This window comes from Paenibacillus xinjiangensis (assembly GCF_059686975.1).
Map to the genome: position 1 here is coordinate 1 of NZ_JCAALS010000033.1, position 57,671 is coordinate 57,671.

The 57,671-nt window shown below is 44.7% G+C and carries 55 protein-coding genes, 2 pseudogenes and 1 riboswitch (1 of these 58 running past the window's edge); of the genes and pseudogenes, 13 read left to right on the forward strand and 44 right to left on the reverse strand.

The window, feature by feature from the left end; translation table 11 throughout:
• Nucleotides 1-534: 534 nt before the first annotated feature.
• Both AC6ESP_RS25230 and AC6ESP_RS25235 read right to left on the reverse strand, forming a co-directional pair.
• Entirely contained in the window at nt 535-1,311 is a 777-nt protein-coding gene (locus tag AC6ESP_RS25230) for a DUF817 domain-containing protein (protein ID WP_497099497.1), read from the reverse strand.
• A gap of 365 nt (nt 1,312-1,676) precedes the next feature.
• Nucleotides 1,677-1,844: a hypothetical protein gene (locus AC6ESP_RS25235; RefSeq protein ID WP_497099498.1), complete on the reverse strand. Its 168-nt coding sequence runs from the start codon at nt 1,842-1,844 to the stop codon at nt 1,677-1,679.
• Nucleotides 1,845-2,755: 911 nt separating this feature from the next.
• On the opposite strand from AC6ESP_RS25235, the gene AC6ESP_RS25240 reads away from it, so the two are divergent.
• Together AC6ESP_RS25240 and AC6ESP_RS25245 are read left to right on the forward strand one after the other, a co-directional pair.
• Complete coding sequence (locus AC6ESP_RS25240; protein WP_497099499.1) at nt 2,756-3,037, forward strand: hypothetical protein; 282 nt, start codon at nt 2,756-2,758, stop codon at nt 3,035-3,037.
• Nucleotides 3,038-3,163 (forward strand): annotated as a pseudogene (locus AC6ESP_RS25245) (transposase); the annotation flags it as partial.
• Nucleotides 3,164-3,399: 236 nt separating this feature from the next.
• On the opposite strand, the gene AC6ESP_RS25250 reads toward AC6ESP_RS25245, so the two are convergent.
• The 6 genes from AC6ESP_RS25250 to AC6ESP_RS25275 form a co-directional block, all read right to left on the reverse strand.
• On the reverse strand, nt 3,400-4,467 hold the full coding sequence (locus AC6ESP_RS25250; RefSeq protein ID WP_497099548.1) for an LLM class flavin-dependent oxidoreductase: 1,068 nt from the start codon (nt 4,465-4,467) through the stop codon (nt 3,400-3,402).
• 41 nt (nt 4,468-4,508) lie between these two features.
• The gene (locus tag AC6ESP_RS25255) at nt 4,509-5,864 is read right to left on the reverse strand and encodes a hypothetical protein (RefSeq protein ID WP_497099500.1); all 1,356 of its coding nucleotides are present in this window, start codon (nt 5,862-5,864) and stop codon (nt 4,509-4,511) included.
• A gap of 28 nt (nt 5,865-5,892) precedes the next feature.
• The gene (locus tag AC6ESP_RS25260; protein ID WP_497099501.1) at nt 5,893-6,330 is read right to left on the reverse strand and encodes a DODA-type extradiol aromatic ring-opening family dioxygenase; all 438 of its coding nucleotides are present in this window, start codon (nt 6,328-6,330) and stop codon (nt 5,893-5,895) included.
• Complete coding sequence (locus tag AC6ESP_RS25265; protein ID WP_497099549.1) at nt 6,270-6,551, reverse strand: DODA-type extradiol aromatic ring-opening family dioxygenase; 282 nt, start codon at nt 6,549-6,551, stop codon at nt 6,270-6,272. The genes AC6ESP_RS25260 and AC6ESP_RS25265 overlap by 61 nt, the downstream gene beginning before the upstream one ends.
• 106 nt (nt 6,552-6,657) lie before the next feature.
• Nucleotides 6,658-6,906, reverse strand: a complete 249-nt coding sequence (locus AC6ESP_RS25270; RefSeq protein WP_497099550.1) for an alpha/beta hydrolase — start codon at nt 6,904-6,906, stop codon at nt 6,658-6,660.
• 79 nt (nt 6,907-6,985) lie between these two features.
• Nucleotides 6,986-7,234, reverse strand: coding sequence for an ArsR/SmtB family transcription factor (locus tag AC6ESP_RS25275; RefSeq protein ID WP_497099502.1), 249 nt, complete (start codon nt 7,232-7,234; stop codon nt 6,986-6,988).
• Nucleotides 7,235-7,340: 106 nt separating this feature from the next.
• Here AC6ESP_RS25275 and AC6ESP_RS25280 point away from each other — a divergent pair.
• Nucleotides 7,341-7,981, forward strand: a pseudogene (locus tag AC6ESP_RS25280) (glycoside hydrolase family 43 protein).
• Nucleotides 7,944-8,579 carry a beta-xylosidase family glycoside hydrolase gene (locus AC6ESP_RS25285; RefSeq protein WP_497099551.1) on the forward strand — a complete coding sequence of 212 codons (636 nt, stop codon included), beginning with the start codon at nt 7,944-7,946 and terminating at the stop codon, nt 8,577-8,579. The pseudogene AC6ESP_RS25280 and the gene AC6ESP_RS25285 overlap by 38 nt, the downstream one beginning before the upstream one ends.
• Nucleotides 8,580-8,883: 304 nt before the next feature.
• Here AC6ESP_RS25285 and AC6ESP_RS25290 read toward each other — a convergent pair whose 3' ends face one another.
• From AC6ESP_RS25290 to AC6ESP_RS25305, 4 genes are all read right to left on the reverse strand, one after another.
• On the reverse strand, nt 8,884-10,230 hold the full coding sequence (locus AC6ESP_RS25290) for an FAD-binding oxidoreductase (RefSeq protein WP_497099503.1): 1,347 nt from the start codon (nt 10,228-10,230) through the stop codon (nt 8,884-8,886).
• 155 nt (nt 10,231-10,385) lie between these two features.
• Nucleotides 10,386-11,723: an FAD-dependent oxidoreductase gene (locus tag AC6ESP_RS25295; RefSeq protein WP_497099552.1), complete on the reverse strand. Its 1,338-nt coding sequence runs from the start codon at nt 11,721-11,723 to the stop codon at nt 10,386-10,388.
• A 53-nt stretch (nt 11,724-11,776) separates the two neighbouring features.
• Nucleotides 11,777-12,835, reverse strand: a complete 1,059-nt coding sequence (locus AC6ESP_RS25300; protein ID WP_497099504.1) for a flavin-containing monooxygenase — start codon at nt 12,833-12,835, stop codon at nt 11,777-11,779.
• Nucleotides 12,836-12,898: 63 nt separating this feature from the next.
• Nucleotides 12,899-13,348: a MarR family winged helix-turn-helix transcriptional regulator gene (locus AC6ESP_RS25305; protein ID WP_497099505.1), complete on the reverse strand. Its 450-nt coding sequence runs from the start codon at nt 13,346-13,348 to the stop codon at nt 12,899-12,901.
• Nucleotides 13,349-13,566: 218 nt separating this feature from the next.
• Between AC6ESP_RS25305 and AC6ESP_RS25310 the strand changes: the two genes are divergently transcribed.
• From AC6ESP_RS25310 to AC6ESP_RS25330, 5 genes are read left to right on the forward strand one after another with little or no spacing between them, the layout of a single operon-like run.
• A complete protein-coding gene (locus AC6ESP_RS25310) occupies nt 13,567-13,851 on the forward strand; it encodes an ArsR/SmtB family transcription factor (protein ID WP_497099553.1) in 285 nt (94 codons plus the stop codon).
• 16 nt (nt 13,852-13,867) lie between these two features.
• A complete protein-coding gene (locus AC6ESP_RS25315) occupies nt 13,868-15,160 on the forward strand; it encodes an arsenic transporter (RefSeq protein WP_497099506.1) in 1,293 nt (430 codons plus the stop codon).
• A gap of 25 nt (nt 15,161-15,185) precedes the next feature.
• The gene (gene arsC / locus AC6ESP_RS25320; RefSeq protein ID WP_497099507.1) at nt 15,186-15,608 is read left to right on the forward strand and encodes an arsenate reductase (thioredoxin); all 423 of its coding nucleotides are present in this window, start codon (nt 15,186-15,188) and stop codon (nt 15,606-15,608) included.
• 1 nt (nt 15,609) lies between these two features.
• The gene (locus tag AC6ESP_RS25325; protein WP_497099508.1) at nt 15,610-16,080 is read left to right on the forward strand and encodes an ArsI/CadI family heavy metal resistance metalloenzyme; all 471 of its coding nucleotides are present in this window, start codon (nt 15,610-15,612) and stop codon (nt 16,078-16,080) included.
• Nucleotides 16,081-16,114: 34 nt separating this feature from the next.
• Nucleotides 16,115-16,546 carry a protein-tyrosine phosphatase family protein gene (locus AC6ESP_RS25330; protein WP_497099509.1) on the forward strand — a complete coding sequence of 144 codons (432 nt, stop codon included), beginning with the start codon at nt 16,115-16,117 and terminating at the stop codon, nt 16,544-16,546.
• 416 nt (nt 16,547-16,962) lie between these two features.
• Here the strand turns inward: AC6ESP_RS25330 and AC6ESP_RS25335 are convergent, their stop codons facing one another.
• Together AC6ESP_RS25335 and AC6ESP_RS25340 are read right to left on the reverse strand one after the other, a co-directional pair.
• The gene (locus tag AC6ESP_RS25335) at nt 16,963-17,757 is read right to left on the reverse strand and encodes an ABC transporter permease subunit (protein ID WP_497099510.1); all 795 of its coding nucleotides are present in this window, start codon (nt 17,755-17,757) and stop codon (nt 16,963-16,965) included.
• Nucleotides 17,754-18,641: an ABC transporter ATP-binding protein gene (locus AC6ESP_RS25340; protein ID WP_497099511.1), complete on the reverse strand. Its 888-nt coding sequence runs from the start codon at nt 18,639-18,641 to the stop codon at nt 17,754-17,756. The genes AC6ESP_RS25335 and AC6ESP_RS25340 overlap by 4 nt, the downstream gene beginning before the upstream one ends.
• 148 nt (nt 18,642-18,789) lie before the next feature.
• Between AC6ESP_RS25340 and AC6ESP_RS25345 the strand changes: the two genes are divergently transcribed.
• Together AC6ESP_RS25345 and AC6ESP_RS25350 are read left to right on the forward strand one after the other, a co-directional pair.
• Entirely contained in the window at nt 18,790-19,380 is a 591-nt protein-coding gene (locus AC6ESP_RS25345) for a TetR/AcrR family transcriptional regulator (RefSeq protein ID WP_497099512.1), read from the forward strand.
• A 129-nt stretch (nt 19,381-19,509) separates the two neighbouring features.
• Nucleotides 19,510-20,745, forward strand: a complete 1,236-nt coding sequence (locus tag AC6ESP_RS25350; protein WP_497099513.1) for a cation:proton antiporter — start codon at nt 19,510-19,512, stop codon at nt 20,743-20,745.
• Between the two features lie 92 nt (nt 20,746-20,837).
• Here the strand turns inward: AC6ESP_RS25350 and thpD are convergent, their stop codons facing one another.
• The 14 genes from thpD to AC6ESP_RS25420 form a co-directional block, all read right to left on the reverse strand.
• Entirely contained in the window at nt 20,838-21,716 is an 879-nt protein-coding gene (gene thpD / locus AC6ESP_RS25355; RefSeq protein WP_497099514.1) for an ectoine hydroxylase, read from the reverse strand.
• A 22-nt stretch (nt 21,717-21,738) separates the two neighbouring features.
• Nucleotides 21,739-22,131, reverse strand: a complete 393-nt coding sequence (locus AC6ESP_RS25360) for an ectoine synthase (protein ID WP_497099515.1) — start codon at nt 22,129-22,131, stop codon at nt 21,739-21,741.
• Between the two features lie 15 nt (nt 22,132-22,146).
• On the reverse strand, nt 22,147-23,436 hold the full coding sequence (ectB, locus tag AC6ESP_RS25365; RefSeq protein ID WP_497099516.1) for a diaminobutyrate--2-oxoglutarate transaminase: 1,290 nt from the start codon (nt 23,434-23,436) through the stop codon (nt 22,147-22,149).
• A 6-nt stretch (nt 23,437-23,442) separates the two neighbouring features.
• Nucleotides 23,443-23,967 (reverse strand): diaminobutyrate acetyltransferase, encoded by a 525-nt coding sequence (gene ectA / locus AC6ESP_RS25370; protein ID WP_497099517.1) that lies wholly within the window; start codon nt 23,965-23,967, stop codon nt 23,443-23,445.
• Complete coding sequence (gene ehuA, locus AC6ESP_RS25375) at nt 23,964-24,806, reverse strand: ectoine/hydroxyectoine ABC transporter ATP-binding protein EhuA (RefSeq protein ID WP_497099518.1); 843 nt, start codon at nt 24,804-24,806, stop codon at nt 23,964-23,966. The genes ectA and ehuA overlap by 4 nt, the downstream gene beginning before the upstream one ends.
• Complete coding sequence (gene ehuD, locus AC6ESP_RS25380) at nt 24,803-25,477, reverse strand: ectoine/hydroxyectoine ABC transporter permease subunit EhuD (RefSeq protein WP_497099519.1); 675 nt, start codon at nt 25,475-25,477, stop codon at nt 24,803-24,805. The genes ehuA and ehuD overlap by 4 nt, the downstream gene beginning before the upstream one ends.
• Nucleotides 25,477-26,136: an ectoine/hydroxyectoine ABC transporter permease subunit EhuC gene (gene ehuC, locus AC6ESP_RS25385; RefSeq protein WP_497099520.1), complete on the reverse strand. Its 660-nt coding sequence runs from the start codon at nt 26,134-26,136 to the stop codon at nt 25,477-25,479. The genes ehuD and ehuC overlap by 1 nt, the downstream gene beginning before the upstream one ends.
• Entirely contained in the window at nt 26,136-27,014 is an 879-nt protein-coding gene (gene ehuB / locus AC6ESP_RS25390) for an ectoine/hydroxyectoine ABC transporter substrate-binding protein EhuB (protein WP_497099521.1), read from the reverse strand. The genes ehuC and ehuB overlap by 1 nt, the downstream gene beginning before the upstream one ends.
• 528 nt (nt 27,015-27,542) lie before the next feature.
• A riboswitch (cyclic di-AMP (ydaO/yuaA leader) is annotated at nt 27,543-27,681 on the reverse strand.
• 137 nt (nt 27,682-27,818) lie between these two features.
• Nucleotides 27,819-28,175 (reverse strand): monovalent cation/H(+) antiporter subunit G, encoded by a 357-nt coding sequence (mnhG, locus tag AC6ESP_RS25395; protein WP_497099554.1) that lies wholly within the window; start codon nt 28,173-28,175, stop codon nt 27,819-27,821.
• On the reverse strand, nt 28,159-28,452 hold the full coding sequence (locus AC6ESP_RS25400) for a Na(+)/H(+) antiporter subunit F1 (protein WP_497099522.1): 294 nt from the start codon (nt 28,450-28,452) through the stop codon (nt 28,159-28,161). Before AC6ESP_RS25400 ends, mnhG begins: the two co-directional genes overlap by 17 nt.
• Complete coding sequence (locus tag AC6ESP_RS25405) at nt 28,449-28,928, reverse strand: Na+/H+ antiporter subunit E (RefSeq protein ID WP_497099523.1); 480 nt, start codon at nt 28,926-28,928, stop codon at nt 28,449-28,451. Before AC6ESP_RS25405 ends, AC6ESP_RS25400 begins: the two co-directional genes overlap by 4 nt.
• Nucleotides 28,929-28,933: 5 nt before the next feature.
• Nucleotides 28,934-30,418 (reverse strand): Na+/H+ antiporter subunit D, encoded by a 1,485-nt coding sequence (locus AC6ESP_RS25410; RefSeq protein WP_497099524.1) that lies wholly within the window; start codon nt 30,416-30,418, stop codon nt 28,934-28,936.
• Nucleotides 30,411-30,749, reverse strand: coding sequence for a Na(+)/H(+) antiporter subunit C (locus AC6ESP_RS25415; protein ID WP_497099525.1), 339 nt, complete (start codon nt 30,747-30,749; stop codon nt 30,411-30,413). Before AC6ESP_RS25415 ends, AC6ESP_RS25410 begins: the two co-directional genes overlap by 8 nt.
• Before the next feature lie 2 nt (nt 30,750-30,751).
• Nucleotides 30,752-33,628 (reverse strand): Na+/H+ antiporter subunit A, encoded by a 2,877-nt coding sequence (locus AC6ESP_RS25420; protein ID WP_497099526.1) that lies wholly within the window; start codon nt 33,626-33,628, stop codon nt 30,752-30,754.
• Nucleotides 33,629-33,903: 275 nt separating this feature from the next.
• Between AC6ESP_RS25420 and AC6ESP_RS25425 the strand changes: the two genes are divergently transcribed.
• Nucleotides 33,904-34,158, forward strand: coding sequence for a hypothetical protein (locus AC6ESP_RS25425; protein ID WP_497099527.1), 255 nt, complete (start codon nt 33,904-33,906; stop codon nt 34,156-34,158).
• Here AC6ESP_RS25425 and AC6ESP_RS25430 read toward each other — a convergent pair.
• The 15 genes from AC6ESP_RS25430 to AC6ESP_RS25500 form a co-directional block, all read right to left on the reverse strand.
• Complete coding sequence (locus tag AC6ESP_RS25430) at nt 34,127-34,408, reverse strand: hypothetical protein (RefSeq protein WP_497099528.1); 282 nt, start codon at nt 34,406-34,408, stop codon at nt 34,127-34,129. The two genes, AC6ESP_RS25425 and AC6ESP_RS25430, sit on opposite strands and share 32 nt — an antisense overlap.
• A 195-nt stretch (nt 34,409-34,603) precedes the next feature.
• Nucleotides 34,604-35,617 carry an endo-1,4-beta-xylanase gene (locus tag AC6ESP_RS25435; RefSeq protein ID WP_497099529.1) on the reverse strand — a complete coding sequence of 338 codons (1,014 nt, stop codon included), beginning with the start codon at nt 35,615-35,617 and terminating at the stop codon, nt 34,604-34,606.
• Nucleotides 35,618-35,744: 127 nt separating this feature from the next.
• A complete protein-coding gene (locus AC6ESP_RS25440; protein ID WP_497099530.1) occupies nt 35,745-36,728 on the reverse strand; it encodes a glycoside hydrolase family 43 protein in 984 nt (327 codons plus the stop codon).
• Nucleotides 36,729-37,188: 460 nt separating this feature from the next.
• Nucleotides 37,189-38,706: a glycoside hydrolase family 43 protein gene (locus AC6ESP_RS25445; protein WP_497099531.1), complete on the reverse strand. Its 1,518-nt coding sequence runs from the start codon at nt 38,704-38,706 to the stop codon at nt 37,189-37,191.
• Between the two features lie 34 nt (nt 38,707-38,740).
• Entirely contained in the window at nt 38,741-40,264 is a 1,524-nt protein-coding gene (locus tag AC6ESP_RS25450) for a glycoside hydrolase family 43 protein (RefSeq protein ID WP_497099532.1), read from the reverse strand.
• 572 nt (nt 40,265-40,836) lie between these two features.
• A complete protein-coding gene (locus AC6ESP_RS25455; RefSeq protein WP_497099533.1) occupies nt 40,837-42,105 on the reverse strand; it encodes an endo-1,4-beta-xylanase in 1,269 nt (422 codons plus the stop codon).
• Between the two features lie 106 nt (nt 42,106-42,211).
• Nucleotides 42,212-43,159 (reverse strand): carbohydrate ABC transporter permease, encoded by a 948-nt coding sequence (locus AC6ESP_RS25460; RefSeq protein ID WP_497099555.1) that lies wholly within the window; start codon nt 43,157-43,159, stop codon nt 42,212-42,214.
• A 15-nt stretch (nt 43,160-43,174) separates the two neighbouring features.
• Complete coding sequence (locus tag AC6ESP_RS25465; protein ID WP_497099534.1) at nt 43,175-44,083, reverse strand: carbohydrate ABC transporter permease; 909 nt, start codon at nt 44,081-44,083, stop codon at nt 43,175-43,177.
• Nucleotides 44,080-46,632, reverse strand: a complete 2,553-nt coding sequence (locus AC6ESP_RS25470) for a DUF5696 domain-containing protein (protein WP_497099535.1) — start codon at nt 46,630-46,632, stop codon at nt 44,080-44,082. Before AC6ESP_RS25470 ends, AC6ESP_RS25465 begins: the two co-directional genes overlap by 4 nt.
• Before the next feature lie 16 nt (nt 46,633-46,648).
• Nucleotides 46,649-47,275 (reverse strand): Yip1 family protein, encoded by a 627-nt coding sequence (locus AC6ESP_RS25475; protein WP_497099536.1) that lies wholly within the window; start codon nt 47,273-47,275, stop codon nt 46,649-46,651.
• Nucleotides 47,268-48,731: a hypothetical protein gene (locus AC6ESP_RS25480; protein WP_497099537.1), complete on the reverse strand. Its 1,464-nt coding sequence runs from the start codon at nt 48,729-48,731 to the stop codon at nt 47,268-47,270. The genes AC6ESP_RS25475 and AC6ESP_RS25480 overlap by 8 nt, the downstream gene beginning before the upstream one ends.
• A 16-nt stretch (nt 48,732-48,747) precedes the next feature.
• Entirely contained in the window at nt 48,748-49,611 is an 864-nt protein-coding gene (locus tag AC6ESP_RS25485) for a carbohydrate ABC transporter permease (protein ID WP_497099556.1), read from the reverse strand.
• 11 nt (nt 49,612-49,622) lie between these two features.
• Nucleotides 49,623-50,495, reverse strand: a complete 873-nt coding sequence (locus AC6ESP_RS25490) for a carbohydrate ABC transporter permease (protein ID WP_497099557.1) — start codon at nt 50,493-50,495, stop codon at nt 49,623-49,625.
• A gap of 101 nt (nt 50,496-50,596) precedes the next feature.
• Complete coding sequence (locus tag AC6ESP_RS25495) at nt 50,597-53,392, reverse strand: extracellular solute-binding protein (RefSeq protein ID WP_497099558.1); 2,796 nt, start codon at nt 53,390-53,392, stop codon at nt 50,597-50,599.
• Nucleotides 53,393-53,586: 194 nt separating this feature from the next.
• Nucleotides 53,587-54,978, reverse strand: a complete 1,392-nt coding sequence (locus AC6ESP_RS25500) for an ABC transporter substrate-binding protein (RefSeq protein ID WP_497099538.1) — start codon at nt 54,976-54,978, stop codon at nt 53,587-53,589.
• A 292-nt stretch (nt 54,979-55,270) separates the two neighbouring features.
• Here AC6ESP_RS25500 and AC6ESP_RS25505 point away from each other — a divergent pair, with 292 nt between their 5' ends.
• A complete protein-coding gene (locus AC6ESP_RS25505) occupies nt 55,271-56,029 on the forward strand; it encodes a helix-turn-helix transcriptional regulator (protein WP_497099539.1) in 759 nt (252 codons plus the stop codon).
• A 136-nt stretch (nt 56,030-56,165) separates the two neighbouring features.
• Here the strand turns inward: AC6ESP_RS25505 and AC6ESP_RS25510 are convergent, their stop codons facing one another.
• Nucleotides 56,166-57,671, reverse strand: partial view of an endo-1,4-beta-xylanase gene (locus AC6ESP_RS25510; protein WP_497099540.1) — the 3' portion only. 1,170 nt of this gene lie beyond the right edge of the window; only the last 1,506 of its 2,676 coding nucleotides appear in the window; the start codon falls outside the window, past its right edge; the stop codon is at nt 56,166-56,168.

A 57,671-nucleotide genomic window follows, 5' to 3' on the forward strand; every position in this document is an offset into this window, starting at 1 on the left:
ATTGCCGGCATTCCCACGATAGTTCCAAACCCATAGCTTCGCTTGTGATGCGAGGTCGTTGCCTCTACCAGCTCAAACATGGTCATTGGGGGCAGTGGGAGAACAGTTTTTTCGACGGGGTATGACCCCAAAAAAGCAGACGTTCTCCCGGCTACCGCCATCGTATAACGGCCATAAAGAAAGGCCAACCAGAACATTCTGGCTGACCTAATAATACGAAATAGCAGTACTGGGTGGGGTTTGTGTTGCTGGGGACTAGATCGAGTGAAATGGAAAGAAATAAAGCCATTAGCTAAAGAAGCAAGTTACCTAAGTACAACATTCACTAGTATTATAATGGGTATTCCATTGTGAGGTCAGGTTAGGGAGATAGGATTGAAGCAAGAAAATCCATCATAGTTTAATGGACGATGTTGTGATTGATAGATAATTGAATTGAAGGAATGGGAATGTCTTAAACGGTCATAACTGACCTTTTGAGACATCCCCATTCTATTATGCATTTGCGGTTTCCACCACATGTCCGATTGTGGACTATGAATCATTCGTGGTTCGACTAGCTTTAACATGTTTAAGCTGGGCAACGATAATGACGCTGATGATGGCCAGAAGGAACCACGAGCTGATCTTACTGAAGCTAACCAGCTGCCAGGTTTCGTGCTGGTCCGGGTATTTCCAGGCATTGAAAAATGTTGATATATTCTCGGCTAACCAGATGAAAAAGCCTACTATAATAAAAGCGAGTGTTAGGGGCATCCGATAAGTTGTAGTCCGCACCCGATAGATGATCCATGTTTTCCAGAAGACAATAAATACAAGCGCCGTCAGCCACCAACGAAAATCGGGAATATAATGATGGGTGAAAAAGTTTAAATAGATTGCTCCGCCTAACAGTACCGAAGGCATAAGCCCAGGCCAGCCGGTCATATCCATCCGCAGTCTCCGCCATATCTGACACATAAAGCTTGCTACGCTTGCATACATAAATCCACTATAGAGCGGAACACCAAGCAGCTTCGTATACCCTGGATCAGGATATGACCACGATCCCATCCATACCTTATATACCTCCAGTACCAAGCCAATAATGTGAAACATGCAAATGACTTTAATTTCATCAAGTGTCTCTAATCCGCTGCGGTACATAAGGTATTGCACTCCAAGCAATAGAAGTAGAATGGCATCATAGCGATGGAGGAAAGGCACCTCGATTACACTGGTGAGGGCTAGAGTAACAAAGATAGCAACAGGAAATATGCAGCTCATCGCCTGATGATAGCCAAAGTGCAGCAGTTGTATTAAAGGCTTCAATTCTGTTCATCTCCTCTCGATGTGAGTCCTTGCTATTATGCACAATATAAGTAATATGGAATTGGATTAGTGAAATAGAATATGTATGATACACCAAATTGAATCTAACACAATTTTTATCGTTTTGCAATATATTAATACCGCAAAACAATTGATTTTTATTATTTTTCAAGCAACTGAATATGTATTTCACAAAAAAAACACATGGTGTTGTTATACTCGCATGTGGGTTGAAACTCATTATTTCTATAATCGCGATTCAATGTCATCCAACTCTACTATAAGCTTTTTGTGAAGCTCCATATTTTGGGATTTACTTTGAATTTTGAAATTTGTTTTTCCGAGAAATGCCATATACACACTACTTAATCCCTGCTTGATATCTTCTTTCTTTCTGTTTCAATAAAGTCATCAAACGCCTGCCTTACATCTTCAGAAAACCCAAATTGTTCGATGCATTGCTTTAAAAGGCCCACAATGTAACTAGCATCCTCATAAAATTCTGCGTTAGCATCCTTCTCTTGATTAGTCATTGAACACCCCGTATAAGTTATTCATATAATAGAGACATTATATTATTTTTTTGTCATGGTCTACCTCCTGCCTCTACCTCTTCCCGGCCTAACGTCCGCCTTACCGAAATCACTTTAACATCCACGAATTAATTAAGTTAGAATTATCTTTACAACAGATTCTCCCCTAATTGCACTGTAAAAAAGTCTACTTCACAGAGTAAGCTCAGGCTGTCGAGAAAGTATCGACTGCCTGATGGCCCTCCTAGGGCCTTATTCTCTGCGCATTGGTGCTCTGCAAGAAGAATAAGACCCTGCCGGACCGTTAATGCCCAGCAATTAGCTCCAAATGGTGCTCAAGCGGGCCTTATTCTCTGCGCATTGGTGCTCTGCAAGAAGAATAAGACCCTGCCGGACCGTTAATGCCTAGCAATTAGCTCCAAATGGTACTCAAGCCGGTGGTTAGCTAATGAATAAGACCCTCCGAGGGCCTTATTCTCTGCGCATTGGTGCTCTGCAAGAAGAATAAGACCCTGCCGGACCGTTAACGCCCAGCAATTAGCTCCAAATGGTGCTCAAGCCGGTGGTTAGCTAATGAATAAGACCCTCCGAGGGCCTTATTCTCTGTGAAATGGTGCTCTGTAAGAAGAATAAGACCCTGCCGGACCGTTAACGCCCAGCAATTAGCTCCAAATGGTGCTCAAGCCGGTGGTTAGCTAATGAATAAGACCCTCCGAGGGCCTTATTCTCTGCGCATTGGTGCTCTGCAAGCAGAATAAGACCCTGCCGGACCGTTAATGCCCAGCAATTAGCTCCAAATGGTACTCAAGCCGAACAAGTGCAGCATAACACAAAAGATTACCTCGATGAGCTAAATACTGCCGTTGCAACCGTCGTCAAACCCAAGGAAAGCGCTAATACCATTGGAGGAGGTGAACGAGGACAAGGAAGTGAAGGTGAGCACAACGGATCCGGACAGCGGATATATGGTTCGTGAGGGCAACCCAGAAGGCTTCTTTATCTGGATCATCGCAAAGTTTGATGTGAAGTACAACCTCATTACCGATGTTTTCGTAACGGCAGGCAATGTCCATAATTCCGTCCCGTATCTCTTTCGATTAGATCGTCAGCGTACACGTTTTGGCTTTCATGTAGAAGCAGTTGCATCAGACCCCAGTTATATGTTACCGAAACGAAAAGATACGATTGAGTGAAGCTTCGCGGATGCTAAACAGCTCCATGGGTTTCACTATTGCCGGTTGCGGGGATTGCGCTATGTAACGGAGCAAGCGCTGATAACCGCAGCCGTGCAGAACATGAAGAAAATCGCCCTCTATCTTGAAAGGAGGGTGCAATAGGAAGATCCCCCTCCTTTAGCTTCATTCAGATCCCCAAAACAAAGAGAAACCCAAACGTCTTGAGACAAGACGTTGGGTTTCTCAACAATCTGATCCTACTCTACAGAGCAGGCCTCAGAAATGAATAACTATAAGAAATCGTTATTGCAATAACCTATGTCACGAATTCAACAACTGGCTTACGGTAACCTCTCAAAAATTTTATTATCCGTGAAGCCTCACTTACTCGTCTCTCTCCGAACGATTGGTGCAATCTCTGTAGCTAGTAGCTCGATGCTTTCAGCAACTTTATGAAAAGGCACACTGCCAATATCAACTTGGGCAAGGAACCGCTTGTGACCAAACAGCTCATATTGACGTAGAATCTTCTCCACGATTTGTTGTGGACTGCCCACGAACAATGCAGTCTCTGGGCTTGCCATTTGTTCAAAATCAGCTGGGGTCATTGAAAATGCCATTCCCCGCTGACGGTTGATAAATGACCGATAATTTAGATAATAAGGGTAATATTCGTCCTTAGCTTGCTGAGTAGTTCTGGCGATGTACCCATGTCCTGTTATCCCTACTTTAAGCTGCTCTACTCCATGGCCAGCCTGTTTGCCGGCCTCGCGATAAGCCTCAACCAGCGGCAGAAATCTCAGAGGATCTCCGCCAAGCATTGCAATGGCCATCCCCACCCCTAGTCTTCCAGCACGGGCTGCGCTTTCCACTGTTCCCCCTACACCAACCCAGATTGGCAGCTGCTCTTGGACAGGTCTGGGAGCAATTTCTGCATTCTTTAGCGCGGAACGAAACTGCCCCTCCCACGTTACTCTTTCCGACTCGTTAAGCTTTAACAACAACTCTAGATTTTCGGCAAACAGAGCGTCGTAATCCATTGTGTCATAACCGAATAGAGGAAATGATTCCACAAACGCCCCTCGACCGGCGATGATTTCCGCGCGTCCATCCGAAATTAAATCCAAAGTCGAGAAATCCTCGAAAAGCCGAACAGGATCCACGGTGCTTAAAACGGTTGTTGTACTTGTTAATTTGATTCTTCGGGTAATCTGGGCGATGGCAGCCAGAACAACAGGTGGGGCTGATGCCGCATAGTCCAACCTGTGATGCTCCCCAACTCCAAATATGTCTAGTCCTGCTTCATCGGCAAGCTTGGCTGCTGCAATAATTTCTTTTATCCTTTGCTGAGCACTGATTGTCTTACCAGTTAGCGGATCAGGGACAATATCCGCAAGTGTGTAGAGACCAATCTCCATGCCATTCTTCGTATGATGTTCCTCTCCCATTACAACCATTCCTCTCCGATAACTTTGTCTCTAGTTGTCCGTTACCTAACCACAATCATTAAATATATGATCAATCCAAAAGCCATGCAGCCTGCGAATTTATAGTTCGGCGCGGCAATCTCGAATACTGATTTCTTAAGTAGACCCGACAACAAATTATTCACAGCCGAAGCCGGCGATACGGGATTGGACAAGGCCCAGCTTCCCAATAACAGCACCGCAAAATAAATCGGGCTTATTTGCACACTGAGGGGATCAATGCCTCCTGCAAGCATAGTTACTGGCACGATTGGATGGAGGCCAATTACAGAGGTACCTGCAATCAGAAGCACGGTAAATAATGAGAATGTGATAAATAATGGCAGCGGAAAAAGATCAAGCACGCTCGGAACAATGGATCCGAACTTCGTTAATCCTATTGAACCGCTGAAGAAGCCGGCTGCCAGAAATAGTGTAATCTCTTTTTGTAAAGCAGGCAATGTAACCGTTACATGATTCCTAAGACCCTCTCTGTACACGGTTATGCCCCCCTTGGCAAGGCACCAGATTAGTGGAAAGAAAACCGCGGTCATACAAATTAATAAAACCATTGGCAGCTCGATCATATGTTCCAAGGCCAAGATGACTATAATGGCAGCTATTAAATACATGCCGAGTCCAACTGGAAAACCCGAGCTTTCCTTATTGTCCTCCGATTGTTCAGTTTCGTCTAGCTCAGCATGATGCAATTCCCGGAAATCGACTGCCCAGCTTACAACGAGGCTAACAATGGCCAACCCAATCATATAAGGCAGAAGGGACGACCAGGCTAGTCCTAACGCTGAGGTCACAAGCGTCATGGCAGCAAAATAAGGCGACCATAGAATCGCCCCCGCAAAGCCTCGGTTCAGCGCATTAGCCAGTAAGCGATTCATACCTGGGTATGGTTTTACATAAACCATTTGATGAACAACAGGTATCGAGCCTACATTGATAAATACGCCCATGATTTGAGTAAGCAGCTGTGTTCCCAAGAATAACGCGGTCTTGCTGCGCAGGTTCGATTCATAAAACCGTTTCAAGGCCCCGATGTATTCGGGAATGCGAACCGGAATCCCGAACAAAGGAGCAAATAGGAACAGCGTAACGATAGTCACATTGACCCCGGCCGACTCGAACCAGATCATTGCGCTCGCTTTCTGAAGCAACAGAAGGACAACCCCTGCAACTATGAAAAAAATCGTGAGCGACAACGTCATACCCTTCAGCTTCGGCAGCAATAAGGCGATTGCAGCAAATACCAATCCTCCTAGAAGAAAGATCAGCGCCTCAACCTGCACCAGCTGCAGAACAATATAAACGGCGGCAATGGAGAATATGGTAATCCTCTCCACTGCAGTTTTAACTGCGGATGTCATCCGATGATCGGCCTTCTTTCATCTCGTCTTAATTGAATTGCCAGCAGCTTAAGCTTAGATTACTGTATTGGTAGCTTCGGTGAAGAAGCGTCGCCTGTCTGCTCGCATCACCCGTTCCCATCGAGAGGAGCAGCGGAATGAAGTGTTCGCTCGTCGGTACGGTATCTTGGGCATGGGGAGCAAGGTCACGATATTGGAACAAAGCTTCCGTATCCCAAGACTCAAGCTTATTCTGTATCCAGTTGTCGAATTGCTGCGCCCACTCGTCAATCTCTTCGGATTGCCATTTCAATCGTCTTAAGTTATGAACGGTTCCCCCGCTGCCGATGATTAGAACATCCTGCTCGCGAAGCTCCCCGAGCGCCTTGCCGATCTGATACTGCTGCTCATTAGGCAGATAAGGATTTACGAGAGGGCGACAACCGGAATATCTGCGTCTGGATATAACAGCTTGAGGACGGCCCAAGCCCCGTGATCCAAGCCTCTTTTATCATTCTGAATGTTCTCAATACCATGCTTGGTGAATAACAATTGAATTTGCTCAACCAGTGAACGATCACTGTGGGCTGGATAAGTCATCTGGTAAAGCTCGTCTTGGAACCCGCCAAAATCATAAATAGTTTCGTACGTTCCAGCAGCGCTAACTGTCTGTACCGTCTCCTCCCAATGAGCGGAGAAGAGTACAATGCTTTCGGTTTAGGTGTATGCTCCTTAAACTTCTTAAGCAGCTCTGTATATTCGTTATCCTCGAGCACGATCGACGGGGCGCCATGCGCGAAAAAATAGGAAGGCATCATGTGTTCTCACTCCTCATTATATATGATTCAGCATCATTCTTAAGCCAATTTATAAAATCTAGCTGGTTTTCTTCGGAAACGCCGTGTTCGGTCGGATATAATTTGAATGTCAAATGGTCTGTTTGCTCCTTCAAATATGCAGCTGTCTCCTGCCCGATCCGAACAGGGAATATTGAATCATATTCACCATGCGATACAAATACCGACATATCCTTCAGACTGCGAAGCGAATACTCCGTTTTCACAAACTCAGGAATATATCCGTTCAACGCAACGATCCCCTTTAACTGTTCCCCATCGTTAGAGAAAGTGTCATGGACAGAATTATACCTTGGCTGAATCCGAGCATATACCTTTTCTGCTCGCAGATGGCAGCTCGATCTCCACGTTTTTTTGTTTGAGGAAACACATCTTGTGTGTCCCTCCGTTTCTTCGTACTCTGTGGCTCCCGATGAGCTCGGCTTGTTCGAGTTTTCGTATGTGCATAGTGACGATGGAGGGGCTGAGCTCTAACTTCGCCGCTATTTCCTTCACACTCATTTCGTTATCGGCAGAAACTCCATAATCCTCCATCTGACTTCACTTGCCAGCGCTTCGTATAATGCCATTTTAATTTCCTTATCTAGCTGCCAGTCTGATTAGATTCTTATATATGTGAATTTACTAATGAGGTGAATGAATGAAGTACAATAACCCGGTCATTAAAGGCTTCTATCCAGACCCCAGTGTTTGCAAAGCAGGCGATACCTATTATCTGGTATGCAGCTCCATGCAGTATTTCCCCGGTGTTCCGCTTTTTGAGAGCAAAGATCTGATTAACTGGAATCAAATCGGCCATTGTTTAACGAGAGAGAGCCAGATCCAGCTTGACAAGGTGAACAGTTCCGGGGGCGTATTCGCTCCTCCATACGGTATAATAACGGGCGATTTTATATGACCACAACTAATGACACAACCCGTCAAAATTTCTATGTTTGGACCGACGATATTTACAGTGAATGGTCTGAACCGGTTTATGTCGACCAGGGTGGGATCGATCCGGATTTGTATTTTGAAAATGGAAGAGCCTTCTTCATGAGCAATGGAACGGACGATAACGGCCTTGGCGGCATCATACAGTGTGAAATCGACATTGAATCGGGCAGCAGGCTGACGCCAAGCCTTTCGATTTGGCAAGGAACGGGAGGACGTTTTCTTGAGGCTCCGCATATGTACAAAATCAACGGTAAGTATTATCTTGTATCCGCTGAAGGTGGAACAGAATTTGGTCATATGGTCACTTATGCCCGCGGGGAGAAGTATTCCTTACACCGGTTATGACCGACTCCCTGATGACGTTGTTCAGAAGGAGAAAAACAGCTTTACTTTTGAAAATACAGAATGGGACAAGGATTGGTGCTACCTTCGTCTGCCGCATTCGCATAATTACTTATTACAACAAGACAAGCTTATACTTACAGGAACTGAAATCACACTTGATCAACCGGATTCCCCTACCTTCATCGGAATCCGTCAAAGGGACTTTAACGCGGTCATTTCATGCGAACTAATCGTTATACAAGGGGAGGCCGGCATCACCCTCTATATGGATGAACATCATCATTATGATTTGGCTATACGCAAGGATACGAATGGATACAAGGTACTCGAGCGCCTTAATATCGGGGATATCAAATCCATTGAACTTGAAGTGGATCTTGGAAGTAACAATCAAGCCACGCTGGTTATACAAGCAAATCATGATCGTTATACCTTCCTCCTTCATGCTGATGGCAAGGACATACACTTAGGCACGGCACAAACAAAATACCTTTCCTCCGAGGTTGCCGGTGGGTTTACAGGCGTTATTATCGGTTTATATGCTTATGGTCAAGGCTCTATGGCCGAGTTCTCGGATTTTAAGTGCGAATATTTATAAGGAAAAAGGGGAGACTTCAATCTCTTTTAAAAAACGGCTGCCGGTTTTCTATCCGGCTGCCGGTTTTTACTAGTGGATGGTGCACTTAGGCACCTTTTTTCTGTAGCTAATGATTTATTTCTTCCCGTTTCACTCGATTCAGTCCCCAGTAACACAAAAGCGACCCACTACTGCTGGTTTTTCCTTGTTCGGTAATGAAGTTCTGCTGTTACTGCTGTTACTGCTATTTCTTCCTTATCATCTCTGATACCCTTTCGAGACTGATTTACACGTCCCCTAGTCTTGACTCAAGCGGTTTCCTTATTCATCTAGCTGGTGGAATACTCTGAGGATTATTAAACACATTTTTTGGATCATACTTGGCTTTCACTCTACGCAGCCTAGGATAGTTCTTACCATAATAAACAGGCCCAGAACATTTAATCCCTTGGTCAGGAACGTTGATATAGGAGCCTACGATATAAGGCTGCAGCTTCTTCCTGGTGTTCCGAGCTAAGGCGATATTCTTAGCTGCATGAGATGGCTTAACCCATGAGCTGTTCCACTCCACATAATATTGAGCTTTACGCCAGTAGAATGCAGTGGCTTTAGGTGCGATACGGCTTATGGCACCACCCCAGTTAAGGAAGAAGAATCCGGCTGGCGTCCCTCCCTCTGCTTTTTCTAGAAACCTGCGCATGACTTTGTAAGCTTTATTCGGGAATGGTCGTCTGCCGAAGCCGCTGGAGAACTGGTTGCTGAACTGTTGGGTAAGAATGGGATCGGGGGCTAATAAAAACTTAGTGGCTTCCAAGTATGGTAGATACCGAATGGTTTTTTGAGTAGGTGTCCCCACACTAAGAATAGGTTGTAATTGGCGCAAGGCTTCCGTTTTAGACCCGAGATACAGCCCCAACATGCTGACATTCCCGCCTTTTTTGGGACCGACACTTAATTCACTGCCCAGCTTGGTGCTGGCGTTAGGAGCCCATTCTTGCCATTTCTTTACGACTTTTTCGAACTGCTCCCATGGCCAGATAATGCTGAATACGGTAGCTTTAACCGGTGCACGCAGTACTTTGAATTTATATTTGGTGTATACGCCAAAGTTACCGCCACCACCACCGCGGGAAGCCCACAGGAGATCGGAGTTGCGTTTTTTGTTGGCCCGGATTACTCTTCCCTTAGCGTCAACCATCTCTAATTCGAGCAGATTATCGCTGATGAGGCCAGTCGTCCTTTGGAGCGGACCAATTCCTCCACCAAGTGTAATTCCACCGATACCAACCGATGGACTGTCACCAAATGGAGCGATAAATCCTTGTCGTGCCAGGGTATCTACAATTCTCCCTACCCGATTACCTGTCTCGACCACAACAGTCCTGCACTTTTTATTTAACTTGATTTTTTTCATTTCGCTAACGTCAATGACAATGCCACCATTGACCTGCGAAAGATTGCTCTCCAAGGCGTGTCTTCCGCTTCTTGGCCGAATGGGTACGTTATTTTTACAGGCCCATTTTATTGCATTTGCTACATCTTTCGTTCTTTGAGCAAAAACAAATACTTTTGGAAATCTGTCGGTATGCGGATCCCAATTCTTCCGAGCTGCTTCATAACCCGGATCTCCCTTGAATATCACTCGCCCAGTAAGCCTCGTTAATGATTTCACATACCCAACTCCCTATGATTAAATGAACGTACATTTCCTTAACAAATTAGGCAGATACCATTTATCGTATGAACGGTTTAACTGGCATGTATGGGCTGCTGCTGATAAGGTATCAAAAAAAGCCGCAATCAAATGATCACGGCTTTCATAATGTTCTATTTCGTTGTCCTACATACACCTGTTTCAGGTAAATCAAGTTCAACTTTTAGAGCAGCCTCATAATCCCCTGCAAGATAGGCCACAACCGATCTTACTTGTTCATAACCGGTTGCCATAAGGAAGGTTGGTGCGCGACCGTAACTCTTCATTCCAACAATATAGAAATCTTTTTCGGAATGTCGTAATTCCCTTTCTCCATGAGGTCGAACTGTACCACAACTATGGACATTAGGGTCGATAAGTGGGGCAAGTGTTTCTGTGCTTTCAGTGGCTTGGTCAATGCTTAGTCTTAATTCACGCAAAAATGAAAAATCAGGACGACTTCCTGTATTTACAATAATCTCATCAATCCCTTGCAGGTCCCTTCTGCCTTCCTTGTTCTCACCGCTAATCGTCATTGTCCCACCTGATTGGCTTAACCGTTGGATTTTAAATGGTGTAACAACCAGGATTTGTTCAGTATCAACCAATTGATGGATGCGACTTCCCAGATCTCCTCTTGCTGCAAGCTGATCCTTCGCTTCTCCGCCATATGCATCCTCCACTCTGTTCTTTCTCATGATCCACCAAATTTTCATATCTGGATCATTCTCTTTCAACTGAGCAAGGTCTAATAATGTATTTATAGCTGAGTGGCCGCCGCCGACAACAACGATGTTTTTGCCTATATATCGTTCCTTGTCTTTTCCCTGAATATCTGGAATACCATAAAAAATATTCTCGCGCATCGCTTGTTCTTCTTTCGACCAGATACCACTTGCATATAGGGGATTCGAGTGCCCCCAAGTTCCAGAAGCGTCGATTACAGCTTTTGCTTCATAACGATGCAGATCACCATTTACTTCTGTGTATATAACGAATGGGCTGCTCTCTCGAAGATCCGACTTCATTTTGTCTATGTCTTTTCTACTAATCGCAAGTACTTTTGTATTTAAAATAAGCTGCGATTTAATCTCTGGCAGATTGGCTAATGGATGCAAGTACTGCTCTAACAGCTCTTGTCCTGTAGGCAATTCATCTGGGAACGGTGCACTCCATCCCTGCTTAGATAACAATCTTTCTGCTGCTTTATCTACATTGTATTGCCAAGGTGAAAACAAGCGTACATGTCCCCATTCCGATACGTTCTGTCCTACTTGCGAGCCTGATTCTAAGAGTATAAACTTTTCACCACGTTCTGCTAAATTTGCTGCTGCAGCTAACCCAACAGGTCCTGCCCCAATGATTGCTACGGGCAAACTATTTGATTTAACGTATGGTTGAATATGAATAACCTGCTTGGTGGATGGTGATCCGCAACAAGATTCTGTTTGTTTAAGCTCCATGTTTTTCATTCTTTTTCCCTCCAGATAAATTCTTTTTCGTTCGTTTTCATCCAACAATTTGTTCATTTGCGCATTTCACGAATTATTTTTTGAGTAATAATCTTAGCATCCCCTCCTGCTCCTCGAATGGTTGCAGATGCAAATGATCGTTGCCCAGTTAGCCCTAAGTAATAAAGTCCAGGCACAATACTACTTACACCAGCTCTCTGGATAGGACTGCCGTCAGGATTTAAAGCACCCAAATCCTTCAGATAAGGAACATGATCACGAAATCCTGTGGCAAAGATGACTGCATGAATGTGTTCAGCATTCCCGCCGGGCCAAATTACCCCATCTGTATTAAAAGCTGTAAACATGGATCGTTGTCGAAGAAATCCTTTTTCAAGCATCCATCTATAATCTCTCGAATCAATAACGGATGTACTTGTTCCAGCTTTCAAACCAAGGCGCCAGAATGGAAAGCGATCCAGCCCTGTTACTGTCAGCCAAAAATGAAGATCTTTTCCAAGAAATTTTTGAGGTACAAATTTAACGGGGTTTAGGGTAGCTAAAGTCGTATTCGTTGACTGACTGAGTTCAGCTCCAATCTGAACAGCTGAATTTCCACGGCCAACAACGATAACATTTTGATTAAGAAATGGTTCCGAGCTTTTATAGTCTGAAGAATGTAGAATCTTCCCAAGGTAATTTTCTGAACCCTTGATATTGGGAATATAAGGCCTCTGAAAGGAGCCCGTAGCCGCAATGACGTTTTTACTGTAGAAGGTTTCATCACTAGCTGTCCGCACGCAGAACACACCTTCCGAACGCTCAATGGACATTACTTTCATTCGATATTTAATAGGTAATTGAAAGGTGCTGGCGTATTGCTTAAGATAGTCCGCTACTTCATCCCTTGAAGGATAACTATTCGCATCTCCTGGAATCATCAAACCGGGTAACGAAGAATATTTCGCGGGTGAGAAAAGCCGTAGACTGTCATAATAAAGTGGCCATGAACCTGCTGCTTCTACTCCTGACTCTACTATTAAGAAGTTAAGTCCTGCTTTTTGTAAATGATATCCTGCCGCGAGCCCAGACTGACCAGCACCTACAACAATTACATCAAACACTTCATTCATCCTAAAGCCTCCTTTATTTGCATTTTGCAAGTATTATCAAAAAAGATATGGAGCAATAAATGATTACCCCATTGGTGTGCAGCACATTTTGGATTTTTTCATACTATCATTAAGTAATTGAATGGAACGTAATACCGTCTCTTTCTCGAACTCATTCATATGCGAGAAAACGTCATCCATATATTCATTCATCATTTGATCAATAGCACCCGATACAAATTGACCTTCCACCGTCAAGTTCAGTATATACACCCTTCGATCTTCAGGTAGTGGAATTTTCTTAACCAAATTTTTTTTGATTAAAGTTTGAACTTGTCTGCTGAATGTAGTGATATCCATCCCAAGTGATTCAGCAACCTGCTGCATGGATGGTTGATTCTGATGAGAAATTTCGAATAGAATATGACTTTGAATTAATGAAATGTCATTGTTCCCAACACTACAGCAGTTTTTATTCAATAATCCAAAACGACGCGCCGTAATTTGCAGCAATTCTCTGGGATTGTTCTCCATTGTGTTCACCTCATGCTATTAGTTATACAATTTATATTTGCAAATTGCAAGTATAAATATTCAATTTCATTTTATATAACTGTGTACTAATATAAGGATTTACTTATATAATCAATGTATAATATACTATGAACGAAGTGATCCTAATGAAATAAGAACCTCACCACATAGAAAGGAATGATTACGTGAATCAAGAGATTGATGTATTAGCAGACACCATGAAGCTGCTCGCAGATAAGACGCGCCTGACCATTATTGCTCTGTTGAAGGAACGAGAGCTGTGTGTATGTGATATTGTCGATTTTCTTCAGACGACGCAGCCTAACATTAGTCAGCATTTGAAGAAACTCAAAAATGGTGGCTTAGTCAATGAAACAAGAAAAAGCCAATGGATTTATTATTCGCTAAATGTTGATGATAAAGCATACCTCAATGGCATTCTAGATGTGCTTCCATCCATGAAGGATAAGTTAGCCGGGCTAAATCAACAATGTTGTAATTAAACAATCAGGAGGAATTATGTTAGTTATTGCATCGATTATTTTCGTCATCACCTTAATCTTTGTCATCTGGCAGCCTAAGGGCTTGAACATTGGCTATTCAGCAGCTGGTGGTGCCATTCTTGCACTTATATTCGGCGTCGTGAACTTTCAAGATGTGTGGGATGTTACTGGAATCGTCTGGAATGCCACTCTCGCCTTCGTTGCCGTCATTCTAATATCACTCATCCTCGATGAGATTGGCTTTTTTGAATGGTCCGCCTTGCATATGGCGCGTTTCGCCAAGGGCAACGGGTATCTTATGTATACGTACGTCATATTGCTCGGTGCTGCAGTGGCCGCTTTCTTCGCTAACGATGGTGCTGCGCTAATCTTAACTCCAATTGTTCTCGCGATGGTAAGAGCCTTGAAATTCGATGATCGAATGATCTTACCTTATATTATGGCAAGTGGCTTTATTTCGGATACGGCCTCCCTTCCACTTGTTGTAAGCAACTTGGTTAATATTGTCTCTTCCGATTTCTTCGGCATCGGCTTTGCTGAATATGCAAGCCGGATGATCGTTCCGACGTTCTTCTCTATCGGAGCAAGTCTGCTTGTTCTGTTCTTATTTTTCCGCAAGAGTATACCTAGGCATTATGATCTTAATCAGCTAAAACTGCCTCATGATGCCATTAAGGATAAACGTATGTTCAAGTTATCTTGGGTCATATTAGCCGTTCTATTGGCTGGTTACCTCCTGAGTGAATTCATTCATATTCCCGTATCCATTATTGCAGGAATAGCGGCTCTGATCTTTATCCTCGTTGCACGTAGAAGTCCAGCTATTCATACGGGTGCTGTCATTAAGGGTGCGCCTTGGTCTGTCGTCGTATTCTCCATCGGTATGTATGTTGTTGTGTATGGGCTGCGTAATGTAGGTCTTACGGATGAGCTTGGCAAGGTATTTCAATGGACTGCAGACCAGGGGCTTCTCGTAGCCACAGTTGGATCAGGGTTTATTGCCGCTATCCTTTCTTCCGTTATGAACAACATGCCTACTGTCATGATTGATGCACTCGCTATCCAGGGAACATCGACAGAGGGTGTCATTCGTGAGGCGCTTATTTATGCGAATGTAATCGGCTCTGATCTTGGACCTAAGATCACCCCAATCGGATCATTGGCAACGCTGCTGTGGCTGCATGTTTTATCTAAGAAAGGTGTCAAGATCACTTGGGGTTACTATTTCAAAGTTGGCATCGTCATTACGGTTCCCGTGTTACTCCTTACTTTGATTGGCCTTTATCTATGGTTAAGCATTATCCACTAAATTAAACTTGAAGGAGAAATGAACAATGGAAAAGAAATTGGTGTATTTTTTATGTACTGGTAACTCTTGTCGGAGTCAAATGGCGGATGGTTTTCTTCAAGCACTGGGCAGTGAGCAATATGAAGTGAAGAGCGCTGGTCTCGAAGCACACGGCCTTAATCCAAGAGCAGTTCAAGTGATGCAAGACGCTGGTATCGATATTAGCCGCAACTCTTCTAATGTTATCGACCCGGAGATTTTAAATCGTGCTACCTATGTCATTACCTTATGTGGTCATGCCGATGAACACTGCCCAGTCATATCTAATCCGAATGTAGTGAAATGGCATTGGGGCTTTGATGATCCTGCTAAGGCGACGGGAACTGAAGAAGAGGTTATGGAACAGTTCAGACAGGTTCGCGATTCAATAAAAGCCCGGATTGAAAAGTTTGTGAAGGAAGGTCAATAAGATGCCTTCTATCAAAAGAATGCATGTAGCCGTCAATTGTACCGATTTGGAGAAGTCCCTCATTTTCTATCGCCAGTTTTTTGGAGAAGAGCCCACTAAAGTGAAGGAGAATTATGCTAAGTTTGAACTAGATAACCCTGCTCTACATTTTTCTCTCAACGTTCGTTCTTTTGATAAGAATGGTGTTCTTAATCATCTTGGCTTCCAAGTAGATCGTACGGAGGATGTATTGGCAATGGGAGAACGGTTAAGACAGGCAGACCTCCTTCTAATCGACGAGATGAATACAACTTGCTGCTATGCTGTTCAAGATAAGGTATGGGTGTACGATCCCGATGGGAACGCTTGGGAGATCTTCTATACGAAAGAAGATTCGGAGTTTGAATCTGCTGGCGATCAACGCGACCTTTCATTATGCTGCGCGCCGCCATCTGCTCCTGTTCAAGTAGATTTCATATCTTTCAGAAAATAAAGCCACTATTATGACGCTAGGAGAGATTTACCCTATGGATAAACAATATCATGCTTTAATCCCTGATCGTATCTTCATGGGTGGAGCAAAAGATGTACAGTCAATGATTGATGATGAGGGTGTTACTATTGTTGTAGATTTGCGTGAAGAAGCAGACCATTGCGCTGGTATTGGGGAAGGCGTGGAATGGATCAACATTCCGCTTGGAGATGATGCAGACTTACCTCAAGAGGAGTTACTTCATCATGCAATTCAAACCGTAGTAAATGCCTACAAAGCTGGTAACAAAGTAGCATTCCACTGCGGAGGCGGCAAGGGTCGTACGGGAACCGTTGCTTATGGTACGCTGGTTGAGCTCGAATTAGCAGCATCAATCGAAGAGGCTGAACAACAAGCACAACAAATCCGTCCCATTCTAAATATTAAACCTGCACAACGTAAATCTTTGGAGAATCTATTTCAATAATGTTTAAGCCGACAGGGGAATGTCTCAAAAGGTCAGTTATGACCTTTTAAGACATTCCCCTTCCTTCAATTCAATTATGTACCACACACAACATCATCCATTAAAGGTATGATGCCAAGCCTTATCTCCTTAACCTGACCTCACAACTGCTAGTGAATGGTGTACTTAGGCACCTTTATTCTTTAGCTAATGACTTTTTTTCTTTCCATTCCACTCGATCTAGTCCCTAGTAACACTAAAGCCACCCACTACTGCTTTATATTCCTTGTTCGGTAATCAAGTTCTGCTGTTACTGCTATTTGTTCCTTATCCTCGCTGATACCCAAGTCTGTGTAGAAGATAGAGAAATAAATTGCTTAACGAAAGAAAATTTGACGTTAGATGACAAAAGTGCGACCTTTGCGAATAAGCTTCCTTTATAATGGCAGGTCCCTGCGTACAAACACATATACTGCCGTACCATACAGGAGCATGCCCGCTATTGCCATAATAATAAAATTCAACAGTACACTAGCCGTCCCTGCAGCTATTTCTCCTGGTTGGAACAAGGAAAGGATAGTCAAATAATCTAACCACTTCAGATTATCCTGCATATTGCCCACAAGTTGAATCATGAAGAATATCACTGAAACAATACCTGAAGCAGCTAGCGCGTGTTTAGCATCATTGAATACGGAAGATAATAAAAAGGAGTAGCCGCTTATAACAAAAAATAGCAAAAAACCAGCAATATTGATCTGTAAGAATGCAGATTTGCTGAAGTCAGTTGCCTCCACTATGAATGGAGCCAGGATTAAGCCGGTAATCGTTGTAACAATCATCATAATCAGAAGTCCAGTCACTAGCATTGTCGCTTGTGTTATCGCAATTTTACGCCGGGATATAGGAGTCGACAGCAGATAAGCCATAGAACCTCGATCGATGTATTGTGCCATTAGCTGATTTGCTGCCAAGACGCACAGGATCATCATAAATATAACGAAGGTAGACCCATAGAAACTGGTTGCCACAAATCCGGTAAGCCCATTTATCCCTTCATTAAAACCAAGTGCATTTCGCATTCCTTCTGGAAGCATTGCGAATGGGTCACTCTCAAGACTTTTCGTATACATTCCCATGATAACAATGATATAGAACAAGATAAGAGCTAGGAAAATAGCAAACAATCGGTACATTCTTCGAAAAGCAGATCGGAAGAGCACGCCATTCATTTACTCACCACCTCCCTGTCATAATAATGCATAAACTTCTCTTCAAGAGTTTGCACACGAATATCAATATTGCTAATTCGGCAATTCGCTAAGCTCTGGATAAAATGATCATAATCCCCTTGCAGAGCAACCTGAATTCTCAGCCCTTCCTCTTTCATTATAGTGAGACCTGAGCGTCTGATGATCTCAATATCATTCATAGAATGAAGTGTGATATCGAATATTTTCCGCTGCATCGATTGCAGCTTGTTAATATCCTCAACCGCAATCAGCTTCCCGTCTTTTATAATACCTGCTCGGCTGCAAGTACGATTAATTTCATCAAAGCTATGAGAGGACATCATTATTGTCTTACCTTGCAGCTTAGCTTCTTGAACAATTTCAACAAAAATACTCTGCATAAGTGGATCAAGACCAGAGGTCGGCTCATCCAGTATAAGAATAGATGGTTCATGCATAAAGGCAGCTACGATCCCTACCTTCTGCTTCATCCCCTTAGACATTTTTCGAATCGGTGTATTCACATCGAATTGAAGTCTCTCAATCAATTGATTCTGATAATGGCTATCCTTCATTCCTCTCATACCCGCAAGCAGATTCAAGAATTGCTTGCCATTCATTCCATCCGGGAAAGCAATCTCACCTGGCAAATAGCCCATATCGCGCTGAATCTCCGCACTCTTGCTCCAGCAATCCAATCCATTAATGAATGCTTTCCCTGAATTGGCTTTTATAAAGCCCATTAGATGTCTAATCGTAGTCGACTTTCCAGCCCCGTTCGGTCCTAGAAAACCAAAAACCTCGCCTTTCTCTATCTCAAAACTGAGATCAAATATGCCTCTCCCGTTGTTAAATATCTTCGTTAATCCTTGTAATTGAATCATTATCCACCCTCCTTATATGATTGAAATGAATGAATTACACCTATATTATTCATATTAATGCATATACACTCTATTGGCAATAATGTTTTGAATATATCCCATTGTATTCATTCAAATCATTGTGTATGCTAAATGAGAGGTGAATGTTATGGATGGCTATCAACAGCGTACAGAAAAAAAGAAAAAGTCAATTATCCAAGCTTCCTTTGAACTATTCTCCACTTATGGAGTGGATAAAGTCAGTCTTGCAGAAATCGCGAAGAGTGCCAAGGTATCCCCTGTCACGATCTATAATTATTTTGGCACTAAGGACGAGCTGGTGAGGAAAGTATTATCTTCCTTCTTAGAAGAGGAATGGGCAAGACAGATTGAACTAATGCGAAGCGATCTGTCCTTCCCCGAAAAGATACGGAGGATGATGTTCGATTCCATTCTATGGACAGAGAAATTAAACAGCACTATTATGCAGCAGTTGCTCTCAGATGACCCGGAGTGGAGAGAACTCGTTGAACAAATCTATGCTGAGGCCGTACCTGAGCTTATACAATTTATTGAGCACGGAAAGACTCAAGGCTATATCGACAAAGATATCTCTACAGATACCATCTTTCTGTACTTTAATCTGATTAAGGAAATGAAGCTTACTAATCTGTTCAAGCAAAGTGTTCAGAATCCTCAGACCATCGAGGAACTGACCCGATTATTCTTTTATGGATTATTGAACCGACAAGTAGATTGATTTTATATATTAGGGATAGACCGGTTGAACTAATCAATCTTTACTTAATATGAAAAGGCCAATTATAATGATATACATAGGAAAATTTTGGTGGAGTCTTATAAATAGTCTCAGGGGGAGTAGAACAGCATGCATCTTTTTAATGAAACATTTATTCAACTGTTAATTTTGTTGGCTTTGTCGATGTTCGTCATCGCTATTGCTAAAAAAATCAATCAGCCTTACTCTATTGCTTTGGTTATCGTAGGCCTTGTGTTAGGTATAACACAAATCCCATTTCTTGAGGAAGCAGAGGTTTATATCACGCAATCTCATGTCTTTCAAGCAGTTATAATCTCTTTGTTCCTACCGATTCTTTTGGGTGATGCTGCACTGAAGCTGCCATTTTCTCATCTAAAAGAACAAAGAAAACCGGTGCTCGCATTAGCTTTTGGAGGAACCTTCCTCTCTTTTATCATTATTGCAGTATCCTGTTACTATTTGCTCAACTTACCTTTGCCGATAGCTTTTACATTTGCAGCTTTGATGAGTGCTACTGATCCGATTAGCGTTATTTCCATCTTCAAATCACTAGGAGTACCCAAATCTATGGTCACGATTATTGAAGGAGAATCTTTATTCAATGATGGAATCGCTGTTGTTTTGTTTCAAATCTCTTCTGTCTATCTTTTAACTTACATGGAAATGGGCTGGGCTGGTGTTGGAAGCGGTCTATGGTTATTCCTTAAATTTGTTATAGGGGGTATGCTAATTGGGGCTGTCTTAGGCTATATTTTTTCACAAATTATACGTTTTTATGATGATTATCCTCTTGAGATCGGCTTCTCTATGCTATTGTTCTTTGGCAGCTATTTCATAGCAGAGCATTTCCATGTATCAGGTGTAATCGCTGTAGTCGTGGGAGGGCTTATCTTTGGAAGCTATGGTGCTAAGATTGGCATGTCAGAAACAACTCAGACGAACATTAATTCATTCTGGGATGTTGTTACTCTAATTGCGAACTCGTTAATCTTCCTGATGATTGGACTGGAAATTAAAAACATTGATTTTAGCGGGAAATGGGGATATATCATTGGTGCAATTCTAATCGTGCTTATTAGTCGTACTATTGCTTTATACGTCAGCATGCTCAGAATCCGCAACTTTCCTGGTTCGTGGAAGGCTGTGCTGAATTGGGGTGGTTTGAAGGGAAGCCTATCTATCGCACTAGCATTAAGCTTGCCGCAATCCTTTGAAGGAAGAGATGATGTCCTCGTTCTGACCTTTAGTGTTGTGCTCTTTTCACTGCTTGTTCAAGGACTAACCATCAAACCTCTTGTGATCAAATTGAAATTAAGTGGAGAAAAAGAAAAAGCGAAAGTATAAAATGAATCCGTAGTCGATACGATGCGTAAAGAGCAAGTTGCTGGTTCATACGCAACTTGCTCTTTTCCTTATATATTTCTATTATTCAGCTGTTAGCGAGTAGCGATAAAGCCTGGTCTTGGCTTACTTGTTGAATAGGGATCTTGAAGCCTATTCTCTACACTGTTGAATACATAGAATGCATTGCTTCGCGGATAAGGGGAGATGTTCCCACTGGAGCCATGCATCAGATTACAATCAAATAACAATACAGAGCCAGCTTTGCCAATTGGCATTTGTATTCCACCTTGGTCAACGAGCTTCGTTAAGCTCTCTTCATCCGGTACCCCGTACTCTTGTCGTCTGAGCGAGTCCTTATAATGATCATCCGGTGTTTCTCCTGTGCAGCTAACAAACAATCGATGAGATCCAGGAATGACCATTAACGCTCCATTGTATAGTAGATTATCTTCAAGTGCTATGGAACAACTGAGAGCTCTCATGCGCGGCATACCATCCTCAGCATGCCAAGTCTCAAAGTCAGAATGCCAGTAGAACTCTTTTCCTTTGAATCCCGGTTTGAAATTAATTCTGGACTGATGGACATAGACGTCACTGCCTAAAATTTGTTCAATAATAGCCAATAATCGAGGAGATGTTGCCAGCTCCCTAAAAGAACCATTTATCTCATGTACAGCAAATATGGATCTTACTTCATCGCTCTCTGGCTCAAGAATCACCTCGGGATTTGTGGAGCCGCGACTATCTATCAGCAGCTGTTTCATTTCCAATTGGAACTGTGTCACTTCTTCCTCACTGAAGAAATTCTCAAGGAATAGATATCCGTTTTCCTCGTAAGAAGCAAGCTCTGCTAGACCAATTTCATTCTGATCGAGCACTGTATTGTGCACGACAGGATCTTTGCGCTCTAATAGCCTAGGAGTGGCATACTTGCGAGTAGGGTAATCATCCAATACTTGATTTGTAGTCATATCAACAAAACTCCTTTTTTATTCAGATGGTTTGGGAAGAGTCCGCATATGCCCCTTCTTCATCATGGACCTCTTGCCCTGTACAAGGCGGATTAAATACGCATACCATTCTCATTTCCGTTGTTCCGCGCAGCAAATGCTTTTCATGACCATTAAGTACATATAACATCCCCTCGCGAATCGGGAACTTTTCCTTCGTTTCCATTAACTCGATTTCGCCTTCTCCCTCAATGCAATAGACTGCTTCAATATGGTGCTTATACCAAATCATCGTCTCTGTCCCTGCTTTAATTCGTGTATCGTGTAAAGAAAAACCAACACCATCCTCTTTTAACAACAACCTTCGGCTGTTCCAAGTGGGAGTATCCACATCATGAATGCTTCCGATCCGTTCCTCCAAGTACCTCACTATCATGCCAATTCTCTCCTTTTATAGCTGGGCTATAGGCGCTTTTTGCTCAGCTGCTATCTCTTGGATACATTCATTTAATAGATGGAGCCCTAAATTCAAGCCTTCCTCGTCTATCGTAAGTGGCGGCATCAGTTTAATGACCTCACTATCGGTTCCTGAGGTTTCCAGAATTAGTCCTCGCTCAAAAGCAAGCATGGATATTCTCTCAGCAATGCCAGGCTCGAAAGCAATACCCTGCATTAAGCCGATCCCTCTTCTTTCGCCTTTTAATTCAGGGAATCGTTGAACGATTGCCTCTAATGTATGTTGTACTAAGGCAGACTTTGTTGCGATCTCCGCAGAAAATTGAGGAGTCCTCCAGTAATTCAGTGCTTCTGCAGCCGTTATAAAAGCAGCATTATTGCCACGGAACGTCCCGTTGTGCTCACCAGGACCAAACAGATCGAGCTCTGGCTTCATTAGAGTAAGTGCCATTGGAAGCCCGTAGCCGCCAATGGACTTGGACAAACATATAATATCTGGTGACAATCCACCTCGTTCAAAGCTGAAGAATGGTCCCGTTCTTCCACAGCCCATCTGCACATCGTCCACAATAAGCAGCATTCCATATTGTTTGCATAATTTCTCCAGTCTGATCAACCACTCTGTACTGGCGACATTTATGCCTCCTTCCCCCTGAAGGGTCTCAACAATCACTGCTGCAGGCAGCGATATCCCGCTTCCGCTGTCTTTCAAAAAGTTCTCAATGAACTCCAATGTATTGGTATCCTTACCCATATAGCCGTCATAAGGCATAGATACTGAATGGTGTAGGGGGACACCAGCACCGCCTCTTTTGAATTTATTGCCCGTAACAGCAAGCGCCCCTAATGTCATGCCATGAAAAGCATTTGTGAAGCTCATAACGGTTTGCCGTCCAGTAGCCTTTCGGGCAAGCTTCAATGCGCTTTCCACGGCATTCGTTCCTGTCGGTCCTGGAAACATGATTTTATAATCCATATTTCTTGGTTTTAGAATGACATCATGAAACTTTGTCAAGAATTGCTCTTTTGCCTCAGTAGCCATATCCAAGCTGTGTATGATACCATCATCCATTAAATAGTCAATCAGCTTAGCCTTCATAATCGGATGATTATGCCCATAGTTTAATGCTCCTGCACCTGAAAAAAAATCAATATAAGACTTGCCTTCCATATTCCACAGTAGATATCCGGAAGCTTTGTGAAACTTTGTGGGAAAAGAGCGGCTGTAGCTTCTAACCTCCGACTCCAACTGTTTAAAAACCTTTAACTCATCTGTATTATTCATATATTTTCACTCCTCCTTGATCCTTTTCTTCCACTTAAAGGGTCCGATCCGATAGAGATTCTCTAGTTCATGCTGCTGATTAGGGAAGCAATCCAACCCGAATCCGTCGGATACAATCATTGGGGTCTGCTTGGCTGCAGACCATTTGGCAAATAGACGTTTAGAAGAAAGATTGGACGGAGCAATGGTAGCTTCCATATAACGAATTTCTGAGTTGACCGCTACTTCCTCTAATAGCTTCATTGCAATACCCTGTCCTCTATATCGCTCATTCACTGCAATTTGCCAGACAAATAGCGTTTCAGTATCAGAGGGCAATCGAAAACCAATGACCATGCCAATCAGACTATCATTCTCGGGATTAATCGCAATCTTACAGCTATCTGAGAACCAGTGGCTCATAGCTACGTAGAAATAGGATGAATTCAAGTCCAGCTTCCCACTATCTCTAACCAATTCCCACATTTGTGAGCCATCCAAGCGGTTTGGAGAACGAATAACCAGAGGTGCATCTATAGAGGCTTCTCTCATTTGGCGCCAGCTGCAACTTGATTATTTGCTCCATTATCCGGACGGCCTTTCAGGAACCGGGTCAAGAAGGTCTGCAGGCGTGGACTCTGCGGAGACTCAAATATTTGCTCAGGTGTCCCTTGCTCGACAATTTTGCCTCCATCCGTGAATAAGACGCGGTCGGCTATATCCTTTGCAAAATCCATTTCATGCGTAATCAGCATCATTGCCATGTCTCCTCCTGCTGCTATTCCTTTTATAACCTCAAGTACTTCCTCTACTAACTCTGGATCTAATGCAGATGTCACTTCATCGAATAACATGATCTGAGGCTGCATGACAAGTGCCCTCGCAATGGCTACTCGTTGTTTTTGTCCTCCTGACAACTGTGCAGGATAATGCATAATGTGATCTTGCAAGCCTACCCGACTCAATATATCCAATGCTTGTTGCTCAGCCCTGACTTTTGGAATCTTCTGAACTTGAATAAGGGCTTCCATCACATTGCGCAGAATGGTCATATGGGGAAACAGGTTGAAATGCTGAAAGACCATCCCTATCCGACTGCGCACACGATGTAGATGCTTTTCATTGGCTGCAACCCATTTCCCTTTCTTCTCCATATGCCACAGCATTTCACCATTAACCTCAATCGTACCTGAAGAAGGCTTTTCTAATGTCATCAACAGCCGAGCTATTGTCGTTTTGCCTGAGCCGCTTGGCCCAATTAGCGCTATAACCTCACCAGGCTGAATATCCAGATCCAATTCATTAAGAACAATATGATCGCCGAATGATTTGGTTACTTTCCTGTAACTTACGATGGGTTTAGGATTAGTTGACGCAATATTCTGACTCATCTAGCCAGTCCTCTCCTCTCTTTTTGTTTCATTCGACGCTCTAATGCTCGGACGAGTACAGCAGAGGGATAACTAAGAGCGAAAAATATTAAGCCTACCAGGGTTAGTGCTTCAAGATATTTGAAAGAAGCAGAACCAATTTCTTTGGCCGTCATTAATAGTTCTATCACTGTAATCGCTGACAAGGTTGGCGTTTCCTTGAACATGACGATTAGATAGTTGCCCATGACTGGAATAGTTGGTGGAATGGATTGTGGGAACACAATTCTAAACCAAGTAGTCCTGCCGCTAAAGTTCAGAGCTCTTGCTGCTTCCCATTGTCCGCGTGGAACGGATTCGATTCCGGATCTATAGACTTCTGCCAGATATGTGCTGTAATGAATGCCAAGTCCAACAATACCTGCCACAAAAGGTGTTAACGTTATTCCGAAGCTCTGAGGCAGTACAAAAACCAAAACGAATAATTGGATGATTAGCGGTGTACTGCGAATAAATTCAGCCATGACTCCAACAGGCAATACGATCCATTTTCTCTTGGAGCGCTTAGCCAGCGCTATAGGTATTCCCAGTATGCAGGCTATAAGAAATCCAGCGAACGTAGCGGCTAAAGTTATCGGAATAACTTCCAAAAGCTTGGGTAGTATCGACCATGTATATTCCCAACTCCACATCAAATCCCCCTCCCTGCGACGGCTCTGCGTTCTGCTATACGAATAATCAGCGTTAACACATAAGACGTTACGAAGTAAAATACGAGGAGCCAGATGAAAATGGCAGATGTCTGAGAGATATCATACGAGCGCAGCATCATACCCTGGTACGTTAAATCTGATAGCGTTATCAAATACACAAGCGACGTGCCTTTTAACAATTCAATCTGCAGATTTCCGAACCCCGGCAGCATCATTACCCAAGCTTGAGGTAGAATGATGCTTCTCATCCGCTGATAAGGCGTTAAGTTTAATGCAATAGAGGCTTCAACTTGCCCTTTAGGAACGGCTAGAATGGAGCTTCTTACCACTTCAGAACCATAAGCTCCATAGTTCAACCCTAATGCAATAACAGCAGCGGTCATGGCTGACAAGTGAATATCAAGTAGCATTGGTAATGCAAAGTACATCCAGAAGAGCTGCACAAGAAGCGATGTCCCTCGAAATATCTCAACGTAACCTGCTGCAATTCCTCGCATGAGTCGTGAATGTGATAGCCGAGCAAGTCCAGTTAGAAAAGCTAGGCACAGTGCAACAGCAATGCTATACACCGTTAAGAGAAGTGTTATCTTTAGTCCCTTAAACAAGGGAGGTAATAAATCGAGCGATAACAAATCCATTACTTCAACAGCTCTTCCGTCGTTATTTCTCCTGGAAGCTCTTGCTCTGTGAATCCGAATGTTTGCAGAATTTCAAGCAATTCACCAGATTCCTGAAGCTTTTTCAATTCTGAGTTGAATGCTTCTCGGAATTCGTCATCACCTTTCCGAAAAACTGCTGCACCATAGCCCCTAACACTCTTGCCATCAATGACTGGTTGTTCGAAATCCATTACTCGTTCTATTGACGGATCCTTTGCGGACTCCAGCATAGCCTGTAGGGAGGGTCCTGTCATCGTGATCGCATCAACACGTCCTGATTGTAAGGAAGAAATAGCAGAAGGCTGATCGGGTACCATCACAATTTGCGATTCCATAACTCCTACACTTTTCAAATACTCTGCTTCAATGGCACCAACCATAACCGCTATTTTTACTTTTGAATTGGCTTTAATATCCTCATAGCTGTGAAGATCCATCGGGTTCCCTTGTTTTACTGCAATAGCTTCACCGATACTATATTCGGGATTGGCGAAGGATACCTGCTCAGCGCGTTCCTTAGTAATGAACATTCCAGCAGTGATTAAATCAAATCGTTCAGCTTTCAAGCCTGGTATAAGTGAGCCAAACTCAGTGAGTACACCGTCCATTTGTTCAATCCCGAGATTGGATAACACTTTGCGAGATATCTCTACTGCTTCCCCCGTTAATTTCCCGTCAGGTGTTGCATAGGCATAAGGTTGTTCGTTGGCAAATCCAACTGTTATGAAGCCTTCCCGTTGAGCTTTGGCTAATGTCGTTTCAGAGGGTGTGCTTTCTGACTGATTGACTTCAGCCCCTCCTTGATTAGCAGTCCCCTCATTGCTGCCGCACCCCAATAGAAGGATGCTAAACAACATCAGGCAAAGTCCAGCGTGAATATAATTCCTCATTTCCTCGTACTCCCTTCGATTCGATTAGAACACGAGAATAAGCGTAACATAATTATCCAAATACGATCACCCCTGATAAACGACTCTCTCAGTGGCTCTCCTACTCTAAGCAGGGATGAGGGAAGTTGACCTGCCCCATCCAGCTTTTTCCTACCAATTCCTCCCTGATACTCCCCTATGCGTTTCCCAGATAAATCGCTTCCTATTAAGCAAATTAAAGATAATAAAAGATAATACTGATTTATATCATTTAAATACTGAAATATGAAGATATATTGTCATAAATCGCTGAAAAACGACAAATAGACGAGCCAATTCAGCTCATCTTTTAACTGTTTTTATTGATTCCATAAGCATTATCACCATATTCATGATGGAGAGAATCCAGAGCAAATAAAAAGGCCCACCTACTTCGGGAGACGGTAATCAGCTCCTGTCGCAGAGGGACCTACACATAGAAAAAGACCCTATTAGGGTCTTGTAGTAAGAAAAGGAAGACAGACCCATCCCTGCTGACGAGGTTAGCTGTCGGACTCGGATAGATGGTATCCTACATTCCACTGGAATGACTCGCCCCAATTAACTGGTTCCCCCGCTTTTCAACTTATAGTCGAAAACTAAGCGTATTCTTTATACTATAGTGAATCTAATAATCTGTCAAACCAGCGTAATACATAATAAGAGCTAAACCGCTTTTTCCATAATTAGTGATTTCCTAACAGAAACACGCCACAATCGAACCTTAGTCTTCTTGTGGCGGCTGTGTATTTCTTATTGTTTCTCCTCTTGCTTCAGATCTCGTGCCCAGTCATCCTGCACACTCTTATTCCAGAGCGGTATGCCAGATCGGTAGGCTGCCCTTCCGTTCAAATGACCGGCTACTGGTGAGGTGATAAATACAAACACAATTCCAAGCAGTAGCTTGGCGCTTACATGCTCTAAGTAAAAGGAAAAATATAAGAAAGCTCCACACAAAATAAAAAGCACGCCAAGTGTTGCACTCTTGGTTGCAGCATGTGAGCGTAGATAGACATCCGGCAGCCTAACCAGACCAAAAGCGCTCACTGCGCTTATTAGAGCCCCCACTAACACCACAATTCCAATAAGAATCTCACCCGTCTGTTCCATGATCCCCACTGTCAATGACCTCTCCTCTCTCAATATATCTGGCAAAGGCGGTCGTGCCTATGAAGGTCAGAATGCCTATTACGAGTATAATGTCAAAATAAGCAATGGTTCGAAGCAGCATGCTTATGATCGCAATCATTGCTAGCAATAGAACACCAATTAAGTCAAGGGCGGCAATACGATCGGAGATCGACGGTCCCTTAAGCAGCCTATACATGCAGCCTATGATTGAGAGCGCCAATATAGCTAAGGATAAAAGCAGTAGATTCGACATCACAGTCTCGTCACCCCCATAATCGCTTTTTCAAATGTGCCTTTAATTTGCGCTGAGATTTCGTCCGCATCTTCGATATCCATGGCGTGAATATAGAGTGTCTCACCGTCACGAGATACATCTAATGTTAATGTGCCTGGAGTCAAGCAGATTAGGCAGGACAATAGCGTAATTTCCCAATCTGACTTCAGCTCCGTCTTGTACGCGAATATGCCTGGGCGTATCGAAAGCTGCGGTCGAATGATTTGGAGCAGGACTACGAAGCTGGAGATAAACAGCTCTTTTACAAACAATACAAGCAATTTAATAACGGCCCAGAGGCGCTTCATATAAAACTCATGAGGCCAGAAGCGGCTAAGCAGTCCGATACATAAGATTCCAATCAAGTATCCGATCGTAAACCTTGGAGTCGACCAATCATTGTATAAGAACATCCAGACGAAGGCAATGATCAGGTTTAATAAAAGTTGCAGAGCCATCTCATCTACTCCTTCAGCACGGCTTCAATGTAATTTTCCGGATTCATTAACGTATATCCAGCCTCCGAAACGAACTGATACACCCACTCCGAGCCAAGTCCCATTATAATCATGATGAAGCACAAGACAGTCGTCATTACAAGCTTCCCTCTCGAAATTGTCCAAGGAGGATTCTGGTTCAGCTGTGCCTGCTCTTCTCCCCAGAAAGCATTCATGAATAAACGAACTAACGAATAGAGCACGACGAAGCTTGAAGCCAAGGAGGCTGCTGTTAACCAGAAATACTCCTCTTGCAATCCTCCTTGTATGATAAGCAGCTTACCTGTAAATCCGCTTAACGGCGGAATGCCTGCAACTGAAAGCGCAGTGATCAAGAACATCCACCCAATTGCCGGATGACGCTTGATCATTCCTCCCATTTCCTTCAGCTCACTCGTTCCAGCTGCTTGAACGATGAAGCCTCCCAATATAAACAATAGCGCTTTGGCGATCATATCATGCAGCAGATAAAACACAACACCATTCACGCTTTCATCAGATGCTACTGCTAATCCAAAAACGATGAAGCCTACTGACAGAATCACATTATAATTGAGTATCTTCTGTACGTTAGAATAGGCAATCGCACCTAATGCGCCTAGAATCATTGTGCCCGCGGCCATCCATGCCAGCCAGCTGTGGGTTACACCTGGCTCATGGTAGAAAATGAGAGTAAAGGTTCGAAGCAGCGCATAGATCCCAACTTTCGTTAACAAGGCACCGAAAAGGGCTGATACAGCTGCCGGCGGCACGCTATAGGATCCTGGAAGCCAATAGAATAGAAATAATCCTGCCTTTAGTGAGAAGACAATCATGAATAGAATGGCAATGACATTCAATACCCCATCCTGCCCCATCTCCGATACCCTAAGCGATAGATCCGCCATATTGAGTGTACCGACAACACCATATAAATAAGCGACTGCAGCAACGAATAAGGTCGAGGATAGGATATTAATCAACATATATTTAAGAGTTTCACGCAGCTGTCGCTTCGTGCCTCCAAGGACGATTAAGGCGTAAGAGGAGATGAGCATGACCTCGAAGCAGACGAACAGGTTAAACAGATCCCCTGTTAAGAACGAGCCATTTACTCCAACTAACAGAAATTGAAAGAAAGGGTAATAATAATAACGCTCCCTCTGCTCGCCAACCGTGCCGAAAGAATACAACAAACAAAAGATGGCAACAACCAAGGTGGTCAAAACCAATAGCGCAGATAGCATATCTGCTACGAAGACAATGCCGTAGGGCGGGAGCCACCCTCCCATATTCAAGGTCTGAATACCATCTGTTCTCACCTGATACAATAGGATTGCTGCTGCAGCAGTAGTAGTGAGCATACTGGCAACACTGAGCCATCTTTGCAACTGTATATTATTTTTGAAAAAAATAAGGATAGCAGCAGTAAACAAAGGGATTAGCAGAGGCAACACCAGTAGATTATTCATCTCGCTCCCCCCTCAGCTGCTCCATATCGTCAGTTCCCAGCTTCTGATACGACTTATAAGCTAGAACGAAGAAGAAGGATGTAACGCCGAAGCTAATTACGATTGATGTTAGAATAAGCGCCTGAGGCAGGGGGTCCACATAAGAATCCGCCTTCTCCCCTAGCAGTGGTGCAGCCCCTGTTTTCAAACGGGACATCGTAAGCAATAGCAAATGTACGCCATGTGTGAGAATCGACGTACCAAGTATGATGCGCAGCAGACTCTTTGACAGCAGCAAATATACACCGACTGTGAATAGTACGCCGATTGCAAGTGACAGATAAAGCTCCATCTTTACTTATCCCTCCCTATCGACAGAATAATCGTCATTGTAATGCCAACTACGGTTAAATAAACTCCCAAATCGAACAGCATGGCTGTTGCTAATTCACTATGTCCGAGCAGCGGCAGATCATGATAGCCAAACGTATGGCTGAGGAATGGCACGTCAAACAAGAATGAACCGATACCAGTCAACAAAGCCACTAGAATACCTATTGCGCTCACCTTACGAAAATCGATTGGAATCACTTCCCGAATGGTTTTCATACCGAAAGCCATTGCGAGCAGCACAAACGCAGCAGCTGTCAAAAGCCCCCCGATGAAGCCTCCGCCAGGCTCATTATGTCCAGAGAAGAACAGGAACAAGGAGAAGGTTAATATGATGAAAATAACCAGCTTCGCAATTGTTTTCAATATAACATCATTGCTTCTCATCCCATTAATCGGCAGCTTACTCCCGCTCTCCCAATAGCCAGGAGCTATCGTAGTTTCCTCTGGCTCCAGCTTCAATCTAATTAAGGCATATATCCCATACGAAGCAATGCCAAGCACCGTTATTTCAAGCAGTGTATCAAAGCCACGGAAATCTACCAGGATGACATTCACAATATTTTTGCCGCCTGCAAGGTTATAGCTTTCCTTAATAAAGAAATCAGATATCGATTCGAACGACCGATCGCTGCTTGCACTTAAAGCAAGTAGGGTCATGGTGACTCCCACTCCAAGAGAGATAATAAAGTTCGACAGCTTAAAGCGCAGCGTTCCTAGCTCTTTCTTAAGCTTAGGCAAATGATAGAAGCAGAGAAGGAACAGCGCTACAGAAACAGTCTCCACAATCATCTGAGTGAGTGCCAGATCTGGTGCACGAAAAATCACAAAGAACAAGGTAACCATATATCCAGCAGAACCGGTCCATATAATGGCCATCATTCGGCTGCGGGCGAACGGAACAGCTATGACAGATACGATAAGCGCACCTATGATAACTGCTTCGTATACGGACATGGGTGCAAACTCAGAGAAGTCAAACCGGATATTCGTAGTGCTGCCCATTGTAACAGCAATGGAAACAATTAAGAATATAAAGATATAGATCAAATAATGTCGAATGGAACCGGTCATATAGCGGTTTGTTAGTCCGAACGCTCCCTTATCGAGCAGCTTAATTCCACCGTCATAGCTGCGATTCAGGCTATAGGTAGTAAAGAGGGGCTGATTCAGCACCTTTAAACGTTGATGCTGCCTGTAGAGCAATGCTCCCACAGCAACAACACCAATGGTCATAAATATTTCAAGTGTCCAGCCATGCCAGAAATGAATGGCTACCTCGAACGATTGTCCTGGAAGGAGCATGGTAGGGTGAATCGCTGCCATGGCAGGCGCAATAAGCGTGTAGGACAATAAATTAGGAAACAAGCCAAATACGACAGCAAGCGATGCCAGAACAATTGGCGGCAGAAGCATGCCTAGTGGCGCTTCATGCGGTTTTTTGTCTAATTGGTCGAACTTCTTCTCCCCAGTGAATGTTCGAAGCAGCAATAGCATGCTGTAGATGAAAGTGAAAATACTCGCGACCCAGGCCATAACCGGAAATAGGATGCCTAAGAACTGCATATTGAGAACATCCATTTCCATGATGTTCAGTACAGCTGTGAAGAACATCTCTTTGCTCAGGAATCCATTGAACGGCGGCAGCCCAGCCATCGAGAATGTTCCGATAAGGGCGATAGAGAACGTCACAGGCATAACCGACATTAAGCCTCCGAGCTTTCGAATATTTCTCGTGCCCGTCTCGTGATCAACGATTCCCACAACCATGAATAAGGCGCCTTTGAAAATCGCATGATTAATCAAATGGAAAATGCCTGCCATAGTTGCTTTCACATAGAACAATGCCTCATCCGTCCCCGAATAAATGGCTGCAGCAGAACCAAGACCGAGCAAGCTCATGATCAGTCCTAGCTGGCTTATTGTGGAGAATGCAAGCATCGATTTCAAGTCCGTCTGCTTCAGTGCTCGATATGAGCCATAGATCAGAGTTAGAATTCCTGAGGCGGATACTAGCCAAAACCAACCCGCTTCTCCAGCGAAGATCGGACTAAGCCGTGCGACTAAGTATAGTCCTGCCTTAACCATCGTTGCTGAATGTAAGTATGCACTCACTGGTGTAGGAGCCTCCATCGCATCTGGCAGCCAGATATGGAAAGGAAACTGAGCAGATTTAGTGAAAGCACCTAGAAGAACGAGCAGCATAGCGGGAACAAATAAGCTATGGTCTGTTATGCTATCTAGATTAACAATAATTTCTCTAATGCTGAAAGTGTCTGACATGATGTACAGTAATACGAATCCGCTTAACATGGACAGTCCGCCGAATACAGTAATAAGCATGGATTTCAAAGCGCCATAAAGCGACTTTTTCTTTTGATTCCAGAAAGCGATTAATAGGAAGGACGAAATACTCGTCAGCTCCCAGAAGCCGTACAATACGATAAGGTTATCGGATAGAACAACCCCGAGCATCGCTCCCATGAATAGCAATAGATAAAAGTAAAAGTGCCCGATTGCTTCTTTTCTCTTATTCAAATAAAAGATGGAATATAGTACGACCAGTGCTCCAATACCTGAGATCAGCAGTGCAAACAGCAAGCTGAGCCCGTCTACATACAATGTGATATTAATACCAAGAGAAGGAATCCATGGTATGTCTGCGGTTACTGTTGTTCCCTTCTGGATATCTGGTACTCGCCCAACAAAGTAGCCGAAGATAACAAGAGGCACAGGTATAACGAACCAGCCGGTATGTATCCGCTGTGTAATCTTATACAGAAATGGACAGACTACCGCTAATAAAAAAGGCAAAGCAATAATGAAATGTAATACTGACAACTTTCATCCTCCTTAATATTATGATTGAAACATCCTTCTAGCATTTCCAACCTTCAATGAAAGTAAATCATTTTTTCGAAAAAAGGAAAAAAACGCAAAAAGAGCCCGCTGTTGGCAGGCTCCTCCGGGTAAAGCAATTATTGAATTGGTTTATTTGCTTTACACATTATATCTTCACTTCTCTTATTTGTCAAAAGATAAAACGTCAGCAATTCAGGAATGAATCCAATCGTTATTGGGAATTACTTCTTAGTAAGAAAGGAGTAGATTCTCGGGTGCTATCACGTAAAATTACCATCTCAGCCATTCTCTTTGGAGTCATCATTATAATCGGATGGATTGGAAATGACCGTATGGTTGAACGATACTCTTTTGAACGGGACCCTATCTCTGGTGAAGACACGTACTCCATTTACACTGCACGCTATGGTACGAATACGATCAATGGCCCTTTTCCGTTTGGACCTAGAGAATATGTAAGAATCATTCAGCCTGTCCCTATTGAACCAGCTCCTTATAAGCTTGAATAAATGCCTGTGGATCCGCTGATACCATATAAGAAAACACACCCTGTAGAGTGTGTAAGTAGAGCAAGCCTTCGTTACCACCCATCCGTTTGTAAGATATATCGAATACCTCGCTAATATGAAACTCCCGATGTTTGGTCACAATTCTCTCCTTGAACAGAAACATCTCACGTTCTTCAACGACTGTCCTTTGCTCTAAGTGTTTAACTTCCCTCTGAACCTTATAATAAGGCTGGGCAGCAATCCAAGTCATTAAACGCCCCTCCTGTTCCTTATTTTTCTTATTAATCTGAATGTTAAGATATTCTAACACGCTAATTCTCAATAGGAAAGCATGAGAACAGTCCAAGAAAGACTAACAAAAAATGCTACCCATTGGAAATCCAATGGGTAGCATTTTCAAAACAATCCTCATTTATATAGTTCCACTTATCGTAAATGCAATAGATTAACGTGTTAACTTAATAATGTCTCTAAAAGCCTGCTTAGGCTTATGATTCTGGTCAAAGATAAATGGCCAGTTCTTCCTCCCATATACCGGGAAGTTATCCAACCATGTATAATCATCTGCCGCCCCCCAGAAGGTCACAGACGTAATATGCTCGTTATACTCCTTGAACACCTGGAAAAATTGCTGATAACGCTCCGCTTGCCGCTCCATCATTTCTTCCGTTGGCGCCAGCAAATCCGTACGCTTATCTTCAAATTCAAAAACAGATACATCCATTTCGGTAATATGCAGCATTAAGCCCAAGCTGGCATACCTTTCGATCGCTTGTCGAATATCGTCAATAGTCGGATGCGCAAGATTCCAATGGGCCTGTAGTCCAATTCCATGAATAGGTACATCTTTCTCCTTCAGCGATTTGACAAGCTTATATATTTTCTCTCTTTTTTCAGGTATAGACTCGTTGTAATCGTTATAGAACAGCATAGCCTCTGAATCCACCGCATGCGCATATTCAAAAGCCTTTGCAATGAAATCCTCTCCAGCGATATCGAGCCATCGGGACGATCGCAGCAATTCCACGCCGCTGTCGGACACCGCCTCGTTCACCACATCCCAAGCATATATGCTCCCCTTATAACGTTTAACTACCGTTTCGATGTGGTCTTTCATCCGTGCCAGCAAGGTTTCTCGGTCAACTGCATTCCCAGACGTATCCTCGAACATCCAGTTGGGCGTCTGATTGTGCCATACAAGGGTGTGGCCTCTAACTCCCATACCGTTTTCCTTGGCAAATGCGATCAGACGATCAGCTTCTTCGAAAGTATAATGCTCCTCTGCAGGATGCACTCTCTCAAACTTCATTTCATTCTCGGCAGTCAAGCTGTTAAAGTGCTTGACCAACAAATCACGCTGTTTAACCAGCGTGTGGGGATTTACTGCCGCTCCAATAAGGAACTGCTCACTAAACGCTTCATGCAGACTGGGAATTTGATTATTATGAGAACTTGTCATCGCTTGAATTGCCTCCTTAGCTGTTAGATGTCAACCTAAAAGTAACGTCATGCTTTCCATAAGAAAAAGTGTAGCGCTTCCATCTCTTAGCAACAACCTGCCGATGCATAGCTGATGACCCGCCTTATTACAGCTCGTTGTATGTAATGGTCTGAATCGTTCCATCCTCATTATAGTACAGCCTCGTGTATTTAACGCTGCGCTTATGATTAACGCCCTCAGACAATGAGCAGTCGTGATAGAATAGATACCATTTGTCCTCGAACTGTACAATGGAGTGGTGGGTGGTCCAGCCGAGAACTGGCGTTAGAATTGTCCCTTTAAAGGTATATGGTCCCAATGGATTTCGGCTGACAGCGTAGACCAGCTTATGTGTCGTACCCGTTGAATAAGAAAGATAATACCAGCCATTATGCTTATGAACCCATGGTCCTTCGAAGTATCGGCGATCCTCGTCACCTGCCATAATCGGCAACCCTGCATCGTCAACAATCGAAATTTCCTGTGGAGCGTCTTGGATGGACAGCATATCCTCGCTCAGCAGCGCAACCTGTGGACCCAGCGCTGGCGATTCCAAATCCGGCCCAGCCGCCTCAGGCTCAAAGCTGCCTGTCTGCCATTTCTCCAATTGCCCACCCCATAAACCGCCAAAATAAATGTAAGCCTGATTGTCGTCATCCATGAATACTGCAGGATCGATGCTGAAGCTGCCCTCCATGTAAGTCGGCTCAGGGGTAAACGGCCCGGCCGGAGATGCACCCGTTGCTACTCCAATTCTGAAAATCCCATCATGATCCCGTGCCGGATAATATAAAAAGTAGGTTTCATTCTTATAGGCAGCATCCGGTGCCCAAAGCTGCTTCGAGGCCCATGGAATATCCTTCAGATGTAGAACCTCTCCATGATCAACGACCGGAGATTCGAAATTTTCTATGGACAATACATGATAGTCCTCCATTGCATATTGATCTCCATTGTCATTGCTTGGTCCATCGTGGTCGAGGTCATGCGATGGATAAATATAAATTTTGCCTTCGAATACATGCGCGGAAGGATCGGCTGTATAAATATGAGTGACAAGCGGCTGGTTAGGCACTGGTTTATTAGTCATTTGAATTCTCCTTATCCTATAGTTATGAACGAATAGTTAAAGTGTATGGCTTGTCCATAACGGGCACAACCCCTCAAATATAGATTTTAACCCGACAAACTATAGATTTTATGCAGAATTGAACCATTCTAACCATTTGATCGACAAGCTGGAGAGAAATCAAGCATTTAACGCTATACTTTGTTCAACAAAATTTCTGCATGTCATACATTTTTTGAATGTTCCATCCAACTCTAATAGAAATGGTATTGTTCCTGATTCAATAATCTTACCCTCTTCAATTACAACTATTAGATCAGCGTTTTTAATAGTGGATAGTCTGTGTGCGATAACTAGAATAAGCAATGGGAGCGCATACAATTATCGCTATAAATCACTCCCATTTTCTTGTTTGTAATGGCTGTAGAAACCAACAATTATACTCATTTGCCAATGGTGCATTGGAAGAAACAATCATGGGCTATTCAGACGCTTCATAATCGAACCAGTCAAAATGAGCCGGGGATTCGGAGCTAGCCCCATTGCCCGTTGCATATAAGGCAAATAACACGCCTGTGAACCCGCCAGCTACTTCCGTCGCAAGCAGAGAAGTCTCCCCATATCCAATCCACAGTGGCTGCTCGCCAACGCTCGAGAAGCCAAACCCGTACTGATCTCTGTTTGCCTTCACATATAAGATCAGCGAATCCTCATAAGATATCCCCTCGTACTCGATCTTCCACAAGCTGCCCAATTGTCTCCGGAATATAATCTTGCGCTCGCCAGCTATCCGGGATACAGCAATCTCATAATGAAAGCGATCATTCATATACACTGTGATCCCCGCTTCTTCACCATCATGCTGCGGTGCAAACTCCATTTGTACGGATACAGCACAATCAAAATGCTGCTGCCGTCTAGCCACAAAAGCAGGTGCTCCTATTTCATTAAGCGTCGTCGCGTTGCCTCGCAGCGTCAGGCAGCTCTCCTTCTCGCCAAGCGACCAGTTCTGTGGAACAGGTGTGCGCATAAAATTCCAATAGGACGCAAGCTCAGAAGACGTAAAATCATCCCGAATCGGCTTGGCTGCTATCGGCTGCAATGGAAGATTGCCCGCAGGCATCGTCTCGTTCACCGTTCCATTCAGACCAATGACCGGCCAGCCATCCTCCGTCCATGTAACGGGAGCAAGGAACGTTTCTCTGCCCAGATGATGGCGATTCGGATAACCGTGAGGCCGAATGCCCAGAAAGACAGCCCACCAATCGCCTTCAGGTGTTTGCACGAGGTCAGCATGCCCAGTCGCATGTATGGACTTCGGCTGGCTGCGATGAGTCAGAATTGGATTATATGGGCAGCTCTCGAATGGCCCATCTGGGCGCTCGCTTCTTGCCACCGTTTCCATATGTCCGTATTCTGTTCCTCCTTCGGCGATCATTAGATAATACCAATTCCCTATACGATAAATATGCGGTGCCTCGGGGTATTGGCCGCCCGTTCCTGTCCACAAGAAGATTACATCGGATATCCTTTGACCGGTCTTAGAGTCAATCCGGCTCTGATAGATACCCGGCCCTTGAGCGCCATGAGCAGCCGACGTGAAATAGACCGTGCCATCCTCATCGAAGAACAGATCTGGATCAATTCCAGGGTGATCGACAAAGATAGGATCAGACCACTCTCCATGCGGATCATCTGTATGAACATAGAAGTTGCCGCCAGCCGTCACATTCGTCGTCACCATATAGAATGTGCCCTTATGCTCACGTATCGTCGGGGCGAATATGCCGCCAGAGCTTGGTGCCCGGCTAAGATCGAGCTGCTCGGGCCGAGTCAGAACATGTCCAAGCTGCGTCCAATTCACAAGGTCCTTGCTGTGAAAGATCGGAACGCCAGGAAAATATTCGAATGAGCTGGTTACGAGATAATAATCTTCACCAGCACGGCAAACGCTAGGATCAGGGTGGAAGCCGCTAATCACCGGATTTTTATAATTCATTTACATACGCTCTCCTCTGCATGTATCGATTTATTTAAACATGCCGCTCATAGCGGAAGTAATCGAAATCGACAAAACCGCCTGGTTGCTTCGCAGCATAGTTGAACAGTCCAAACCGATAGCCCATGAAATGCTCCAGCTTATATTGCATGTGTAAAGGCTCTCCAATTGTCTTCCATGTCTCGCCATTCTCTGAATAATAGAAACGGGCAATATCTTCACTGCTCGCGAACTGGAAATCAATCTTCAAATGAATGAGATCTCCCTCATAAGCAATGCGCTCAACCGGAATTTCTCCGTCTCCACCATTCGCTCTCCCGTTGATACACATCACTACGAAGCGTTCATCATTGTCTGTGATCTGGATACCTACTGTACCAAAAAGATACTGCAAGGCGACTACCCCAGCATGATCGCCCGGCTTCATCTGGGTAATATCCATCACTGTCGTTCCCGTACATGCCGGACCCTCCGTCCGCTGCGTAAGGGTGTCGCGCGCAAATTCGACGCTTTGAACCGTATGACCCGTCGTAAGCCGAAGGAAGCCTGGTCGCTCCGTTACAGACCAACGTGAAGGGTCCGGATTATGGTTCCACTGCCAGTTCAATGCCAAACGATTGTCGCTATATTCGAATTCATCACTAATTACTAAAGGTTTGGTCGTCGATTCAGGCAGCTGTACTTCGAAAGACTTGGGCACCTTGCCTTCATAGCCGAATACAGGCCATTCATCCTCCCATGCAACCGGCAGCACGTATGGAATTCGACCAACCGCTCCATGATCCTGGAACAACACCGTATACCACTCACCTGCTTCGGTATCGACGATTCCTCCTTGCGCAACGCCATTATTACGATGGTTCATATTGTCATCGAGCAATAATTTGCGTTCATAAGGGCCTAGAATATCTCGTGAACGATAACACAATACTCTGCGACGATTATTACCGGTGTGCGGCCACTCAATAAAGAACAAATAGTAATAGCCTTTTATTTTATACGCATGACACCCTTCGCCGCGCAGCATAATACCGTCTCTATCTGTCTCGAATAATAGTTGATTAAGGCCGTCCGGCTTCAAAGCCGTTGCATCTGCCGTCAGCTCCCTAATGCGAATATCGCCGTTGCCGTGAATGACATATACACGGCCATCATCATCGAACAGCATGCTTGGATCGTGGTGAAGTCCTTGAATAACGTGGCGTTCCCATGAGCCTTTCTCGATATCATCCGTTCTGTAAACGTAGAACTGATTCCTATCATTACTTGAAAAGCACACATGAAATAGACCATTATGGTAACGCAAGCTGGCCGCCCATGAGCCTTGTCCATAGATACCTTTGCCATCCAGCAATTGATGTGCGTCGTTATCCTCGAACGTATCATATACGTAATTGACAAGCTCCCAATTCATTAAGTTCTCTGACTTCATAATTGGACAACCAGGCATCGAATGCATACTTGTACTGACCATATAGAAAGTAGCACCCACGCGAATCACACTTGGATCCGGGATATCTGCCCAGATGACCGGGTTCGTTATTGTCGTTTGGTTCATATTTGCCTCCTTCAGAAGGTATAGATTGACCTATCATCAGAACAGTTTATCTTGACCTGACAACGGCAACAACCTATAGATTATTGTTCTTTACCTAATAAATGATAGATATTAATAAGTGCAAATTGCAAAGCCTCTCCCTTGCAACGTCAGCAATGAATTCCATACACATTGACAGCCGTCTAAGCTTAATCTAGTAACCGTTATTGCGAATTAAACAAATATAGAACGGATAATTGGGGAACATGTCATACCGAGAACTCTGTTCGAGTTGAAGACTGTTGTCTCTGACATAAAGCTCAACGTTTTCTATAGGTATTTTCCACGATTGAGCCATTAGCATAAGTTGGCCACCCTGCTTCAGCAATCCGACTGATGCTTCAAGACACTTCTCCAGATCACCGACTTCAATGACAGCAGAACCAATCATTGTCACAAGATCGAAACTCCCTTTAGTTAAATCGGAATCAAACAAACTCTTATTCAGAACGTTAGACGGATTGGGATGACCTTCTCTCCTCGCTTCGTATCCATAATGACCAGCTCCCCCATCACACTTGTATTTCGAACCTTCAATCCTCCGGATCGACAATCGCCCAGAACGCCGGCTTCGCATGCAGCTGCTGGTCGAACAGAAATGGTCCTTCCGTCCGTTTTATCGGGAACGAGCTAAGCCAGGTATGATCGTCCGCTATCCCCCAGAATACGACGCCGCTTAGGATATCTGCATTCGCCTTGAACGCATCGAACAGCTCGCCATATCGATCCGCCTGCTGCTTCAGCACCTCATCCGGTATCGCGGCTCCGTAATCACTGCGATCGTTCCACGCATAGAGGCTCATATCAAGCTCCGTAACCAGATTGTCGAGCCCGAGCTCGCTGTATTTCTTCATAGCTTCAATGATAGATTCAACGCTAGGTCCATGAATGCTAATATGCGTCTGATGCCCAACACCGTCAATCGGAACTCCTTTGTCTAGCAATTCCTTCACTAACTCATACAGTCTGTCCCGCTTGGCAGGATTGTCTGTCCCATAATCGTTAATGTACAGTCTGGCATCTGGACCTCCTGCTTCGCGTGCAGCGCGGAACGCGGTCTCGATAAATGCCGTTCCCGTAATCTTGTACCAGTCACTCGCTCGCATCCCATCCGGATCGCCTGGTTCAATGACTTCGTTCACTACATCCCAAGACTTGATATCGTCCTTATATCGTTCGACGATCGTTCGGACATGAGTATCGAGCCGCTCGAGCAGCAGCTTTTTGTTCGCTTCACGCTTGCTCGCATCTGTCTCGTCAACCATTGGTTCACCGTTGGCATCCTTGAAGAACCAAGCGCCCACCTGGCTATGCCATACGAGCGTATGGAAGCGCACCTCCATACCGTTCTGCTTCGCAAATTCGACCAGCTGATCCGCGTTGTCCCAATTAAAGCTGCCTTCAGTAGGCTGGATGGCATCCGGCTTCATCACATTCTCGGCGACAAGCATGTTCACATGCTTCTTCAGCAGCTCTGCCTTGAGCCCCTCCATCTGGAACGGTTCAATGGCTGCTCCTATAGGGAAATAATCCGTATACGTTTCTGCGAGAGACGGAATATCCGCCTCGACTGATGGCTCGGGCGGCTGCGTTGCTTGTACGCCCATCGGCTCCGCTCCTACATCCGAAGCACCCGCGCTTGCTGACGGAGCTTCCGATTGTCCTCCCATTGATTCGTTCGAGACGTCTGACAGCATGGGTACCTCTGGCTTGTCTTTATTAAGCATGAGAACGGCAGCAATAATAATTAATAGGACAACTGTCGTAATACCCATTTTCCATTTTCGACTTACACGATTCATTTCATTGCCCGCCTTTCTATTCGTATATATAGGTGATTGAGCAAGAAACGCCTTGCGGAATTAGGCCAGTACTAGCCGATTCCACAAGGCGCTTGCGTAAATCAGATTATCCGACAATTCCAGTACGTTCAATACTCTCGACAAAATACCGCTGAACAAACAAATAAAGAATAACAAGCGGCAGAATTGCCAGCAGAATACCGGTATCCTGCACCATGCTCATGTAGAACGGATCTTTATTGGTCGTTACGCCGCCCTCAAGAAGGATGGACAAATTGTATGGCAGAGATGCCAATTGTGTAGACATCACGTTGCTGGACGTCAAATACGTTGTCGTGAAGAAGCTGTCATTCCATTGCCATACGAACGAGAAGAGCAAGACCGTTACGATAGCTGGAATAGCGTTCGGCAGCATGATTCGGAGGAATGTACTCCCCACTCCCGCTCCATCAATATAAGCTGCTTCCTCCACCTCCTTCGGAATGCCTCTGAAGAACTGCCTGAATATAAAAATATATAGGCCAGCTTTAAGCGAATTTCCCGTTATAGAGGTCAGAATGAACGGCCAATACGAATCTAGCAAATTCACTGATTTGCCTGTCAATAAAGGAATCAGCCCCATTAGGGTGAAATCCTTCAAGTTCATATAGATCGGGATCAAAATCGTCGTAGGCGGTACCAGAATCGTAAGAATAACGCCAGCGAAGAGCAGATTGCTCCCTCTAAATTTAAGTCGCGCGAATGCGTATCCGGCTAATGCACAAGATACAGCGGTTAGAATCGTTGTGATTCCCGTTAGTGTGAACGTATTGAGCAATGTTTTCCAATAATCCATAATAGCAATAGCTTGCTTGAAATTATCGAGCGTAAAATGCTCGGGAATGAATACGACGATAGGCGAATACAGGTCGGATTTGTCCTTGATCGCTGTCGTGATCTTCTGAATAATAGGATACAGAATCACGAACGATAACCCTGCAATCAACACCAGCCGGACGATCGACCACAGCCATCGCTTCCAGGTCTCTAGCGATAATAATCGGGACAATATCAATGCTCTCACGCTCCTTTAATCCTGGTAGAAGACCCGCTTGGATATGAAATAAGTGCTGATGAATAAAATAATCATGATCGCTAGGAAATATAGCCAAGCCATCGCAGAGCTGAGCCCAAAGTTAAAGCTCGTAAAGCCTGTTTCTTTAATAAGCATCGTCATATTGTTGCTCGAGAAGGAGTCGATAATCGTATAAATCACGTTGACGAGAATAAGTGGACTAACCATCGGAAACGTGATTTTCCAGAATGCTTCGTAGCCCGTAGCACCTTCGATTTTGGACGCTTCATAGAGCTGAGGCGATATCGTCTGAATGCCAGCCAGGAAGATCAGGATTTGCACGCCCGATTGGCTTACAATCTGGTAGATTCGTTCAACAGCGTCCATCAAGTAATAGACGATATCTTCATTCACACCGGATCTCAGCATCAGGTTAGCCATTTCGACTGTACCGGTAGAGAAAAAGCCGCCGTTGGCATTTTGCTCATTGATCGCTTGCACTAAGCTGGACGCCTCCAAGGTCGCGATGACACCGGAAGCGAGGATAACCGGAAGGAAGAAGATTGATCTGGCTACTGCTCTGCCTATAAACCTCTGATTCAGCAATACGGCAAGAAACAAGCTGAATATGACGATTAACGGAACGTTGACCACCATATTGACGATCGAATCTACTAATGTACGGTTAAAGTTCGTGTTGATGGTCAGCGCTTCTATATAATTGGCAAAACCGATGTACTGAATGGACATGCCACTGGAATTAGCCTTGATTGAGCTAAGACTGTACTGCAAGGAAGACAATAATGGAATGAGAAAGAAGAACACAAATCCAAGCAGCCAGGGCAAAACATAGAGAAATCCCCACACCGCCTTCTGCTGCGCATACGTCCTTTGTTTATAGACAAGCTTCATTATCGGCTTCAAGATTGCTCACCACCCGTCACATAACCCTCGGCATCCACCGTTACCCCATTGACTGTCGCTTGCTTATCCGTGTAGTTCACGATGACATACCTGCCATTCTGATAGACGGTTTTGAATAGCCCTTCGCCAAGCTTCTCGTGCGCAATGATCGGCTCATTCTGGACATTGTTCAGAACGGCATTCACTTCCTTATAAATGTCCGCGGCTTGATCCAGCCAGAGCTTGTAATTGACGGCGTACAGCTGGTTAAACTCTGTATCCTTCACCTTGTAATTAGGCTCATGGATCCATTCAAAATAAACGCCGGAGCCATACTCCAAACATTTCAGAATATATTGCTGAACATTGGTATACGAGGTTAAATTGTAAGGTGTTCCGGTATAATCGATATAGCCGCGAATGACCATCTGATAGAATGGAATGGCCTCATCCTCAAGCTTGAAGGCGCTGTTAGACATCGGCGCATTCGTGATATCAGACAAGTATGGCAGCGCATAGGCATTGCCGCCTTCGGCCAATATCTTCAAATTCCCCTTACGAATATCGCTTAATGCTTGAATCGATATATCCTCTGACTCTGTCCTGTCCACTTGCTTGTTCTTCAAAAACTCGCTATTAAGCTGATCGGCCATATCCCGAAGAGAAATGCCGCCCGTCTCATAGCCTTTGAGGTCTTTCAGTATCGCTTCCACATACGAACCAACATTCCGCGGCGATACGACAAACGATGGCGATTTGCTCCTGTCACGCCGATTAGTCGCGAGATCAAGCGGATAGAATGAGGCAGGCACTTCACTTAACGTACGAGCCGCTTCATCTTTCTCGTCTAACCCTTTTCCCGTATGCGCTGTAAGAATGGAAATGTCCGGATAAAGCTCTATGTCTTGCTCCCGTGCGAATGACACCAAATTGTGTAATCCTTTACTGCCGCCGACAGCTCGATCTACTTTGATACCGTCAGGAATTTTATGATTGAGTCCACCGTTAAACCAGCCTGCATACTTGAGCTTAATATTAGTGATGTCTCGTTCCTTCATCTGGCTAATGATTTGCTGTGTCTGCTCGAACGTAGTAAGTGGTTCAATCGTCTGGTAAGGAACACCTGCAAAATGCTTCTGCTTGGCTATGCCCCCAACCAGCCCAACATAGAACGGGAGCTCCTTCGATTCGTTATCGGCTTTACGCTCAGGAAGTCCGCCCTGCTGCTCCAGATAGCTCCTATAGTAATCGGCCATCCCTTGATAAGAAGCGTCTTCTCCGCTTAGGAAGGCATAACGGACTGTATAATCGCTCTTCATCGCAGTCTCTTGAAATTTCGGCAGCGTACGCTCCTGTCCATTCGCTTCCAGCGTAACTTCACCCTTATTCATAACGGTAAACGATGGGTAGACATAATTATAGCTGTTTAATTTTCCGCTTATATCCGCATTGATAGTAGCAGCTGGCGCCCCTTCCTCGATGATGCCAAGGAACGCGCTGCCCTCTTGAATGATTCCAAATACGGGCAGTCGAACCGTTTGTTCTGAAATGGCATAATCAACAACCTCCATCGTTAGATCTGCACCGTATACCGATTGCTGATAGGCCGGATATTTGGTTTTGCCATTGTTGAAGTGGATAAGTGCTCCGGAGCCATCTGGAACGAAAATCGAGCCAGCCTCATCCTCTCCTCCAGCTCCGAAGAAACTTAGAACCGATATACTGCCGACTGGATATGCAGGCGGTGCCTGAATGCCGTCAACAGGAACCCTAACAATGAGACTATCGCTGTCAAGCGTATACTCGACGGAAGCAAGGAATATTCTCGCTGCAGTCTCCTCCTGCGTAAAGTTCATCTCGGCCATATCGCGCTCCAGATCCTCATCTGTATAACCAAGATCCTCGAATGCTTGGAATGCGCGTTCCAATTGAAGACCAACAAGCGCCTTGTCATTGCGGACGTAGGCAGATTTCTCGGTATCCTCTGTATAAGCAATACGTAATGTGCGTTGTCCGTTTTTATCCAGCTTGCTGGACAATTCCTTAAACCGGTCTGGACTGAGCATCAACGGAAGATCCGATGGGCCTCGCACAGCTTTGCCGAATTGGTAAGTCACACGAACCCCGTTCGGAATCGTGTCGAACTTCATTTGATCGTAAGCAACGCTATCCGTGAAGGAATTAATTGAGTTCACCTGGCCGAAGCTGTTATAATAATCGATCTTCATCTGTGATGTCAGTAATGCTTTGTTCACCCCGGTAGCTGTGGGATCGTTGTCGCTGCCGAGCGGGTTACTGCGGAAGATTTCACCGCTCAGCTTATGGAGCACGGCAATTGCACCTGTTGCATCATCGATGAACAAACGCAGCTGCTCATTCTCAGCAATCCCCTTCATTCCAGCGACGCTGCTATCCGTGAAAGCAGCCTTGAGCGCCGCTCCCTTCGTGAACGCAGTCGTCGCCTCTTCACTATTATCCGCTAGATTCGCATTGTCGGAACCGGAACATCCCGCGATTAGAAGCCCGAGTAAGAGTAACGCGAACAATAAGGCATGTCTGGCCATTGGCATCTTGGGTACTCCTTCCTTAGTTCCTCATGACGATTTCTTTGTAAACAACGGTAACAAAAGCAATAATTTGCTGCAGCAGGCTAAAGAACAGCAAGCACAGGAATGCCATGAACGCCATCGCCACAATGGTTAATATAATCGTGGCAATCGTTTTGCTGGGTGAATACTGGTGCACGGTCATATTGCCTATAAACAGCAGATATAAGGACCAGAACACGGCAACGCTGCTGCTAAAATAATAAAAGGCCGTCTCTTGGGTTGAAATAAAATTGCTTATCCAGATCCAAGGAAAGTTAATGATGACGAGGGGAATCAAGGCAAAGCAGGTGGAGGTGAAAATTTCTGCAAACTTCCCTTCTCCGCCCATTAGCGTCGTAAGCGACCAGTTGGCTACGCTCCAGAATAACACCGGCAGTGCGACGTACGTGACTTCCATAAGGCTGTTTACAACCTCTGGATTATAGATATTGACTAGAAAGCCGCTATACTGGCTGCTTAATATATTCGTTATAGCCAGTAATGCCAGAATGACAAAGGATAGAATTAGGTTCGTCTTCTTGCTGCGCTCATATTTAAGATCCCAATAGCCGTTAAAGGGATGAAAGATGAGATAAAACGGGTATCTGATGTTCTCTCTATTCAATCGAAACGACCCTCTTTCTACCCTTCATTTTCCGATAGGCTCTTATAAGCAGTGCACCTGCAATTAATGCAATAATGACGGTCATAATTGTCCCGAAATGTTCTCTCAGCACTTGCTTGCGATACAGCAGGAACGCTTTCGAATAATTTTTCTGATCATAGCTTTGCTTGAAATACGCCAATGATTCCTGATAATCGCCTTGCCTGAGCAGCGCCTTACCTATGCCCGAATAAGCAAAATCTAGATTAGCGTTCATATTTACCGTCTGATCGTAGAGCTGATGCGCCTTCTCTTCCTCGCCTCTGAAGTAGCTTCTGACTGCTTCGTTCAATGTCCGGCCGTATTGCGTCGTACGGAATACGGTTATTTCTCCGTATGCTCTATCCAGAACGAGAAAGTCGTCGCCTAACCGATCGATAGCCGCCGGCTCGTTGAATTCGCCTATCTTATTTCCTAAGCCGCCGAATATATACATAAGATGTCCGTCACCGCTGTATGTGAAGATCCGCCCTCTCTTAGAATCGAGGACCGAATAGATCTCACTATCCGTAACATCAACATCCACAAGTCTTGACGGCCCGATATCGCTCGTATAGCGAATATCGCCATTCGGACTGAAATATCCGTTTCTCCTCAGAATATCATTGCCTTGGGCATTCAGCTTCTTGATTCTGTCTCCCCACAGATCTCCATTCGTTGCATAGATGAAGCCTTCATCGTTAATATCCAGATTAGTAAATTCCGTCGGTGTGAACATGATCATCTGGCTTCGCTGTGCTTGCGTGGATAACCGTTTCCAGAGCAGCTCGACCGGATCCACAAGCACTTTATTGGCGCCAATAAAAGATGTAAATGCTCCGCTCGTGTTAAACTCCATAAATCCATCAAATACGCCGAGCGCCATCACATAAATACGCTGCGCCTGATCCATGACAACCCGAACAGGCTTAAACTCGTAATTATCCTGCAGCAGCTCAGATTCTGGCTTCTCTACAATCTTCACCAAGTTATACTGTTGATCCAGATGAACAACCCGTTTATGGTCTGTATCAGCAATAATCACATGCTTCTGATCTGTAACGAATAGGCCCTGCGGATTCAAGAACGTATCCGTCTGCCCATCGCGCTCGAAGGAATCGATGACAGTAACCCTATTAAACTGCTGATCAAGTACAACGATCCGGTTATTGCCGGAATCCAGCACATAAATCTCATTATCCAGCGTGACATGAATATCGCTTGGACTATTGAATGGACCGACGCCGAGGCTTGCACCGTCCAGCAAGGCTGTCGCTTCATAGGCAGAAGGTGCTGCAACGGTATCGTTCCAGAATGAATAATTATAGGACGGTGCACCGCCTGATGCATGAATAGGCGCTCCGACTGTACTTAAGCTTATAAGGCAGCACAGCGCCGCAAGGAGATATACTTTTAATTTTGGTTTGCCCTTGAACATCGTGCAAATCTCCCTTCTACTCTTTCATTCCTGAGGTTGCCATCGTCTGAATGACGCTGCTCTGAGAGATGATGAAGAGTGTGATCGGAACAACCATCAAGATGAGTGCAACCGCTGCCCCAACACCAGCGCGTGCTATTCCTCCCGCTGTTATTTGCCCTAACGCATAATGAAGCGTCTTCAGGTTCTCGCTGTATATGAAGCTGCCTCCATCGGTTCCCCATAAGGCAGGGAACTGCAGAATCATAAGCGTGAGCCAGGCGGGCTTCACATTCGGCATGACGATGCTCCAATAAATCCGGTATTCGTTCGCTCCGTCAATTTTGGCCGCTTCCAGCAACGCAGTCGGAACCTGCTCCATGAATTGCTTCATGAGGAACAGTCCTAGCGGGAAGGCAAGCGACGGCACAATAATGGAAGCATGTGTATTAATCCAGCCAAGCCAGGACATGACCATATAGTTCGGAATGGCGGTAACATGACCCGAGAACATTAATGCCAGTACAACGATCGAGAACAAGACATTCGAGCCGGGAAATCGATATTTCGCAAGCGGATAAGCCGCAGCCGAGGCCAGCAATATATGGCCAGTTGTCCCGAGAATAGTAATCAGCAGCGTATTGGCAATATAACGGGACAAGGGTACCCAGGAATTGCCCATCAGAGCTACCAGATCGTAGAAATTATCCATAGTCGGATTGTTCACAAAAAATCGCGGCGGGAAAACGAACAACTCATCCAGCGGTTTAAAGGCATTGTTCACCGCATACAGCAAAGGCAACGCCATGAAGGCTCCGAATAAGGCAAGGAACGCGAACAGTAGAAAGCTGACGGTAAACGAGCGATTCAGCTTTCTCGGTGTTCGGAAGGCTGCCAACATTTTGACCAACGTTACTCACCCACCTTTCTGAGCAGTTTTTGGGTGATCATATTGGTTCCGATCATAATTCCGAAGAGTACGGTTGCGATGGCGGACGCATAGCCCATCTCGAATCGAATCGTACCAAAGTCCATAAGATGCGTAACGACAGTATGAGCCGCATAGTTGACGCTCGGGAAGCCGGCAAGCGCGATTGTAATATCAGCTACCGCCAGTGAGGCCGTAATTTGCATCACTGCGCCGAACATCAGCTGCGGCCTCATCGAGGGCAGCGTGATGAACCACAGCTCCTGCCAACGGTTCTTGATTCCGTCCATCGCACCAGCTTCAATAAGCGACTGATCAATCGTCTGCAGACCGGCAATAAACGCCAGGAAGCTGGTACCCAGACTAAGCCAGAGCTGAACGATGATGACAATCATAAGAATATACTTTTCATTCGTCAGCCATTGAATAGGCTCCAATAAGAACCCGAACTTAATTAGAAAACCGTTCATATAACCGTATCTGTCACCAGAGAATACGATTAGCCAAATAAAGAATACGTTGCCAGAAATCGCTGGTGCATAGAAGATCAAAGTCATGAATGCCCTTACCTTGGGTGAGAGCTCGTTAATGATCCATGCAAAAATAAAGCAGGCAATGTAGCTGACCGGTCCAGTAACAACCGCGAACATGAACGTATTCTTCACTGCAATCATAAAGACATCATCGTTCAGGAAAAGTCTTGAGTAGTTCTGCCATCCGACAAACCTAGGAAACTCAAGCATATTGAAATAAAAGAAGCTAAGCACTAACGAGAATACGACCGGGATGACCGTGAAGGTAAAGAAGATCAGCATATACGGACTCATCAGAATGTAGTAATGCTTGTTTTTCTTCATCTCCGTCCATGTATTCGCTAATTTGGATTTCTTTTTCGGATGGATAACGTTAGATACGGCTTGACTTGTTGTTTCGGCTTGCAATGGATTCCACCCCCAAACTATTGCGGTAAATTGAATTCTTTCCGTTTAATATCGATTTCGTCGTTAATATACAGCACATAATCATTCAATGCTTCCCGAGAATTCTCATTCGCGTTGACGACTTTGCGGAACGCATTATCCAGATGACGGCCCGTGAAGTAACCGCCAGGTACCTGAGGAATCCCTCTAACCCATTCCCACTGACTTGCCAGGTTATTGTAATCCTTAACAGGCCACGGCAATTCCTGAAGCGCTTCAACATTAGCTGTCGGATAACGAGCTGCTTCACCCATGAGACCTTCCATCTCACGACCGTATGCGATTTGCGTTTCCTTCCCCGTCCACCATTTCATGAATTCCCACGAGGCCTCTTTGTTATCCGAATTCTCAAGCATCATCACTGCGGTTGTATGGCTGGCTACTTCATGATTAATAGTGCCATCCGGCTTCATGGTTCCAGGTACAAGCGTGAAGTCCCACAGCCCTTTAATCTCCGGTGCCAAGACCGTCAGCATGTTATACGTTGTATAATCGACTATGCCAATTGGCATCTCTCCGGTACGGAAACGGTTAGGAAAGTCCGCCAGCAGCGGGAATTTATAGTTGGTATAGAATTGCGTCCATTTCTTGAATACTTCCATAGAAATCTCGGAATCCAGCGCAGTCTTCTTATCGTTGTCCTTATAAAACTCGCCTTCATTCTGAAATAACAGCATGGAATACGTTGCATTCGGAACCAAGCTCGCATTCGTTGCCTCAATGGGCAGCCAAAATTCCATATTGTGCTTCTGAAGCACAGAAATCATGTTATAAATATCCTGCCAGGTCTGTGGCGGTGTAAGGCCCAGCTCCTCAAGAATATCTTTGCGATAGAAGAGCATCGGGAACGACTGCTGCTCTGGAAGAGCAAATACACCTTTATCGTATTTATAAGGTACAAGCCCGCTGTCATGAAATCTGGAGGCGATTTCGCTGAAATCCTCGAATTCCGTCAAGTCAGCTGCGGCTTCCCTCATGGCGTAGTTCACCGGAACATCTTCGCCGATCTGCATGGCAACGTCAGGCCCTTCGCCGGCGAGCGTAGCCGGCAGCAGGATGTTGCCCGGTACAAGTCTGAGTTCAACCGAGATATTCGATTCCGGTGTGAAGGAATCGTCAATCAAGCTCTTCAATACTTGTGCCTGATCTCGTCCAGTTGTGATCCATACCGTAATCTTGCTGTCCTGCTCTCCCTGAGTATTTCCGATACTATCGTAATCCTCGAAATAAGAGGCAGCAAAAGCACCAAGCTCATGTCTAACCTCCTGTAGGAACGTCGCCTCCGCCTTTGGCAGCTTGTGGCCTGGAGAAGAGACGATTAAATAATCCAAGGCAAGCGGCTGCTCACGTACAGTAAGAATCCAGGTTCCGAGACCACCGACATTTATCTTGAAGGCTTGCAATCGGCCAGGAACCGTCTCAGGATCATCCACCATCTCCTCCAGTTGACTGACCATCGTGTGAAGAACAGCTACTTTATCGCTTCGCTCGCCGGTTGCTTGCTCCAAATAATCAGCTACGCTTTTAATAATTTCCGCTTGTTCCCTGAACGTCTCTACCATCCCTGGAATCCGTTTCTCCAATTGATAGTCACGGAATGTATCCGGCGTATTGGATGTGATCATCAGTATTTTTCTGTACATTTCGTTCAACTGCAGCACGCTGGACTCGATGGTTCGAATCAATGGAGCAATGTCGCCAAGTGAGACCATCATGCGAATGCGATGCGTTCCCTTCGTCAGGTGGAACAAATAAGGCTCATCGCCGCCCAGCACATTCATCTGCCAATCCAGATTGAAATCGAACCGTAAACGCTTCATTTCTTGAAAAGGAATTTTCCCGTCGATCGTCAAGCTGCGGGTAGCATACACCCCGCGAAGCTGATCCTGCTTCTGCTTAAGCGCGATTTGATACAATCCATCCTCTTCCACCTCAACATCCCACTCAACCCATTGCCCTGGCAGCTTCCAGTTCGTTCCGCCAATCGTATTGATTCTAATCTTCGATACATCGTAAGGAATAACAGTTGGGCTGGATCGATCGGTTACGGGGTACAAGGTAGGTGAAGACTTATAAACAGCATCCTCCGCTTGAATTTCAATGTACTTACCCTCAGCAGGCTTGATACCATCTGCCTCGTATTGGCTCTTAACCGCTTCATACGTCTTTAATTCAGGATCTTGGTACAGCTCAATATAATCAATCGCCATCGGTTCCCTTAGGGCCATCAAGGAAATCGATTGCTGCCCGCTCTCGAAGTAAAAGGAATAAGGCTCGTCATAATAACCGTTACGATCCGTAATGGCAGAGATTTGCCAGGATTGCTTCTCCACTTGCCTAGGACGAAGATCATTGCCACGATCGTCTCTCTCCACTTCCTCTAATCGATTTCCCCATACACGATCAAACAAAATAATATCCGCACCTTTAAACGGAACCTCTTGATTAATAGATAAATGTCTCTCGATGGCCGAGCTTTTTCCTTCGATTGGCAAATAATGAAGCCTCACATTGTACAGGCCAGCATGTGCCAATGATACATCCCAAGTGATGCTTCCAGATTCCGGTGTAATGACCGCCTTACCGTTCAATCCATCAAGCTGATCCGAAATTTCAAATCCTTCGCCAGTCGTTTCCGAGAAGTTCTCCCCCTCAATCCGTATAATCTCGTCTGGCCTCTTGGCATTCGAATGGTTAGCCAAGTAGCTATCATAATCGCCTTCTGCAACTGAAGATGTTATAGCGGTGAATTCTGCCTTCGCCGAGGCTCTCATGGTATCGGATGAACGGGAAGGGTAGAAAGTCCAAATGGACGTTACTAGCACGACAAGAACTAGTAGAGCAATGACGTAGTTCTTTTTTCTGAAGTTCAACCTTTCTCCCTCCTGCTGCAAAAGTTTACATTCAACAACAGTCCCCATAATAGAAGCTTCTAAATGGGGACTGCTCTGCACGATTTGTTTACCTATTAATTGCTATACACGGCATCAATCGCCGCTTGGAACACGGATTTATACTTCTCAACGACTGTGGACACCGAGGTTCCGCTGTTAATCTCGCCTACGAAGTCCCAGAACTTCAGGTTGTCACCGAATGTTCCATGGTCGAATACAATCATGCCAGCTCCTACCATTTTGGCATTGTTGATGTCATCCTCTGTTTTGAACAAGGATTCCAGACTCGCTTGACCTGGATAATCATATTCGGATTCGATGTCGTTAATTTTCTCCCAAATGTAAATCAGCTGCTCCGGATTCTCGACCGCCTTCGGAATGGTTAGTGACTGGAATGCGCCTTCACCAGAATGATATTCTGTTTCGCTTGGGCCTTTCGGGAATGGAATGAAGCCGATATCCGCATCTGGCATATCCGTTTGGTAACCAGCAAGATCATAGATTGCTCCAGCAATCATTAATGTGTTTCCTTGACGGAAGAATTGACCCGGCTCCGTCCAATCGCCGCCTTCTGTTGGTCTGTATACTTTCTCAGTAGCCAGCTTAGACAAGAAATTCAACGCTTCTTGCGTTGCAGGGTCATCGAGATTCTGCATATTCCCTTTGGTCAGGTGAGCATTGTTAGAGTACATCGCGTGCTCCACCACTTGAGAATTCGCCAGCCCCCATGTGTCCAGCTTGCCATCGTTGTTCGTGTCTTTGTTCGCTTCCTTAGCAACTTGTACGAATGTATCCCAGTTCCAATTATCTTCGTTCACATAATCTTGAAGCGGCTTCACACCAAGCTGATTCATTAAGGTACGGTTATAGAATACCCCTTGAACAAGACCAGAGTGATCTTCAGTAAAGCCATAGCCTCTTCCTTCATATTGCATGAACTCGTTCGTAACCTTCTGATTGAATACTTTTTCATTCTTCGTATATTCATCAATCGGCCATAACAAATCTTGCTTGACCAGCGTCGGGATCGTATAGTTTTTACCCAAACGCACGATATCGCCGACTGGTTCTCCAGCCAATAAGGAAGCCGTTACTTTTTGCTGATACTCACCGAAATCAATTGCGACGTACTCGATCTTGAAGTTGTGCTTCTTCATTAATTCTTCCAGGTTTTTCTTTCTTTGAATGTTATCAGGGTTGTCCTCTGGTATTTCCATATTCCACCAAGCTACGACCTTGATTGTTCTTCCGCCCATGTCAAAATCCATTTCAGGCGTACTGGTCACTTCCTCTTCTTCCTCTTCCGGCACTGTCGCTTCCGTGACTGCACCGTTGCTTGAGCCATTGCTCGAGCCGTTGTTAGTCCCCGTGTTCACACTGTTGCCTGAATTGCCGCTGCACGCGGTGAGAACTAGAATCAACACAAATAGCATGGTTAACATCGTCTTACGATTGTTCACTTTCATACCCCCTTCTGTGATAACTACAACGAAAGTGTAGCGCTTTCATAGGATAAGCAACAACCTGCTGGATATCAGTTGTTCTACCCCTCAAACTCTAGGTCCGTATTTCTCACCCTCGCATGTTTGCAATAACAGGTAAAAACTTGCGGGCTATGCAAAGAAAAGCACATTGTTTAGAGCCTCTCCAATTTACATAATAAAAGGGTAGTGTAGTATCTGACGAAGAAGGCGGCATACGCTCAAGGCTGCTATGAAGATGATTGATGTATGGCGAATACAATAGGAGGTAACCATCATGTATAAAATACTGCTTGTCGAATCCGACCCACGGTCGATGGAGACGCTGCAAGCTATGATGGAATGGAGTCAAATGGGATTTGAACTGGACGTATATTCTGGCAGTCCCGCAGCTGCTGTCTCATTGCTCGACAGAAGCCGATATTCTCTTATATTGATTAGTATGAACGACGCACATAACGAGGCTCTGCTTTTATGTGATTATATCCGCAAGCAGAGCCGCGTTCCGATCATCTTTGTCGGTGGAAGCCATGACTTCCAGCTTGCCCGCAAGGCTCTCTTCTATCAGATCAACGATTATTTGCCTAATCCGGTATCACAAGCAGAGCTCATAGCAAGCCTGCAAGCCATCAAACGTGAGCTGGATTTTTCTAACGATAAAAATAAAGCGCTATCATTACGGTCAAATGAATTAGAAATGCAGAATTCCAGTCCTATCATTGAGAAGGTGAAGGAGTTTGTCGACGAATCGCTGAATCAGAACATTACGTTGAAGCATATTTCGAACATCCTGCACTTTAACTGTTCCTATCTCGGCCAGAAATTTAAATATTATGAGAATATGACCTTTAACGAGTACCTACTTCAGCAGCGAATGGAAAAGGCGAAGCTGCTGCTCGAGAATACGGAACTAAAGGTTTATGAAGTCGCGAACGAGGTCGGATATACCGAAATGGACTGGTTCTATAAGAAGTTCAAAGCTTATACCGGGGTAAGCGCTAATGAATATAGAAAAATGATTTTCATTACAGCGTAAGCGCTTTCTTTTCCGACTGATTCTTGTATGCACAACATGTTGTGTTAAAAGACCCTGACACTTTGCAGGAGCAGAGTGCAGGGCCTTTGTCTTTATTTATGATCTTAAGAAGAAGTATAACGATCTATGGCGTACATTAATGTGATCCGGCAAGCTTTAAGACTCCGATCCCGAACAGTTGACTCCATGACATGCCAGATGCATCATTCCATATTGCGATGCTGTCGCGAACACCGTCGTCATTCTCATCATTGTTAACTTGAACGTCGAACCCGATTATACTGCCAGACCTCGGCGCCTTTCCGCTCCATGCAATGGAAGCTTCAATAATGTATCCGCTTTTTGTACGCTTCGCAGCAGAGACCAGCCTGGCGCTGGACGAATCCGGATTGACAGACACATCGTTGTCGAAGTTGATCCGATACTGCCCGTCATCTGAATCATAAGCAGCACTTCTTGCATTATTCTGATCGATGAAGATTTCAACGGAATCCTGCTCCCATACATTGCCGCTGCGCTTTGTAAGCAGCGAGTCCGTTACCTCCGCCAGTACGTACAGGCGATGGCCATCCCAAAGCGTCCGTACCTTTGCAGTTGAACCGGATGTCCCCTGTACCCAGCGGTCGGTCGTCATTGATTTGGCGTTGCGCCACACAGCATCAATTGTGCCGTCGATGACCGGCGTTCCATAATTAGCCGTTGCAACGCGTGGACCTTCAATGAAGGTAAGGTCGCCGAATCTCGAAGTATCGGAATCCTGCCCATTATGGATATCATTCCACGAAGTCTTTGTCACCGTTGTACCTGAAGTGTTGGAGATTCGCACATCGAACCCTATTTCTTTGCCGATGGATGCGCCAAGTCCAGAGATAGACGCCTCAATACGATAGCCTGTTGCTGTCTTCACCGCTTTATACTTGGACTTGTCGCTTGAGCCCGATCCATTCCGCTTGAAGATATACTTCTTATCGTCCTTGTGGTAGACCGTTGACTTATTATGATCAGCATCAATGAATAGCTCAACTGCATCATTCTTGTTCGGGGTTGCGTCCACTACATCAATCCATACATACAGCTGCTTCGAATCCCATAACGTCTTATAAGCTGCCACCGTCGCTCCAGCCTGTTGAATGGAAGCAGCTCTCGCCCAGCTCCAGGACTCATCCAGCTTGCCGTCTACCTTCACTGTGGAGGCGACAGCACTTTCGTGCTTCGTTTCTAATGGAACCTTCATGGGATCGACAAGCGCCAAGTATGCATATTTAGCCTGAAGCCGTTCATCGAATAATAGCGGCCAATTATTGCGTACGACAGGGAAGGTACGCAGCCAAGTGTTCCAATCGTCCTTGCCCCAAAAGATGACAGCGCTGATCTGATCCGCATGCTTATGGAATACATCGAATATTTCCTTGTAGCGATTCGCTTGCTTAATTTGCAGATCAAGCGGTAATGACTCATAAGAATCCGTATCGTTCGTGTAGATGCTCATGTCCAGCTCGGTAATCTGCTGATCGATGCCAAGATCCCGGAAAGCTGCAATCATATCGTCAAGCTCACTCACCAGCGGATACTCTATGCCGATATGCGTCTGGTGGCCAATTCCCTGAACCGGAATTCCTTTATCCTTCAGCCGTTTAATCAA

Bases quoted from the DNA above. Each gene is read 5' to 3' on its own strand.
- AC6ESP_RS25235 (WP_497099498.1), bottom strand. From the start codon at position 1,844: ATGACTAATCAAGAGAAGGATGCTAACGCAGAATTTTATGAGGATGCT.
- AC6ESP_RS25250 (WP_497099548.1), bottom strand. From the start codon at position 4,467: ATGGGAGAGGAACATCATACGAAGAATGGCATGGAGATTGGTCTCTAC.
- AC6ESP_RS25255 (WP_497099500.1), bottom strand. From the start codon at position 5,864: ATGACATCCGCAGTTAAAACTGCAGTGGAGAGGATTACCATATTCTCC.
- AC6ESP_RS25275 (WP_497099502.1), bottom strand. From the start codon at position 7,234: ATGGAGGATTATGGAGTTTCTGCCGATAACGAAATGAGTGTGAAGGAA.
- AC6ESP_RS25285 (WP_497099551.1), top strand. From the start codon at position 7,944: ATGCCCGCGGGGAGAAGTATTCCTTACACCGGTTATGACCGACTCCCT.
- AC6ESP_RS25295 (WP_497099552.1), bottom strand. From the start codon at position 11,723: ATGAAAAACATGGAGCTTAAACAAACAGAATCTTGTTGCGGATCACCA.
- AC6ESP_RS25300 (WP_497099504.1), bottom strand. From the start codon at position 12,835: ATGAATGAAGTGTTTGATGTAATTGTTGTAGGTGCTGGTCAGTCTGGG.
- AC6ESP_RS25305 (WP_497099505.1), bottom strand. From the start codon at position 13,348: ATGGAGAACAATCCCAGAGAATTGCTGCAAATTACGGCGCGTCGTTTT.
- AC6ESP_RS25310 (WP_497099553.1), top strand. From the start codon at position 13,567: ATGAAGCTGCTCGCAGATAAGACGCGCCTGACCATTATTGCTCTGTTG.
- AC6ESP_RS25315 (WP_497099506.1), top strand. From the start codon at position 13,868: ATGTTAGTTATTGCATCGATTATTTTCGTCATCACCTTAATCTTTGTC.
- arsC (WP_497099507.1), top strand. From the start codon at position 15,186: ATGGAAAAGAAATTGGTGTATTTTTTATGTACTGGTAACTCTTGTCGG.
- AC6ESP_RS25325 (WP_497099508.1), top strand. From the start codon at position 15,610: ATGCCTTCTATCAAAAGAATGCATGTAGCCGTCAATTGTACCGATTTG.
- AC6ESP_RS25330 (WP_497099509.1), top strand. From the start codon at position 16,115: ATGGATAAACAATATCATGCTTTAATCCCTGATCGTATCTTCATGGGT.
- AC6ESP_RS25335 (WP_497099510.1), bottom strand. From the start codon at position 17,757: ATGAATGGCGTGCTCTTCCGATCTGCTTTTCGAAGAATGTACCGATTG.
- AC6ESP_RS25340 (WP_497099511.1), bottom strand. From the start codon at position 18,641: ATGATTCAATTACAAGGATTAACGAAGATATTTAACAACGGGAGAGGC.
- AC6ESP_RS25345 (WP_497099512.1), top strand. From the start codon at position 18,790: ATGGATGGCTATCAACAGCGTACAGAAAAAAAGAAAAAGTCAATTATC.
- AC6ESP_RS25350 (WP_497099513.1), top strand. From the start codon at position 19,510: ATGCATCTTTTTAATGAAACATTTATTCAACTGTTAATTTTGTTGGCT.
- thpD (WP_497099514.1), bottom strand. From the start codon at position 21,716: ATGACTACAAATCAAGTATTGGATGATTACCCTACTCGCAAGTATGCC.
- AC6ESP_RS25360 (WP_497099515.1), bottom strand. From the start codon at position 22,131: ATGATAGTGAGGTACTTGGAGGAACGGATCGGAAGCATTCATGATGTG.
- ectB (WP_497099516.1), bottom strand. From the start codon at position 23,436: ATGAATAATACAGATGAGTTAAAGGTTTTTAAACAGTTGGAGTCGGAG.
- ectA (WP_497099517.1), bottom strand. From the start codon at position 23,967: ATGAGAGAAGCCTCTATAGATGCACCTCTGGTTATTCGTTCTCCAAAC.
- ehuA (WP_497099518.1), bottom strand. From the start codon at position 24,806: ATGAGTCAGAATATTGCGTCAACTAATCCTAAACCCATCGTAAGTTAC.
- ehuD (WP_497099519.1), bottom strand. From the start codon at position 25,477: ATGTGGAGTTGGGAATATACATGGTCGATACTACCCAAGCTTTTGGAA.
- ehuC (WP_497099520.1), bottom strand. From the start codon at position 26,136: ATGGATTTGTTATCGCTCGATTTATTACCTCCCTTGTTTAAGGGACTA.
- ehuB (WP_497099521.1), bottom strand. From the start codon at position 27,014: ATGTTGTTTAGCATCCTTCTATTGGGGTGCGGCAGCAATGAGGGGACT.
- mnhG (WP_497099554.1), bottom strand. From the start codon at position 28,175: ATGGAACAGACGGGTGAGATTCTTATTGGAATTGTGGTGTTAGTGGGG.
- AC6ESP_RS25405 (WP_497099523.1), bottom strand. From the start codon at position 28,928: ATGGCTCTGCAACTTTTATTAAACCTGATCATTGCCTTCGTCTGGATG.
- AC6ESP_RS25410 (WP_497099524.1), bottom strand. From the start codon at position 30,418: ATGAATAATCTACTGGTGTTGCCTCTGCTAATCCCTTTGTTTACTGCT.
- AC6ESP_RS25415 (WP_497099525.1), bottom strand. From the start codon at position 30,749: ATGGAGCTTTATCTGTCACTTGCAATCGGCGTACTATTCACAGTCGGT.
- AC6ESP_RS25430 (WP_497099528.1), bottom strand. From the start codon at position 34,408: ATGACTTGGATTGCTGCCCAGCCTTATTATAAGGTTCAGAGGGAAGTT.
- AC6ESP_RS25435 (WP_497099529.1), bottom strand. From the start codon at position 35,617: ATGACAAGTTCTCATAATAATCAAATTCCCAGTCTGCATGAAGCGTTT.
- AC6ESP_RS25440 (WP_497099530.1), bottom strand. From the start codon at position 36,728: ATGACTAATAAACCAGTGCCTAACCAGCCGCTTGTCACTCATATTTAT.
- AC6ESP_RS25445 (WP_497099531.1), bottom strand. From the start codon at position 38,706: ATGAATTATAAAAATCCGGTGATTAGCGGCTTCCACCCTGATCCTAGC.
- AC6ESP_RS25450 (WP_497099532.1), bottom strand. From the start codon at position 40,264: ATGAACCAAACGACAATAACGAACCCGGTCATCTGGGCAGATATCCCG.
- AC6ESP_RS25455 (WP_497099533.1), bottom strand. From the start codon at position 42,105: ATGAATCGTGTAAGTCGAAAATGGAAAATGGGTATTACGACAGTTGTC.
- AC6ESP_RS25470 (WP_497099535.1), bottom strand. From the start codon at position 46,632: ATGCCAATGGCCAGACATGCCTTATTGTTCGCGTTACTCTTACTCGGG.
- AC6ESP_RS25480 (WP_497099537.1), bottom strand. From the start codon at position 48,731: ATGTTCAAGGGCAAACCAAAATTAAAAGTATATCTCCTTGCGGCGCTG.
- AC6ESP_RS25485 (WP_497099556.1), bottom strand. From the start codon at position 49,611: ATGTTGGCAGCCTTCCGAACACCGAGAAAGCTGAATCGCTCGTTTACC.
- AC6ESP_RS25490 (WP_497099557.1), bottom strand. From the start codon at position 50,495: ATGAAGAAAAACAAGCATTACTACATTCTGATGAGTCCGTATATGCTG.
- AC6ESP_RS25495 (WP_497099558.1), bottom strand. From the start codon at position 53,392: ATGAGAGCCTCGGCGAAGGCAGAATTCACCGCTATAACATCTTCAGTT.
- AC6ESP_RS25500 (WP_497099538.1), bottom strand. From the start codon at position 54,978: ATGAAAGTGAACAATCGTAAGACGATGTTAACCATGCTATTTGTGTTG.
- AC6ESP_RS25505 (WP_497099539.1), top strand. From the start codon at position 55,271: ATGTATAAAATACTGCTTGTCGAATCCGACCCACGGTCGATGGAGACG.